At 69.1% G+C, this 54,946-nt stretch carries 57 protein-coding genes and 4 tRNA genes (1 of these 61 cut by a window edge); 33 read left to right on the plus strand and 28 right to left on the minus strand.

Going from position 1 to position 54,946, the window contains the following annotated elements; all coding sequences use genetic code 11:
• Positions 1 to 67 precede the first annotated feature (67 nt).
• Entirely contained in the window at positions 68 to 601 is a 534-nt protein-coding gene (locus ACFRFH_RS09355; protein WP_382462750.1) for a dihydrofolate reductase family protein, read from the minus strand.
• Between the two features lie 52 nt (positions 602 to 653).
• Between ACFRFH_RS09355 and ACFRFH_RS09360 the strand changes: the two genes are divergently transcribed.
• Complete coding sequence (locus ACFRFH_RS09360) at positions 654 to 1,634, plus strand: aldo/keto reductase (protein WP_382463390.1); 981 nt, start codon at positions 654 to 656, stop codon at positions 1,632 to 1,634.
• Positions 1,635 to 1,700: 66 nt separating this feature from the next.
• On the opposite strand, the gene ACFRFH_RS09365 is transcribed toward ACFRFH_RS09360, so the two are convergent.
• Complete coding sequence (locus ACFRFH_RS09365; RefSeq protein WP_382462751.1) at positions 1,701 to 4,694, minus strand: glycoside hydrolase family 2 TIM barrel-domain containing protein; 2,994 nt, start codon at positions 4,692 to 4,694, stop codon at positions 1,701 to 1,703.
• 46 nt (positions 4,695 to 4,740) lie between these two features.
• Between ACFRFH_RS09365 and ACFRFH_RS09370 the strand changes: the two genes are divergently transcribed.
• Both ACFRFH_RS09370 and ACFRFH_RS09375 read left to right on the plus strand, forming a co-directional pair.
• A complete protein-coding gene (locus ACFRFH_RS09370; RefSeq protein ID WP_382462752.1) occupies positions 4,741 to 5,358 on the plus strand; it encodes a TetR/AcrR family transcriptional regulator in 618 nt (205 codons plus the stop codon).
• A 33-nt stretch (positions 5,359 to 5,391) separates the two neighbouring features.
• Complete coding sequence (locus ACFRFH_RS09375) at positions 5,392 to 6,288, plus strand: formylglycine-generating enzyme family protein (protein WP_382463391.1); 897 nt, start codon at positions 5,392 to 5,394, stop codon at positions 6,286 to 6,288.
• Between the two features lie 93 nt (positions 6,289 to 6,381).
• Here the strand turns inward: ACFRFH_RS09375 and ACFRFH_RS09380 are convergent, their stop codons facing one another.
• The 4 genes from ACFRFH_RS09380 to ACFRFH_RS09395 form a co-directional block, all read right to left on the minus strand.
• Positions 6,382 to 8,541 (minus strand): 3-hydroxyacyl-CoA dehydrogenase NAD-binding domain-containing protein, encoded by a 2,160-nt coding sequence (locus ACFRFH_RS09380; protein WP_382462753.1) that lies wholly within the window; start codon positions 8,539 to 8,541, stop codon positions 6,382 to 6,384.
• A gap of 6 nt (positions 8,542 to 8,547) precedes the next feature.
• Complete coding sequence (locus ACFRFH_RS09385; RefSeq protein WP_370053843.1) at positions 8,548 to 9,756, minus strand: acetyl-CoA C-acyltransferase; 1,209 nt, start codon at positions 9,754 to 9,756, stop codon at positions 8,548 to 8,550.
• Between the two features lie 72 nt (positions 9,757 to 9,828).
• Positions 9,829 to 11,025, minus strand: a complete 1,197-nt coding sequence (locus ACFRFH_RS09390) for an HRDC domain-containing protein (protein ID WP_382462754.1) — start codon at positions 11,023 to 11,025, stop codon at positions 9,829 to 9,831.
• Complete coding sequence (locus tag ACFRFH_RS09395; protein WP_382462755.1) at positions 11,018 to 11,653, minus strand: DUF3000 domain-containing protein; 636 nt, start codon at positions 11,651 to 11,653, stop codon at positions 11,018 to 11,020. The genes ACFRFH_RS09390 and ACFRFH_RS09395 overlap by 8 nt, the downstream gene beginning before the upstream one ends.
• A gap of 101 nt (positions 11,654 to 11,754) precedes the next feature.
• Here ACFRFH_RS09395 and ACFRFH_RS09400 point away from each other — a divergent pair, with 101 nt between their 5' ends.
• Together ACFRFH_RS09400 and ACFRFH_RS09405 are read left to right on the plus strand one after the other, a co-directional pair.
• Positions 11,755 to 12,963, plus strand: a complete 1,209-nt coding sequence (locus tag ACFRFH_RS09400; protein WP_382462756.1) for an alpha/beta hydrolase family protein — start codon at positions 11,755 to 11,757, stop codon at positions 12,961 to 12,963.
• Positions 12,960 to 14,021, plus strand: coding sequence for a S66 peptidase family protein (locus tag ACFRFH_RS09405; protein WP_382462757.1), 1,062 nt, complete (start codon positions 12,960 to 12,962; stop codon positions 14,019 to 14,021). The genes ACFRFH_RS09400 and ACFRFH_RS09405 overlap by 4 nt, the downstream gene beginning before the upstream one ends.
• 15 nt (positions 14,022 to 14,036) lie before the next feature.
• On the opposite strand, the gene ACFRFH_RS09410 is transcribed toward ACFRFH_RS09405, so the two are convergent.
• Together ACFRFH_RS09410 and ACFRFH_RS09415 are read right to left on the minus strand one after the other, a co-directional pair.
• Positions 14,037 to 14,474, minus strand: coding sequence for a SufE family protein (locus tag ACFRFH_RS09410; protein WP_382459857.1), 438 nt, complete (start codon positions 14,472 to 14,474; stop codon positions 14,037 to 14,039).
• Positions 14,475 to 14,508: 34 nt separating this feature from the next.
• The gene (locus ACFRFH_RS09415; protein WP_382462758.1) at positions 14,509 to 15,408 is read right to left on the minus strand and encodes a sulfurtransferase; all 900 of its coding nucleotides are present in this window, start codon (positions 15,406 to 15,408) and stop codon (positions 14,509 to 14,511) included.
• Between the two features lie 127 nt (positions 15,409 to 15,535).
• On the opposite strand from ACFRFH_RS09415, the gene zapE reads away from it, so the two are divergent.
• From zapE to ACFRFH_RS09440, 5 genes are all read left to right on the plus strand, one after another.
• Entirely contained in the window at positions 15,536 to 16,591 is a 1,056-nt protein-coding gene (gene zapE / locus ACFRFH_RS09420) for a cell division protein ZapE (protein WP_382462759.1), read from the plus strand.
• A 205-nt stretch (positions 16,592 to 16,796) separates the two neighbouring features.
• Positions 16,797 to 18,080, plus strand: coding sequence for an ammonium transporter (locus tag ACFRFH_RS09425; RefSeq protein ID WP_382462760.1), 1,284 nt, complete (start codon positions 16,797 to 16,799; stop codon positions 18,078 to 18,080).
• Between the two features lie 111 nt (positions 18,081 to 18,191).
• Positions 18,192 to 19,409, plus strand: coding sequence for an ammonium transporter (locus ACFRFH_RS09430; RefSeq protein ID WP_382462761.1), 1,218 nt, complete (start codon positions 18,192 to 18,194; stop codon positions 19,407 to 19,409).
• Positions 19,351 to 19,884: a type II toxin-antitoxin system PemK/MazF family toxin gene (locus ACFRFH_RS09435; RefSeq protein WP_382462762.1), complete on the plus strand. Its 534-nt coding sequence runs from the start codon at positions 19,351 to 19,353 to the stop codon at positions 19,882 to 19,884. The genes ACFRFH_RS09430 and ACFRFH_RS09435 overlap by 59 nt, the downstream gene beginning before the upstream one ends.
• Before the next feature lie 67 nt (positions 19,885 to 19,951).
• A complete protein-coding gene (locus tag ACFRFH_RS09440) occupies positions 19,952 to 21,244 on the plus strand; it encodes an O-acetylhomoserine aminocarboxypropyltransferase/cysteine synthase family protein (RefSeq protein WP_382462763.1) in 1,293 nt (430 codons plus the stop codon).
• 73 nt (positions 21,245 to 21,317) lie between these two features.
• Here the strand turns inward: ACFRFH_RS09440 and ACFRFH_RS09445 are convergent, their stop codons facing one another.
• Entirely contained in the window at positions 21,318 to 22,499 is a 1,182-nt protein-coding gene (locus tag ACFRFH_RS09445) for a MalY/PatB family protein (RefSeq protein WP_382462764.1), read from the minus strand.
• A gap of 89 nt (positions 22,500 to 22,588) precedes the next feature.
• On the opposite strand from ACFRFH_RS09445, the gene ACFRFH_RS09450 reads away from it, so the two are divergent.
• Positions 22,589 to 22,903, plus strand: coding sequence for a thioredoxin family protein (locus tag ACFRFH_RS09450; RefSeq protein WP_382462765.1), 315 nt, complete (start codon positions 22,589 to 22,591; stop codon positions 22,901 to 22,903).
• Between the two features lie 64 nt (positions 22,904 to 22,967).
• On the opposite strand, the gene ACFRFH_RS09455 is transcribed toward ACFRFH_RS09450, so the two are convergent.
• Positions 22,968 to 24,431 (minus strand): arabinofuranosidase catalytic domain-containing protein, encoded by a 1,464-nt coding sequence (locus ACFRFH_RS09455; protein WP_382462766.1) that lies wholly within the window; start codon positions 24,429 to 24,431, stop codon positions 22,968 to 22,970.
• Positions 24,432 to 24,655: 224 nt separating this feature from the next.
• On the opposite strand from ACFRFH_RS09455, the gene ACFRFH_RS09460 reads away from it, so the two are divergent.
• From ACFRFH_RS09460 to ACFRFH_RS09490, 7 genes are all read left to right on the plus strand, one after another.
• Positions 24,656 to 25,864, plus strand: a complete 1,209-nt coding sequence (locus tag ACFRFH_RS09460) for an ROK family protein (RefSeq protein WP_382462767.1) — start codon at positions 24,656 to 24,658, stop codon at positions 25,862 to 25,864.
• 63 nt (positions 25,865 to 25,927) lie between these two features.
• Positions 25,928 to 26,740 carry an ABC transporter permease gene (locus ACFRFH_RS09465; RefSeq protein WP_382462768.1) on the plus strand — a complete coding sequence of 271 codons (813 nt, stop codon included), beginning with the start codon at positions 25,928 to 25,930 and terminating at the stop codon, positions 26,738 to 26,740.
• Positions 26,737 to 27,531 carry an ABC transporter ATP-binding protein gene (locus ACFRFH_RS09470; protein WP_382462769.1) on the plus strand — a complete coding sequence of 265 codons (795 nt, stop codon included), beginning with the start codon at positions 26,737 to 26,739 and terminating at the stop codon, positions 27,529 to 27,531. The genes ACFRFH_RS09465 and ACFRFH_RS09470 overlap by 4 nt, the downstream gene beginning before the upstream one ends.
• Positions 27,532 to 27,596: 65 nt before the next feature.
• Positions 27,597 to 28,628, plus strand: coding sequence for an aliphatic sulfonate ABC transporter substrate-binding protein (locus ACFRFH_RS09475; protein ID WP_382462770.1), 1,032 nt, complete (start codon positions 27,597 to 27,599; stop codon positions 28,626 to 28,628).
• Positions 28,625 to 30,145 carry a sulfatase-like hydrolase/transferase gene (locus ACFRFH_RS09480; RefSeq protein ID WP_382462771.1) on the plus strand — a complete coding sequence of 507 codons (1,521 nt, stop codon included), beginning with the start codon at positions 28,625 to 28,627 and terminating at the stop codon, positions 30,143 to 30,145. Before ACFRFH_RS09475 ends, ACFRFH_RS09480 begins: the two co-directional genes overlap by 4 nt.
• Positions 30,142 to 31,560, plus strand: a complete 1,419-nt coding sequence (locus ACFRFH_RS09485; protein WP_382462772.1) for a sulfatase — start codon at positions 30,142 to 30,144, stop codon at positions 31,558 to 31,560. Before ACFRFH_RS09480 ends, ACFRFH_RS09485 begins: the two co-directional genes overlap by 4 nt.
• Positions 31,561 to 31,624: 64 nt before the next feature.
• Entirely contained in the window at positions 31,625 to 32,539 is a 915-nt protein-coding gene (locus tag ACFRFH_RS09490) for a hypothetical protein (RefSeq protein ID WP_382462773.1), read from the plus strand.
• A 16-nt stretch (positions 32,540 to 32,555) separates the two neighbouring features.
• Here the strand turns inward: ACFRFH_RS09490 and ACFRFH_RS09495 are convergent, their stop codons facing one another.
• Complete coding sequence (locus ACFRFH_RS09495; protein ID WP_382462774.1) at positions 32,556 to 33,173, minus strand: hypothetical protein; 618 nt, start codon at positions 33,171 to 33,173, stop codon at positions 32,556 to 32,558.
• A gap of 101 nt (positions 33,174 to 33,274) precedes the next feature.
• Between ACFRFH_RS09495 and ACFRFH_RS09500 the strand changes: the two genes are divergently transcribed.
• On the plus strand, positions 33,275 to 34,297 hold the full coding sequence (locus ACFRFH_RS09500) for an alpha/beta hydrolase fold domain-containing protein (protein ID WP_382462775.1): 1,023 nt from the start codon (positions 33,275 to 33,277) through the stop codon (positions 34,295 to 34,297).
• A gap of 52 nt (positions 34,298 to 34,349) precedes the next feature.
• Positions 34,350 to 34,508: a hypothetical protein gene (locus ACFRFH_RS09505; protein WP_382462776.1), complete on the plus strand. Its 159-nt coding sequence runs from the start codon at positions 34,350 to 34,352 to the stop codon at positions 34,506 to 34,508.
• A 50-nt stretch (positions 34,509 to 34,558) separates the two neighbouring features.
• On the opposite strand, the gene ACFRFH_RS09510 is transcribed toward ACFRFH_RS09505, so the two are convergent.
• A tRNA-Val gene (locus tag ACFRFH_RS09510) sits at positions 34,559 to 34,634 on the minus strand.
• A gap of 188 nt (positions 34,635 to 34,822) precedes the next feature.
• Between ACFRFH_RS09510 and ACFRFH_RS09515 the strand changes: the two genes are divergently transcribed.
• From ACFRFH_RS09515 to ACFRFH_RS09535, 5 genes are all read left to right on the plus strand, one after another.
• Positions 34,823 to 34,895: transfer RNA gene (locus ACFRFH_RS09515), tRNA-Gly, on the plus strand.
• A gap of 70 nt (positions 34,896 to 34,965) precedes the next feature.
• Positions 34,966 to 35,036, plus strand: a tRNA-Cys gene (locus ACFRFH_RS09520).
• Positions 35,037 to 35,058: 22 nt separating this feature from the next.
• Positions 35,059 to 35,133 (plus strand) — tRNA-Val (locus tag ACFRFH_RS09525).
• Between the two features lie 166 nt (positions 35,134 to 35,299).
• Entirely contained in the window at positions 35,300 to 35,785 is a 486-nt protein-coding gene (locus tag ACFRFH_RS09530; RefSeq protein ID WP_382462777.1) for a hypothetical protein, read from the plus strand.
• The gene (locus ACFRFH_RS09535) at positions 35,785 to 35,958 is read left to right on the plus strand and encodes a DUF4236 domain-containing protein (protein WP_382462778.1); all 174 of its coding nucleotides are present in this window, start codon (positions 35,785 to 35,787) and stop codon (positions 35,956 to 35,958) included. The genes ACFRFH_RS09530 and ACFRFH_RS09535 overlap by 1 nt, the downstream gene beginning before the upstream one ends.
• 392 nt (positions 35,959 to 36,350) lie before the next feature.
• Here ACFRFH_RS09535 and ACFRFH_RS09540 read toward each other — a convergent pair whose 3' ends face one another.
• The 8 genes from ACFRFH_RS09540 to ACFRFH_RS09575 all read right to left on the minus strand — a co-directional run bounded on the left by ACFRFH_RS09540 (position 36,351) and on the right by ACFRFH_RS09575 (position 42,525).
• Positions 36,351 to 37,817, minus strand: coding sequence for a phage major capsid protein (locus tag ACFRFH_RS09540; protein ID WP_382462779.1), 1,467 nt, complete (start codon positions 37,815 to 37,817; stop codon positions 36,351 to 36,353).
• Between the two features lie 225 nt (positions 37,818 to 38,042).
• The gene (locus ACFRFH_RS09545; RefSeq protein WP_382462780.1) at positions 38,043 to 38,351 is read right to left on the minus strand and encodes a hypothetical protein; all 309 of its coding nucleotides are present in this window, start codon (positions 38,349 to 38,351) and stop codon (positions 38,043 to 38,045) included.
• Between the two features lie 129 nt (positions 38,352 to 38,480).
• A complete protein-coding gene (locus tag ACFRFH_RS09550; protein WP_382462781.1) occupies positions 38,481 to 38,891 on the minus strand; it encodes a hypothetical protein in 411 nt (136 codons plus the stop codon).
• A gap of 11 nt (positions 38,892 to 38,902) precedes the next feature.
• Positions 38,903 to 39,406 carry a hypothetical protein gene (locus tag ACFRFH_RS09555; protein WP_382462782.1) on the minus strand — a complete coding sequence of 168 codons (504 nt, stop codon included), beginning with the start codon at positions 39,404 to 39,406 and terminating at the stop codon, positions 38,903 to 38,905.
• 202 nt (positions 39,407 to 39,608) lie between these two features.
• A complete protein-coding gene (locus ACFRFH_RS09560; RefSeq protein ID WP_382462783.1) occupies positions 39,609 to 40,487 on the minus strand; it encodes a helix-turn-helix domain-containing protein in 879 nt (292 codons plus the stop codon).
• A gap of 14 nt (positions 40,488 to 40,501) precedes the next feature.
• Positions 40,502 to 40,714, minus strand: a complete 213-nt coding sequence (locus tag ACFRFH_RS09565; RefSeq protein ID WP_382462784.1) for a helix-turn-helix domain-containing protein — start codon at positions 40,712 to 40,714, stop codon at positions 40,502 to 40,504.
• A gap of 232 nt (positions 40,715 to 40,946) precedes the next feature.
• Positions 40,947 to 41,273, minus strand: a complete 327-nt coding sequence (locus ACFRFH_RS09570; protein WP_382462785.1) for a DUF6907 domain-containing protein — start codon at positions 41,271 to 41,273, stop codon at positions 40,947 to 40,949.
• 76 nt (positions 41,274 to 41,349) lie between these two features.
• Entirely contained in the window at positions 41,350 to 42,525 is a 1,176-nt protein-coding gene (locus ACFRFH_RS09575; protein ID WP_382462786.1) for a tyrosine-type recombinase/integrase, read from the minus strand.
• Between the two features lie 387 nt (positions 42,526 to 42,912).
• Here ACFRFH_RS09575 and ACFRFH_RS09580 point away from each other — a divergent pair, with 387 nt between their 5' ends.
• Genes ACFRFH_RS09580 through ACFRFH_RS09590 form a run of 3 tightly spaced genes read left to right on the plus strand, consistent with a single transcriptional unit; the run spans position 42,913 to position 45,942 of the window.
• Complete coding sequence (locus tag ACFRFH_RS09580) at positions 42,913 to 43,668, plus strand: glycosyltransferase (protein WP_382462787.1); 756 nt, start codon at positions 42,913 to 42,915, stop codon at positions 43,666 to 43,668.
• A gap of 56 nt (positions 43,669 to 43,724) precedes the next feature.
• A complete protein-coding gene (locus tag ACFRFH_RS09585; RefSeq protein WP_382462788.1) occupies positions 43,725 to 45,410 on the plus strand; it encodes a DUF6798 domain-containing protein in 1,686 nt (561 codons plus the stop codon).
• Positions 45,411 to 45,453: 43 nt separating this feature from the next.
• Entirely contained in the window at positions 45,454 to 45,942 is a 489-nt protein-coding gene (locus ACFRFH_RS09590; RefSeq protein ID WP_382462789.1) for a GNAT family N-acetyltransferase, read from the plus strand.
• 45 nt (positions 45,943 to 45,987) lie between these two features.
• Here ACFRFH_RS09590 and ACFRFH_RS09595 read toward each other — a convergent pair whose 3' ends face one another.
• Positions 45,988 to 46,416, minus strand: a complete 429-nt coding sequence (locus ACFRFH_RS09595) for a GNAT family N-acetyltransferase (RefSeq protein WP_382462790.1) — start codon at positions 46,414 to 46,416, stop codon at positions 45,988 to 45,990.
• Positions 46,417 to 46,562: 146 nt separating this feature from the next.
• Here ACFRFH_RS09595 and ACFRFH_RS09600 point away from each other — a divergent pair, with 146 nt between their 5' ends.
• The gene (locus tag ACFRFH_RS09600) at positions 46,563 to 46,901 is read left to right on the plus strand and encodes a hypothetical protein (protein ID WP_382462791.1); all 339 of its coding nucleotides are present in this window, start codon (positions 46,563 to 46,565) and stop codon (positions 46,899 to 46,901) included.
• Positions 46,902 to 46,986: 85 nt separating this feature from the next.
• The gene (locus ACFRFH_RS09605) at positions 46,987 to 47,676 is read left to right on the plus strand and encodes a M15 family metallopeptidase (RefSeq protein WP_382462792.1); all 690 of its coding nucleotides are present in this window, start codon (positions 46,987 to 46,989) and stop codon (positions 47,674 to 47,676) included.
• 749 nt (positions 47,677 to 48,425) lie between these two features.
• Here the strand turns inward: ACFRFH_RS09605 and ACFRFH_RS09610 are convergent.
• A complete protein-coding gene (locus ACFRFH_RS09610; RefSeq protein WP_382462793.1) occupies positions 48,426 to 50,552 on the minus strand; it encodes an RHS repeat-associated core domain-containing protein in 2,127 nt (708 codons plus the stop codon).
• The gene (locus ACFRFH_RS09615; RefSeq protein ID WP_382462794.1) at positions 50,486 to 51,493 is read right to left on the minus strand and encodes a hypothetical protein; all 1,008 of its coding nucleotides are present in this window, start codon (positions 51,491 to 51,493) and stop codon (positions 50,486 to 50,488) included. Before ACFRFH_RS09615 ends, ACFRFH_RS09610 begins: the two co-directional genes overlap by 67 nt.
• On the opposite strand from ACFRFH_RS09615, the gene ACFRFH_RS09620 reads away from it, so the two are divergent.
• A complete protein-coding gene (locus ACFRFH_RS09620; RefSeq protein ID WP_382462795.1) occupies positions 51,492 to 51,767 on the plus strand; it encodes a hypothetical protein in 276 nt (91 codons plus the stop codon). The two genes, ACFRFH_RS09615 and ACFRFH_RS09620, sit on opposite strands and share 2 nt — an antisense overlap.
• A gap of 146 nt (positions 51,768 to 51,913) precedes the next feature.
• Here the strand turns inward: ACFRFH_RS09620 and ACFRFH_RS09625 are convergent, their stop codons facing one another.
• The 5 genes from ACFRFH_RS09625 to ACFRFH_RS09645 form a co-directional block, all read right to left on the minus strand.
• Complete coding sequence (locus tag ACFRFH_RS09625; RefSeq protein WP_382462796.1) at positions 51,914 to 52,456, minus strand: DUF1003 domain-containing protein; 543 nt, start codon at positions 52,454 to 52,456, stop codon at positions 51,914 to 51,916.
• Positions 52,457 to 52,744: 288 nt separating this feature from the next.
• Positions 52,745 to 52,966 carry a hypothetical protein gene (locus tag ACFRFH_RS09630; protein ID WP_382462797.1) on the minus strand — a complete coding sequence of 74 codons (222 nt, stop codon included), beginning with the start codon at positions 52,964 to 52,966 and terminating at the stop codon, positions 52,745 to 52,747.
• Positions 52,967 to 53,082: 116 nt separating this feature from the next.
• Positions 53,083 to 53,322: a hypothetical protein gene (locus tag ACFRFH_RS09635; protein ID WP_382462798.1), complete on the minus strand. Its 240-nt coding sequence runs from the start codon at positions 53,320 to 53,322 to the stop codon at positions 53,083 to 53,085.
• Between the two features lie 19 nt (positions 53,323 to 53,341).
• Positions 53,342 to 53,566, minus strand: a complete 225-nt coding sequence (locus tag ACFRFH_RS09640) for a hypothetical protein (protein WP_382462799.1) — start codon at positions 53,564 to 53,566, stop codon at positions 53,342 to 53,344.
• Between the two features lie 23 nt (positions 53,567 to 53,589).
• Positions 53,590 to 53,841 (minus strand): hypothetical protein, encoded by a 252-nt coding sequence (locus ACFRFH_RS09645; RefSeq protein WP_382462800.1) that lies wholly within the window; start codon positions 53,839 to 53,841, stop codon positions 53,590 to 53,592.
• 122 nt (positions 53,842 to 53,963) lie between these two features.
• Between ACFRFH_RS09645 and ACFRFH_RS09650 the strand changes: the two genes are divergently transcribed.
• Both ACFRFH_RS09650 and ACFRFH_RS09655 read left to right on the plus strand, forming a co-directional pair.
• Positions 53,964 to 54,623 (plus strand): HAD family hydrolase, encoded by a 660-nt coding sequence (locus ACFRFH_RS09650; protein ID WP_382462801.1) that lies wholly within the window; start codon positions 53,964 to 53,966, stop codon positions 54,621 to 54,623.
• Between the two features lie 29 nt (positions 54,624 to 54,652).
• Positions 54,653 to 54,946, plus strand: the 5' portion of a protein-coding gene (locus ACFRFH_RS09655; protein WP_382462802.1) for a hypothetical protein. 135 nt of this gene lie beyond the right edge of the window; 294 of the gene's 429 nt are visible here — the first part of the coding sequence; the start codon lies at positions 54,653 to 54,655; its stop codon lies beyond the right edge, outside the window.

Raw genomic sequence — 54,946 nt, forward strand, 5'->3', positions numbered from 1 at the left:
GCAGGTAAACGCCCCTAAAACGCGGTTTTAGGGGCGTTTACGTGCCCCTCGGCGGTCTTGGGGGCGGTCAGGCGAAGCGGTAGATGTGCTCGACGGCGCCGGAGGGGAAGGAGTTGGTGCGGGAGAGCACGAGCGGGCGGGACGCCTCGGCGACGGGGAGCAGGGGCTTGCCCGCGCCGACCAGCACCGGCACGTAGGTGATGTGCAGTTCGTCGATCAGGCCGCGGTCGGCGAACTGGGCCGCGAGCGCCCCGCCGCCGACCATCCACACGTCGCGGTCGCCCGCGGCCTCCCGCAGCACCGCGTCGAGCTGGACGATGTCGCCTGAGAAGAACGTCACATCGGCGCCCTCCGGGACCGGCAGCGCGCGATGGGTGACCACCCAGGTGGGGATGTCCTGGTACGGCCACGGCCCTTGCTCACCGAGCACGAACTCGTACGTCGTCGCGCCCATGACCAGCGCGCCGATGCCGGAGATGAACTGCTGGTAATGCTCGTCGAACTCCTCGAAGCCGAACTGCATGAGCCACTCGATGCGGTCGTGCACGTCGGCGATGAAGCCGTCGATGGAGGACGCGACGTAGTACTTGGTGAGGGCCATGCCGCGACCGTACCAGCCGCATGGGACACGGGGATATCGTGAGGGCATGGCACTGATGACGATCACACTGGGTACGGAGAAGCTCGAGGTCTCGCGACTCGGCCTCGGCTGCATGGGAATGAGCGCGTTCTACACCGGCGCCGGCGACGACGACGCCGGCTCGATCCGGACCATCCACCGAGCGATGGACCTCGGGGTGACCTTCTTCGACACCGCCGAGATCTACGGCCCGTACACGAACGAGGAGCTGCTGGCCCGCGCCTTCGCCGGCGGCCGCCGCGACCGGGTGGTCATCGCCACCAAGTTCGGCACCATCCTGCACCGGTCCAAAAACGAGCGCGGCCTGGACGGCTCGCCGGAGAACGTCCGGCTCTCGGTCGAGGGCTCGCTGAAGCGGCTGCAGACCGACCACATCGACCTCTACTACCAGCACCGGATGGACCCGGGCACACCGATCGAGGAGACGGTCGGCGCGCTGAGCGAGCTGATCGAGGAGGGCAAGATCCGGCACTACGGACTGTCCGAGGCTGGGCCGGAGACCATCGTGCGCGCCAACGCGGTGCACCCGGTGACGGCGGTGCAGACCGAGTACTCGCTTTGGACGCGCGACCCGGAGACGGAGGTGCTGCCCACCGTGCGCGAGCTCGGCATCGGCTTCGTGCCGTACTCGCCGCTCGGCCGCGGCTTCCTCACCGGCTCGATCCGCTCGCTCGACCAGCTCGCCGAGGACGACTTCCGCCGCTTCAACCCGCGGTTCGAGGGCGACAACCTGGAGGCCAACATCCGCATCGTGGAGCAGGTCGACGAGGTCGCCCGCGAGGCCGGCGCCAAGTCGGGCCAGGTGGCGCTCGCGTGGCTGCTGTCGCGCGGCGACGACCTCGCGCCCATCCCGGGCACGCGCCGCGTCGAGAACCTGGAGCAGAACGTCGCCGCCGCCGACCTCGACCTGAGCCCCGAGCAGCTCGCGCGCCTCGACGCCGTCGCCGCGCCGATCGGCGACCGCTACGCCGACATGAGTCCGCTCAACAAGTAGCGCATCCAGGGGACGCGACACGCCGCTTCGTCCCGCGCGAAGCGGCGTGTTGCGACCCCTGTGCGTTCAGATGTGGAAGGTCAGGCGGAGGGTGCGGGCCTCGGGGCGGAGGGCGAACTCCGGCCAGACGTCCGGGCCGCACGCGCGCGAGCCGAGGCCGTGCTGGGCGGCGTCCACGAACAGGTAGGTGGTGTCCGATTCCGGCAGCTCGTGCGGGTGGCCGGCCGCGGCGACCTGCTGCGGCGTGTGCCGCGACAGCGAGAAGCCGGGGAGCCGGCCCCGGCTGTCCGGGAACGCGGTGAAGCCGAACGCGCCCAGATCGACCTCCCGGACGGCCGCGCGGTGCCCGGTCTCCTGCGGGCGGGCGTACTCCACTTTCAGCTCGGCCACGGTGGCGCGGAAGCGGCCGACGTACGCGGCCCGGGTGCTGTCGGGGTAGGACTCGAGCGGGCCTGTCCCGAACCATTCGGCACCCTCCACAGCGCCGTCGCCGTCCGGGAGGTCGAAGCGCACGCCGATCCGCGGCCACACGCTGGGCCAGCCGGAGGACGGCTGGATCTCCACCCGGAGGCCGAGCTCGCCCTCGTCCAGCGTCCAGACGGTCTCGACGGTCACGGAGTCCACGGAGTTCGCCGCGGAGACCCGCGTGATCGTGCGGAGGGCGCCGTCCGCCTCGTGCACGACGACCACCCGGTGCGTCAGCCGGTCGAGGCCCTGCTCCCGCCAGAGGCTCGCACTGGAGACGCCGACGGTGCTCGCGTCGCTGGCGGCGAGGTCGCCGTAGGTCGCGCCCTCGTCGTTGTCGGTCGGCGCGCGGAACAACTCCAGCCTCGGGCCGGCGACTGCGCGCCGGCCGAGGGAGACGAGCCGGCCGCGCTCGAAGGTGGCGGGCCCGAGCGTGAGCGTGCCCTCGGCCTCCCGCCAGTCCACGGCCCGCGAACCCGGACGGGGGCGCCGCGGCGCCGATCGGTCGAGCTGCGCCCGGGCGACGACGTGTCCGGTCGGCGCCCAGGCCGTGTCGGCGGCGAGCACCGCCGTCACCGTGAGCCACGTCTCGGCGCCCTCCGCGACCGGGACGGCGGGCAGCGGCAGACGCGCCGACTCGCCGGCCTCCACCACCGGCAGGTCGAGCGTCCCGGAGGCCGCCTCGCGCCCGTCGTGCTCGACCGTCAAGCGCAGCGCCAGGTCGGCGGTGCTCGCGCTGTGCCTCCGGTTCGTCACGACCAGCTCGCCGCCGTCGAAGGTCAGCGCGACCGGCTGCGCCACCGCCTTGAACTCGTGCAGGCCCGGGGTGGGCACGTCGTTCGAGAGCACCATGCCGTCCATGACGAAGTTGCCGTCGTGGACGACCTCCCCGAAGTCGCCGCCGTACGCGTAGAAGGGGATGCCGTCCGCGGTTCGCGCGAGGATGCCGTGGTCGCGCCACTCCCACACGAAGCCGCCGTGCAGCCGCGGGTGCGCGTCCACCAGCGCCTCGTACTGGTCGAGCGCGCCGGGTCCGTTTCCCATCGCGTGCGCGTACTCGCACAGGATGAACGGCTTGGTCCGCTGCCGCGCGCCCTGCGCCGGCGTGCAGCCGAGCAGCGGCGCGAGCGAGCCGTCCGTGCCGATCTGTTCGGTCTCCGGGACGGACGAGTACATGCGCGAGTAGACGTCGGTGTACTCGCCGGTGTAGTCGCCCTCATAGTGCACCGGGCGCCCGGGGTCGCGGTCGTGCGCCCAGGCCGACATCGCGGCGAGGTTCGCGCCGGTGCCCGACTCGTTGCCGAGCGACCACATCACGATCGACGGATGGTTCTTGTCGCGCTCCACGGTGCGCCGGATGCGGTCGAGGTAGGCGTCGCGCCAGCGCGGGTCGTCGCTGGGGTTGTCCCGCCAGCCGGCCTTCTCGAAGCCGTGCGTCTCCAGGTCGCACTCCAGGATCACCCAGAAGCCCAGCTCGTCGGCGAGGTCGAGGAGGCGCGGGTGCGGCGGGTAGTGGCTGGTGCGGATGGCGTTCACGTTGAACTGCTTCATCCGGATCAGGTCGGCGCGGGCGTGCTCCCCGTCGAACACCCGGCCGCGGACGGGGTGGGTCTCGTGACGGTTCATCCCGTGGAAGACGACGCGGCGGCCGTTGACGAGGAACCGGTCGCCGCGGATCTCGACGGTGCGGAAGCCGAGGCGGAGGGTGATGGTCTCGCCCTGGGCGGTGACGGTGGCGTCGTAGAGCCGCGGGGTCTCGGCCGTCCACGGGTCCACCTCGCCGACCGCGACAGGGGCGACGTCGGCGGGCGTCGCCCACACGGTCTCCACACCGAGCTCGGGGACTCGCAGGGTGACAGGGAAGGCTGGCTCCGGCGCGGTGACCTCCGGGAGGATCGTGCCCACGCCGTCCGCGAAGGCGGTGCGCAGCCAGACGTCCTCCACGCCGTCGGCGGGGCGCGCGGTGAGCGTCACCTCCCGGAAGATGCCGGGCAGCCACCACTGGTCCTGGTCTTCCAGGTAGCTCGCGGCCGACCACTCGTGTACCCGCACGGCGAGCAGGTTGCCTTCCGCGCGCACCCGGTCGGTCACGTCGAACTCGTGGGCGAGCCGGCTGCCGCTCGCGGAGCCCACCTCCACCCCGTTCAGCCAAACCCGGTAGAGCGACTCGACGCCGTCGAAGCGCAGCACGACGCGCGCGTCCACGGGCCATCCGGCCGGCAGGTCGAAGCGGCGCCGGTAGTCGCCGGTCGGGTTCTCGTCGGGCACGAACGGCGGCTCGATCGGGAACGGGTACTGCACGTTGGTGTAGCTCGGGCGGCCGTGGCGGCCGTCGCCGTGCAGGACCCAGTGCGCCGGGACCGGGAGGGTGTCCCAGCCGGCGTCGTCCAGGTCGGCGCGCGCGACGTCGTCCGGGAGGTCGGCGGTGGGGGAGAGCCGGAACCGCCAGTCGCCGTTCAGCGAGAGCGACGGTGCGTCGGAGTGCAGCCAGGACCGCGGCGCGAGGGCGCCGGAGGAGGGTGCGGTGTCGGCGAGAAGGGCGGGAGACGGCACGGATGCTCCTGGATCGTCACTGCGGCGTGGAAGGACTAGCATCGACGGTAGTCGAAAATGGTTCGACTGACCTAATTTGGAGGCGGGCGTGGACGTTGCTGAGGAGCCTCCCCGCCGACGCGGGCCGTACGCGAAGTCGGCCGAGCGGCGGCAGCAGATCGTCGACGAGGCGTACCGCGTGTTCGCCACCCGCGGCTACCACGGCAGCTCCCTGCGCGAGATCGCGACGGCGGCCGGCATCGGGCTGAGCACGCTCCAGCACCATTTCGGCGGCAAGGAGGACCTGCTCCTGGCGGTGCTCGCCCGTCGTGACGAGCTGGGCGGGGACATCGACACCTCGGGCGGCCGGCTGCCCGACGACCTCCCGTTCCCCGACAGCATCGTCGCCCAGGCCCGGCGCAACGAGGGCATCCCCGGGCTCATCGCGCTCTACAGCATCCTCGCCGCCGAGGCCACAGGACCCGAGCATCCCGGCCACGAGTACTTCCTCGGCCGGTACGCGGGGATGCAGGAGTCCTACGGACGCGAGTTCGCCGCGCTCGCCGCGGCCGACCGGCTCCGCGAGGGCGTCGACCCCGCGCTCGCCGCGGCGACGGTGGTGGCGCTGTGGGAGGGCATCCAGCTCCAGTGGCTCTATGCTCCCGAGCGGATCGACGCGGCCGCGGCCCTGCGCGGCTACCTCGATCTGGTGCTGGTCACCGGGTAACCCGCCGCGCGGTAGCGTTGCCGTGTGGACGACATGGTGCGCATCGACGGCGGGACCTTCCGGATGGGGAGCGACGAGTTCTACCCCGACGAGCAGCCCGTCCACGAGCGCACCGTCGCTGGCTACTTCATCGACCGGTACGCGGTCACCAACGCGGACTTCGCCCGGTTCGTGGACGCGACCGGCTACGTGACGGTGGCGGAGCGGCCGATGGACCCGGCCGACTACCCGGGGGTCGCCGCGGAGGACCTGGTGCCCGGCGCGATGGTGTTCACCGCGACCGCCGGGCCGGTCGACCTGCGCGACTGGCGGCAGTGGTGGCGGTGGGAGCCCGGCGCGCACTGGCGGCACCCCGAGGGTGCAGGCTCGGGCATCGAGGACCGGATGGACCACCCGGTCGTCCAGGTCGCGTTCGAGGACGCGTCAGCGTACGCCGCGTGGGCCGGCAAGCGGCTCCCCACGGAGGCCGAGCACGAGTTCGCGGCGCGCGGCGGGGTCGATGGGGCGCGCTTCGCCTGGGGCGACGAGGCCTACCCGGGCGGCGAGGCGCGGGCGAACTCCTGGATCGGGAGCTTCCCCTACGACAACCGCGGCCGCTTCGGCGCGACGACGGCGCCGGTCGGCTCGTACCCGGCGAACGGCTACGGCCTCTACGACATCATCGGCAACACCTGGGAGTGGACGAGCGACTACTACGCGCCCCGCCACGTCGTGCCAGGCCAGGAGGCCGTGGACGCCGGGGCGCGCGTCAACCTGCTCGCGTCCGCCAGCGCCGAGCCGGGGTCGCGCATCCCGCGCCGGGTGCTGAAGGGCGGCTCCTACCTGTGCTCGCCGGACTACTGCCTGCGCTTCCGCCCCGCGGCGCGCTCGCCGCAGGCCGACGACACCGCGACCACCCACATCGGCTTCCGCTGCGCCGCCGACGCCTGAGCGCGCCCACGCCCATCGCCGAGGGGCACGCCGTTGTCACTTTCCGGGGCGAAAAGTGACAACAACGTGCCCCTCGGCGGTGGTGCTCGCGGGTTAGGCGGCGGCCTCCACAGGAGTGGGGACGCCCCGGACGGGCGGGTGCTGGAACGTGTCTCCGAAGACCCGCTCCGACGCGCCGACCCGGTCGAGGTACGGCGTGATGCCGCCCATCTGGAACGGGAAGCCCGCGCCGAGGATCATGCAGAGGTCGATGTCCTCCGGCGCCTCGACGACGTGGTCGTCCACGAGCATGCGGTGGATCTCGTCGGCCAGGCCGTCCTCCAGGCGTCGCAGGATCTCCTGCTCGGTCCACGGGTTCTTGCCGCCGGCCAGGATCTTGGCCGCGCCCTTGTCGAGGCCCTTCACCTTGCCCTTGCCGTCCTTCTCCAGCAGGGTGCCGTACTCCGCCAGGCGGTGCAGGTTCTCGCTGCGGTAGAACCGGTCCGGGAAGGCCGCGTGGTGCGTGTCGAGGACGTGCGCGCCGACCTTCAGGCCCACCAGGTCGAGCAGCACGGAGGGCGCCATCGGCAGGCCGAGCGGCGCGAACGCCTTGTCCACGGTCTCGAACGGCGTGCCGTCGTCCACCGCGTGCATCGCCTCGCCGAGAACCTTCGCGAGCACCCGGTTCACGACGAACCCGGGGGTGTCGGCCGTGATGACCGCGTTCTTCTTGAGGGCGGCAGCGGTGACCATCGCGGTCGAGAGCGTCGCGTCGTCGGTGTGCGGCGTCTTCACGACCTCGATCAGCGGCATGACCGCGACCGGGGTGAAGAAGTGGAAGCCGACCAGTCGCTCGGGGTGCTTCAGCTTCGCGCCGATCTGCTCCACGGAGAGCGAGGAGGTGTTGGTCGCCAGCACGGCCTCATCGGAGAGGTATTGCTCGACCTCCGCGAAGACGTTCTGCTTGACGGTCAGCTCCTCGAAGACGGCCTCGATGACCCAGTCGCAGTCGGCGAAGTCGGCTTTGTCCGTGGTGCCGGTGACGAGCGCGCGCAGGCGGTTGGCCTCGTCGGGGGAGATGCGGCCCTTCTCCTGGAGCTTCCCGATCTCGTCGTGGATGTACGCCACGCCCTTGTCGACGTGCGCCTGGTCCAGGTCGGTGATGACCACGGGCACCCGCAGCCGGCGCACGAACAGCAGCGCGAATTGGCTGGCCATGTAGCCGGCGCCGATGACGCCGATCTTGGTGACCTTCTTGGCCAGGGCCTTGTCCGGTGCGCCCGCGGGCCGCTTGGCGCGCTTCTGCACGAGGTTGAAGGCGTAGATGCTGGCCTGGAACTGGTCGCCGGAGATGAGCTCGCCGAGCGCGTCGTCCTCCAGTTCGAAGCCGGCGGCGCGGTCGTTCGACTTGGCGGCCTTCAGCAGGTCCAGTGCCCGGTACGGCGACTTCGGGACGGTGCCGATGCGGCTCTCCAGCATCTTGCGGGCGATGCCGATGGCGGCGTCCCACTTGACCAGGCGCTCGACCTTGCCCGGCACGTTCGGGCGCTTGACCTCGACGGCGCCGGTGAGCACCGTGTCGGCCCAGAGCAGCGAGTCCTCCAGGAACGTCGCCGAGTCGAAGATCGCGTCGGCGATCCCGAGGTCGAAGACCTCCTGCGGCTTCAGCATCCGGTTCTGCTTGAGCGGGTTCTCGACGACGACCTTGAGGGCGTTCTCGATGCCGATCAGGTTCGGCAGGATGGTCGCGCCGCCCCAGCCCGGGATCAGGCCGAGGAACACCTCGGGCAGTGCGAACGCCGCCGCGTTGCGGTCGATGGTGCGGTAGTCGGCGTTGAGGCCGATCTCCACGCCGCCGCCGAGCGCGAGGCCGTTCGTGAACACGAACGACGGGACGCCGAACGTCGCCTGCTTGCCGAGCACGTAGTGGCCGAGCTGCGGGAGCAGCTTGGCGACCTCCACGCTCGGGATGTCGCCGACCCGGCTGAGATCGGCCCCCGCGGCGAGGATGAACGGCTTGCCGGTGACGGCGACCGCGTCGATCTCGCCGCGCGCGGCGCGCTCGGTCAGCGCGTCGAAGGTGCGGCCCAGCTCCAGCAGCGTGGCCGGGCCCATCGTGTTCGGGCGGGTGTGGTCGCGGCCGTTGTCGAGCGTGACCAGCGCGAGGGTCTTGCCGCTGGGCAGCGGCACGTCCTTCACGTAGGAGTGGGTGACGACCTCGTCGGTGGTGAGCTCGACGAGCGGGGAGAAGTCGATGGTGCTGTAGTCGGTCACTGGTGCTCAGCCCTTCTTCGCCGCGCGCTTGCTGTAGTGGGGGTTCTCCCAGATCACGGTGCCGCCCTGGCCGAGGCCGACGCACATCGCGGTGAGGCCGTAGCGGACCTCCGGGTGCTCCTCGAACTGGCGGGCGAGCTGGATCATCAGGCGCACGCCGCTCGCGGCGAGCGGGTGGCCGACGGCGATGGCGCCGCCCCACTTGTTCACTCGAGGGTCGGCGTCGTCGATGCCGAAGTGGTCGAGGAACGACAGCACCTGGATGGCGAACGCCTCGTTCAGCTCGAACAGGCCGATGTCCTCGATGGTCAGGCCGGCCTTGCGGAGAGCCTTCTCGGTCGAGGGGACGGGGCCGATGCCCATGATCTCCGGCTCGACACCGGCGAACGCGAAGCTGACCATGCGCATCTTGGGCGTCAGGCCGAACTCCTTCACAGCGTCGGAGGACGCCAGCAGGCTCGCGGTCGCGCCGTCGGTCAGCGGCGACGCGTTGCCCGCCGTCACCCGGCCGTGCGGGCGGAACGGGGTCTTCAGCGTGGCGAGGCCCTCCAACGTGGTCTCGGGGCGCATGCCCTCGTCCTGCGTGGCGAGGCCCCAGCCCTGCTCGGAGCGGATGGCGACGGACACCAGGTCCGGCTGCAGCTTGCCCGCGGCGTACGCGGCGGCGGTCTTCTGCTGGCTGCCGAGGGCGAACCGGTCCGAGCGCTCCTTGGTGAGCGCGGGGAACCGGTCGTGGATGCGCTCGGCGGTCATGCCCATGTTGAGCGCGTCCTCGCCGACCATGCGCTCCGACAGGAAGCGCGGGTTCGGGTCGGCGCCGAAGCCCATCGGATGCCGGCCCATGTGCTCCACACCGCCGGCGATCACCAGGTCGTAGCTGCCGAACGCGATGCCGGAGCCGAGCGTGGTGACGCTGGTCATCGCGCCGGCGCACATCCGGTCGATCGCGAAACCGGGCACCGACTTCGGCAGCCCGGCGAGCAGCGCCGCCGTGCGGCCCAGGGTCAGGCCCTGGTCGCCCTGCTGCGTCGTCGCCGCGATGGCGACGTCGTCGATGCGCTCCTTGGGCACGTTCGGATTCCGCTCCATCAGGCCGATCATGGCCTTGACGACCAGGTCGTCGGCGCGAGTGTTCCAGTACTGCCCTTTTTCGCCCGCACGTCCAAACGGAGTGCGGACTCCGTCGACGAACACGACATCCGTTCTATCGGCCACAGTGCCTCCCAAATCAGGTCGCTGACGATCCTAAGGAGGCCGGAACGCCGCAGAGGAATCGTTTGATTCTTTCTACGAAGCAGCTTCGGACGCGTCGCCGGGCGTTTGGCTGCTTTCCACAAAGGCCTGGGCGATCGACTGTGCGGTTGCCTCAATCTGCCAGCGCCGGGCGCCGTGCTGGGCGAGCGCGTCGGCGACGGCCGACGGGGTGACGTCGGCCGGTGGAGCCCAGGCGACGCGACGCAGCGTGTCGGGGGTGAGCAGGTTCTCCAGGGGGAGCGAGAGCTCCTCGGCCAGAGCCGTCAGGGCGGCGCGCGCGGCCTTGAGCCGGGCGTCGGCCTCCGGGTTGCGGTCGGCCCAGGCGCGGGGCGGCGGGAGGCTCTCGCCGGTGCCGCGCAGCACGGGGAGGTCGTCGGTCGTGCGGCCGGCCTCGATCGCGCCCCACCAGCGGTCCAGCTCGGTGCGGCTGGCGCGGCCGGTGAACTCGCGCATGGCGGCGAGGGCGCGCTTGGACTCGGGCATCGCCTTGGCGGCGGCCGTCAGGGAGGCGTCGGGGACGAGCCTCCCGGGCGCGACGTCGAGCTGCTGGGCGAGCGCGTCCCGGCTCAGCCACAGTTCACGCGCGGCGGCGAGGTTGCGCAGGCCGCGGATCGAGTGGATGCCGGACAGCCGGCGCCACGGCTCGTGCCGTGGGACGACGAGCTCGCGGGTGAGTTCGTCGGCGAACTCCTGCCGGGCGATGTCGGTCTTGCCGGCCTCCACGAGCAGCCCGGCGATCGCGTCGCGCAGGTCGGGCAGCAGCTCGACGTCGAGGGCGGCGTACTGCAGCCACGGCTCGGGAAGCGGGCGGGTCGACCAGTCGGCGGCGCTGTGCTCCTTGGCGAGGTGGATGCCGAGCAGCTCCTCCACGACAGTCCCGAGGCCGACGCGCGGCATCCCGAGCAGGCGCGCGGCCAGCTCGGTGTCGAAGATGCTGACCGGGTCGAGCCCGACTTCGCGCAGGCAGGTGAGGTCCTGGGTCGCGGCGTGCAGCACCCACTCATCGCCGGCGATCGCGTCGTTGAGCTCGTCGAACCGGCCGATCGCCGGCGGGTCGAACAGGAAGGTGCCGGAGCCGCGCCGGAACATCTGGATGAGGTAGGCGCGCTGCGAGTAGCGGAAGCCGCTCGCCCGCTCGGCGTCGACCGCGATCGGCCCCTCGCCCGCGACGAGGAGGTCGAGGGCGCGGTGATAGCCGTCGCGCGTTTCGATGACGGTGTGATCAGCCACGCGGTGTCCGTCTCGTGCTCAGCAGGCTCACCCCTTCGCCCGTCGGCGGCAGGCCGGCCAGCATGCACAGCAGCTCGCCCCAGCCCTCCACATGGGCGGCGATGTCGGTCTCCAGCGGGCTCCAGGAGGCGCGCAGCTCGATCTGGGCGCCGTCGCCCTGGGCGGCGAGCTCGCCGAAGCCGGTGGAGATGATCTTGGTCGCGGTGCCGCTGGCGGCGATGTACTTGGCGTGCCGGGCGTCGAGCGCGTCGACCAGCCACGACCAGGCCACGTCGGCGAGGAACGGGTCGAGCCCGATGTCGGTCTCCAGCGGGGCCTGCGCGAAGCAGACGATACGGAACGGGCCGCCCCAGGCCTCCGGCTCGTCGGGGTCGTAGAGCAGGATGAAGCGCCCGGTGCCGAGGTCGGAGTCGTCGCCGTGCCGCGCCGGCCGCACATCCGCCGCGAGCGCGAGGGAGTACGGGGCGAGCTGGGCGGGAGCCGGGATCTCGGTGACCACGAGCTCCGGCCGCGACGTCGCCGCGCGGATGGACTCCAGCGCCGCCGCAAACTCCCTGGGCAGGTGCGGCTCCCTGGGCTGGTGCTGGTCCCCGGGCAGCTGCGGCGGGGTCGAAGTGGGTGTCGACACGCTACGAACACTAGAAGGGTTCGGGGGCAGGCGACAGTAAGGCACGCCGCCTGGCGAACTCCTGAAGGCGGCGGCCCGCCGCCGCGGCTACGCTGTCGGGCATGGCGAGCACGAGCAGCGGAACGGGCGGGAACGGGGCACTCGGGAAGGCGTTCGGCGTCGGCGCGGCCGTCGCAGGAGGAATCGCGCTGGTCGCCGCGGCGTCCGCCGCCTACGCCGTGGCCCGAGTGGCACGGACGGTGATCACCCCGGTCCGCCGCCGGCCGCAGCGCGAGTTCGTGCGCGGCGTGGACGAGGCGCTCGGCACGATCACGCTCAAGCGGACGCCGGACGCGGCGATGCCAGGGCGCTTCGGGTTGTTCTTCGGCTCGGAGTCGGGCTACGCCAAGCTCGGCGGCCTCCTGGAGACCACGGACGGCAGCGTCGTCCGCGAGCTGGAGCGCGTCCAGTTCGGCGAGCTCGGGCCCGGACGCGCGCGGATCAGCGGGTACTACTACCTGGAGCCGGAGGAGCTCGGGCTTCCGGTGGAGAGCGTGGAGATCGAGACGGACCTCGGGCAGGCGCCTGCGTGGGTGTTCCCCGCCGATGAAACTGCGGCGGACGACTCCGCTACCGGCGGCCGCTGGGTCGTCCAGGTGCACGGCTGGGGCGCGACGCGGCAGGAGGGGCTGCGCGCGGTCCCGACGTTCCACGCCGCCGGGTACACCTGCCTCCTGGCCTCCTACCGCAACGACGGCGACGCCCCGGAGTCCGCCGATCGCCGGTACGGCCTCGGCGGCACCGAGTGGCGCGACATCGACGCCGCGATCCGGTACGCCGTGGACCACGGCGCGCGCTCGATCGTGCTGATGGGCTGGTCGATGGGCGGCGCGGTGGTGCTGCAGACGGTCACCCGCTCCGAGAACCTCGACCGGGTGAGCGGCGTGGTGCTGGAGTCGCCGGTCGTCGACTGGATCGACACGCTCGAGTTCCAGGCGAACATGCTGCGCCTCCCCGATGCGATCGCCCAGGGAGCGATGCGGCTGATCGCCTCCAACTGGAGTGGGCCGATCACCGGGCTGGGCGCCCCGATCGACCTGCGCAGCATGGACTTCGTGGCGCGGGCGGCCGACCTCAGCCTCCCGATGCTCATCCTGCACAGCCAGGACGACGGCTTCGTGCCGGACTCGGCCTCGCGCGCGCTCGCCGCGGCGCGCAGCGACATCGTCACGTTCGTGCCGTTCACGGTCGCGCTGCACACCAAGCTCTGGAACTACGACGAGGCGAAGTGGACGGCGGCCGTCAGCGAGTGGCTGGACGAGCGCGCGTGACCGGGCCGCATCGCCCGGCCCTGCCGCCCGCCGCCCGGCCGGGCGACAGGGTCGCGGTGCTGTCGCCGTCGTTCGCGGCGCCCGCGCGCTGGCCGGCCGTGCACGAGCAGGCGCTGCGGAGGCTGGAGGAGCTGACCGGGCTGGTGCCGGTGGAGTACCCGACCACCCGGCAGATCGGCGCGACGCCCGAGGAGCGGGCGCGGGACCTGAACGCGGCCTTCGCGGACCCGGGCATCCGCGCGGTGCTGGCGACCATCGGCGGCGACGACCAGGTGCGGGTGATCCCGCACCTCGACCGGGAGGCCGTGCTGGCCGACCCGAAGCCGTTCCTCGGCTACAGCGACAACACCAGCCTCCTCAACTGTCTCTGGTCGGCGGGCGTCGCCGGGTTCTGCGGCGGCAGCACGCAGGTGAACCTGGGGCCGGGGCCGCGGGTGCACGACATCCACCTCCGCTCGCTGCGCGCCGCCCTGCTCGGCGGCGACCCGATCGAGCTGACCGACCCGGGGGAGTCGGAGGACTTCGGGACCGACTGGGGCGACCCGCGCGCCCTGACGCAGACCGGGGAGCGCGAGCCGACCGAGGGCTTCGCCTGGGCGGGCCCGGCGCGCAGCGTCACGGGCACGACCTGGGGCGGCTGCCTCGAGGTCGTCGACTGGATCCTGCTCGCCGACCGCTTCCCGTTCCCGCCCGCGGCGCTGGAGGGCGCGGTGCTGCTGGTCGAGACGAGCGAGCTGACGCCGCCGGCGCACTGGGTGCGCTACACGCTGCGCGCCCTGGGCGAGCGCGGGCTGCTCGCGCCGCTCGCGGGCGTGCTCGCGGCCCGGCCCCCGGTGAGCACGTTCGAGCATCGGCCGGACGAGGCTGAGCGGAGGCGGCTGCGGCATGCACAGCGCGACGCCGTCATCGAGACCGTCGCCGAGTACAACGCGGAGGCGGTGGTGTGCGTCGGCGTGCCGTTCGGGCACACCTCGCCGCAGTGGATCGTGCCGTACGGCGGGCGGATCACCCTCGACGGCGAGAGCCGCCGGGTGTTCGCCGACTACCGCCGCGGCTGAGCGGGGCCGACTGGGCTACGCCGCCGCGACCTTCGCCCGCACCTGCCGCTTCGCGCGCCCCAGCAGCGCCGACATCCCGCGCAGGCGCAGCGGCGACACGGCCTGCGTGAGGCCGAGGGTGTTCGGGAAGTCGTCCGGCACCGCGAGCACCTCGTCGGCCGTGAGCCCGGCGAGGCCCTGGACGAGGATCGACGCGAAGCCGCGGGTGGTGGGGGCCTCCTGGGGGGCCGTGGCGAAGAGGTGGACGATGTCGTGCTCGTCCACCTCCACGAAGATGTAGACCGGCGCCTGGCACTCCTCGACCCGCTCGAGCAGGTCGGGGTGGTCGCGGTAGCGCTCCGGGAGGTCGGGCAGCTCGTCGGAGAACTCCAGCAGCAGCTGGAGGCGGTCGTTCTGCTCCAGCGCCTGGAAGTCGTCGCGGATCTCGGCGAGCGTGCCGGTGAGGGCGGTCATGCTTAAAGGCTACCTTCGTGCGGGCTCAGCAGGATCAGTGCGCCGGGACCTCGCCCGGCTCCGTCCCCGTCACGATGGGGACGCGCACGGCCGAGCCCCACTCCGTCCACGAGCCGTCGTAGTTGCGGACGTTCTCGAAGCCGAGCAGGTGGGTCAGCACGAACCAGGTGTGGCTGGAGCGCTCGCCGATGCGGCAGTACGCCACCACCTCGTCGCCGGGCTTCAGGCCGGCGTCGCCCAGGTAGATGGCCTCCAGATCGGCGCGGCGCTTGAAGGTCGCGTCCGGGGCGGCGGCGCGCGCCCACGGCACGGAGGCGGCAGACGGGATGTGGCCCGCGCGCAGCGCGCCCTCGGTGGGGTAGCCGGGGATCTCGGTGCGCTCGCCGCTGTACTCCTCGGGCGAGCGGACGTCGATGAGTGGCTTGCCCAGGTGGGCGAGCACGTCGTCCTTGAAGGCGCGGATGGTGTGGTCGTCGCGCTCCACCACCGGGTACTCGACGGGGGCGGGCGCCGGCACCTCGCGGGTGAGCTCGCGGCCCTCCGCGATCCACTTGTCGCGGCCGCCGTCGAGGAGGCGGACGTCCTCGTGGCCGAACAGCGTGAACACCCACAGCGCGTAGGCGGCCCACCAGTTGTTCTTGTCGCCGTAGATGACGACGGTGGTGTCGCGGGCGATGCCCTTGGCGCCGAGCAGCTCCGCGAACCGCTCCGGGCTGACGTAGTCGCGGACCACGGGGTCGTTGAGGTCGGTATGCCAGTCGATCTTGACCGAGCCGGGGATGTGGCCGGTCTCGTAGAGCAGCACGTCCTCGTCGGACTCCACCACGACCAGGCCGGGCTCGCCGAGGCGCTCGGCCAGCCAGCCGGTGCCCACCAGCCGTTCCGGGTGCGCGTAGCCGGCGAAGTCGGTCGAGGGGTCGGGGGCGATGGCCATGCTGCTGATCCTCCGGGTTAAGCTGGGAGCCTGCGAAATCGCGGGCCAGGAGTCCAGGCTACGCGGCCCGCAGCGGGTGACGAACGTCCCGTCAACACTTCTTCACACTAAAGGTGCGCATCCACACATGACGATCGAGACGACCGGAGCCCTGCCCCGCCTCGCGGACCGCTCGCCGGCGATCACCGGCGCCGAGATCGCGACGAGCCTGGTGCCGCCGTCGCAGTTCGAGCACGCCACCTTCGACTCGTACCGCCCCGACCACGACTACCCGTCGCAGTCGGAGGCCGTCGCCACGTTGAAGCTGTTCGCCAAGTCGTGGGAGCCGCAGCGCCCGGCCGGCCTGTTCAGCCGCAGCCGCCGCAAGGTGGAGGCCATGAAGCCTGGCGTGTACCTGGATGGCGGCTTCGGCGTCGGCAAGACCCACCTCCTCGCCGCGCTCTGGCACGAGGCGCCGGGTCCCAAGTATTTCGGCACGTTCATCGAGTACACCGCCCTGGTCGGCGCGCTCGGCTATGCGGGGGCCGTCGACCTCCTGCGCGGCTCCACCCTGATCTGCATCGACGAGTTCGAGCTGGACGACCCGGGCGACACCATGATGATGACGCGCATGCTGGGCGAGCTGGTCGCCTCCGGCACCCGCATCGCCGCCACGAGCAACACGCCCCCGAACGCGCTCGGCGAGGGCCGGTTCGCCGCGAGCGACTTCCTGCGCGAGATCCAGTCGCTCTCCGCCAACTTCCAGACCCTGCGCATCGACGGCCTCGACTACCGGCGCCGCGACACCTCCGGTGCAGCGGTCAGCGTCGACGCCGCGCAGTACGACCGGATGCTGGCGGCGCTCAGCGCGCGCGGCGAGACGGCCACCAGCGACACCTTCGACGCCCTCATCTCGCACCTCGCCACCGTGCACCCGTCGCGCTACATCAAGATGCTCGACGGCGTCGACGTCATCGGCCTCTCCGACGTCCATGTCCTCCACGACCAGATGGCGGCCCTCCGGCTGGTCGCGTTCATCGACCGCGTGTACGACGCCGAGATCCCGGTCGTGCAGACCGGCACCCCGCTCAGCGAGGTGTTCGACGACGAGATGCTCGGCGGCGGCTACCGCAAGAAGTACCTTCGCTCCGTCTCCCGCATGATCGCTCTGACGGCGGGCGAGCTGCCCCCGCACGACGAGTAGGGCCCCCTCTCTGTCCGCCCCGGATATTCGCACGGCGGCGAAACAGACTGTTTACACAATGCGGGGATGCGTAACACCCGCGAAACACGAGTAGCCCGCGTCCGAAACCTCCTGCGATCAGACTGGCTCCACCCCGAAGCGCCCGGCTCGGCTCCGATGAGTCAGAACCCCCCCCAGGGCGTCGCACAGAGAGGTAGAGACTCGCATGGTGTTGCACACAGCAGCGGACTACGCACCGACAGGGACCGTCAACGCCCTGTGGTTGCTCGTCGCCGCAGCCCTCGTCCTGTTGATGACCCCCGGCGTCGCATTCTTCTACGGCGGCATGGTCCGCGCGAAGAGCGTCGTCTCCATGATGATGATGAGCTTCGGCGCGATGGCCATCGTCGGCGTCCTCTGGGTCGTCTACGGCTACGGTCTCGCGTTCGGCACGCCGCTCATCCCGCACATCCTCGGCACGCCGGACTGGTTCCTGTCCAGCCTGATGGGCAAGGACGGGATGACGCCCGACCTGTACCATCTCGCGTTCGCCGGATTCCAGGCCACCTTCGCGATCATCACGGTCGCGCTGATCTCCGGAGCCATCGCGGACCGGGCGAAGTTCGGCGCCTGGATGGTCTTCGCCGGCATCTGGGTGACGGTCGTCTACTTCCCGGTCGCGTACTGGGTGTTCAACCTGCAGGACGGCTGGATCTCCACGATCCTGCATGTTAACGACTTCGCCGGTGGCACCGCGGTCCACATCAACGCCGGTGCGGCGGGCCTGGCGCTCGCCCTGGTGCTCGGCAAGCGCGTCGGCTTCCAGAAGGGCATGAGCAAGCCGCACAACGTGCCGCTGACGCTCCTCGGCGCTGCGCTGCTGTGGTTCGGCTGGTTCGGCTTCAACGCCGGCTCGGAGGGTGGAGTCGACGGCGTCGCCGCGATCGCCTGGATCAACACGCTCGCCGCCCCGGCCGCCGCGACCATCGGCTGGCTGATCGTCGAGAAGATCAAGGACGGCAAGCCGACCTCCATCGGTGCGGCGTCGGGTGCGGTCGCCGGCCTGGTCGCGATCACCCCGGCCTGTAACATCCTCACCCCGGGCTGGGGCATGCTGCTCGGCCTCGTCGCCGGCGCTGTCTGCGCGATCGCCATCGACCTGAAGTTCAAGCTCGGCTTCGACGACTCGCTCGACGTGGTCGGCATCCACCTGGTCGGCGGCATCATCGGAACGCTCTGGATCGGTGTCTTCGGCTTCACCCACGTCTACAACAGCAAGGGCGAGCCGACGAGCGCCTTCTCGAGCCTGCTGTACGGCGGCAGCTTCCAGCAGCTCGGAGCGCAGGCGCTGGGCGCCTTCAGCGTCCTGATCTACTCCTTCGTCCTGGCCTACGCGATCGGCTGGGTCATCCAGAAGACGATGGGCTTCCGGATCAAGAACGAGGACGAGCTGGCCGGCGTCGACACCGTCGTGCACGGCGAGGAGGGATACTCGCTCGAGCCGGTGTGACCGACCCACACCATCGAGCATCCGCGAACGGGGTGCCGCCTGCGGGCGGCGCCCCGTTCCGCGTGGCGGCGGCCGCTAATGTAATGCTTGCATTGAGGCGGAAGGAGCGGGATGGCCGCCACGAGCGAGCAGGTCGACACCCTGCTGCTGTTCGTCTCCGGGGCACTGACGCTGCTCGTCCCGTTCGGCCTCGCGTTCTTCGTCGGCGGGCTCGGTGGGAGCGCGACGACCTCCCGGGCCCTGAAGTTCGCCCTGACCGGCACGGCGGCGACCATCCTGCTCGGGGTGGCCGGCGGCTACGGGATGCTGGCGGGGCGGCCGCTGCTGGCGCATGTGCTCGGCGCTCCGTCGTTCGACCTCGCCGGCGGCTTCGGGGCGGCGTCGCACCGGCCCGACCTGTACGCCCTGGCCAGGGCAGGGGCGATCCTCGCGGCGGCCGCGGTGTCGGTCTCGATCGTGGGCGTCGCCGTCGCGTCGCGGGTCACGCTGCGCGCCTGGCTGGTCTTCACGGTGCTCTGGTCGGTGCTGGTGCTGTACCCGGCGGGCTACGCCGTGTTCGCGCTGGACGACGGCTGGGCGTCCGGCGTGCTGGGCGTGATCGACTTCGGGGGAGCGCTGCCCATCGGCGTCGCGGCGGGCGCAGCGGCTGCCGGGGTCATCCTGGCGTGCGGGCGCGGCGAGCACCGGCCTCCGGAGCGGCGCAGCTTCCCGGCCATCGCCATCGGCGGGACACTGCTCTGGGTCGGCTGGCTCGGACTGGTCGTCGGCTCGGAGCGATCGGTGGACTCCTACCTCAGCCTGATCGCGATCAACGCGTTCATCGCCTCCGCCGGGGGCTGCCTGGCCTGGATGGTCGTGGACCGGGTGCTGCTGCGGCGGCCCACCACGGTGAGCGCGCTCTGCGGCGCCTTCTCCGGGCTCGTGGCGATCACACCGGCGGCCGGCGTGCTGACCGTCGGCTGGTCGCTGCTGCTCGGCGCCATCGCCGCGGTGGCGTGCGCGACAATGGTCGACCTGGCCGCCCGCGCGCGATTCGGCGCATCGATGGCGCTGATCGTCATCGTGACGGTCGCGAGCATGGTCGGCCTGCTCTACCTCGGGCTGTTCGCCAGGGGCGGCGGGATGGTGGACAGCGGCAACTTCGACCTGTTCACCGCCCAGGCGATCGCGGGGTTCTCCGTGCTGATCGGGTCGTTCCTGGTCTCACTGCTGCTAGCGCTCGCGCTGCGCTTCACGCTGGGGCTCACCCGGGTCCGCTATCGTGCCACGAGTGAGCCGACTCCTCGACGCGATCGCACGACTGTTCCGGCCGGCGGCGCGGAAGACTGAACGACCGGCCTCCCGGTTCGCCCCCGCCCGCCCCGGACGCGTCGCCGGGCTCGAGCCGGGGCGCGGGGGCGTCGACGCGACGATCCAGGTCGACCCGCGCCGGCTGAAAGGCCTGCGCACCTCCTACAACCCGAAGACCGACGGCGAGCCCGACCCGGGCGAGATCGTCTGGACCTGGGTGCCGTACGAGGAGAACGACGGCCGCGGCAAGGACCGCCCGGTGCTTGTGGTGGCGGCGGAGCCCTCCGGCAGCCTGATCGCGGTCGCGCTGACCAGCCAGGCGCATCCCGGGCGTCCCGAGTACCTGGCGATCGGCGCGGGCGACTGGGACGGCAAGGGCCGGCCGAGCTTCGTCAAGCTCGACCGGGTGTTCCGCGTGCACCGCACCGGGATGCGCCGGGAGGCCGCCGCACTCGACGCGCGCCGGTTCGCAACCGTCCGCAGCGCGCTGCGGGCGCTGTACGGCTGGAGCTGAGCGGCGACCGTGACGAACGGTGAAGGGGAACTGCACGGCTCCCGGCCTTCGTCACTACAGTGTCGGCATGCCTGACGACTGTTCGCGCCCGCTCGACTTCGAGACCCGGCAGATCCACGCCGGAGCGGTGGTCGACGCCGAGACCCGCGCCCGGGTCACCCCGATCTACCAAACCGCCGGCTACGTCTTCGACGACTTCGACGACGGTGAGGAACGCTTCGCCGGCCGCAGCCGCTACCGCGCCTACTCCCGCAACGACAACCCGACCAACGCGGTGGCCGGGCGGCGCATCGCCGACCTGGAGGGCGGCGTCGACGGGATCGTGGTCTCCAGCGGGCAGGCCGCCATCGCCGCGGCGATCAACGCGCTCGCCGAGGCGGGCGACCACATCCTCGCCACCCGGTCGCTGTACGAGGGGACGCGGGAGATGTTCCGCGGCATCCTGAAGCGGCAGGGGATCGCGTTCGAGTACGTGGACGACGACGCGTCCGACGCCCAGTGGGCGGCGCGGTTCCGGCCGAACACGAAGGCCGTCTACACCGAGACGCTGCCGAACCCGCTCAACCAGGTGGTCGACATCGAGCGGCTGGCCGGGATCGCGCACGCGGCCGGCGTCCCGCTGGTCGTCGACAACACCGTGCCGACCCCGTACCTCTGGCGCCCCATCGAGGACGGCGCCGACATCGTCGTGCACTCGACCTCCAAGTGGCTGTCCGGTCACGGATCGGTGATCGGTGGCGCGGTGGTCGACGGCGGCCGGTTCGACTGGGCGGCGCACGCCGACCGCTTCCCGCAGCTCACCGAGCCGCCGCGGCCGGGGGTAGCCTCCTTCGTGGAGCGGTTCGGCGCCGGGGCGTACCTGGCCTACCTGCGCACGGTGATCGTGCTGGAGTACGGGCCGACGGTGCCGCCGATGAGTACGTTCCTGCTCCTGCACGGCGTCGAGACGCTGTCGGTGCGGATGGACCGGCACGTCGCCAACGCACAGGAGGTGGCGGAGTTCCTGGCCGGCCGGCCGGAGGTGGCGCGGGTGCACTACCCGGGGCTCGCCGGGGACCCGTTCCACGACCTCGCGGGCAGGTACATGCCGCACGGCGCCGGCTCCATCGTCTCGATCGACCTCGCGGGAGGGAGGGAGGCCGCTCAACGGTTCCTCGACGCGCTGCAGCTGATCAGCCCGATGACGCACATCGGCGACGTGCGCACGCTGGCCATCCACCTGGGCAGCACCATCCACGCCAAGCTCACCGAGGAGGAGCGGCTGGAGGCCGGCATCACGCCCGGCCTGGTGCGCCTGTCCATCGGCCTCGAGAGCCCCCGCGACATCATCGCCGACCTGCGCCGCGCCCTCGAGGCGTAGCGCCCGCGACATTCGTGCCGAATCGCGCGAATGCGCCGCCGTTTCGCGACATTCGTGGCGAATCGTGAGGGGGTTACGCGGGGAGGGGCGCCAGCGCCGGGCGCGCCGCGGCGACGGTCGCGGCGATGCGGCGGACCGCCTCCACGACGGTGCTCGGGTCGCAGGCCAGGTTGATCCGGGCGAAGCCGCGTCCCTGCTCGCCGAACGCGAGCCCGGAGTTGAGCGCGACCCGGCCGACGTCGATCAGAGTGCGGGCCGGGTCGTCGCCGAGCCCGGTCTCCCGGAAGTCCAGCCAGGCCAGGTAGCCGGCGTCGGGCCGGACCACCCGCACCGCGGGCGCGTGCACGGCGAGCTCGGCCTCCAGCAGCCGGAGGTTCGTCACGAGCTGGTCGAGCAGGCCGTCGCGCCAGCGCAGGCAGGACAGCGCCGCGACGTTGGCGTGCAGGCCGAGGATGCTGGTGCGTGCGGCGAGCTCCTCCGGGAGCCGGGTGAGCAGGTCGGCGGTGGCCGGCTCGGCGGCCACGATGACCGCGCACTTGAGCCCGGCGAGGTTCCACGCCTTGCTGGCGGAGGTCACCGTGACGGCGCGGGCGCTTGCGGCCCTGGCGACAGGGGCGAACGGCGTGAAGCGGGCGCCGGGGTGGGCGAGCGGGGCGTGCACCTCGTCGCTGACGACGAACACCCCGTAGCGGGCGGCGAGGCGGGCGAGCGCCTCCAGGCTGCGCCGGCTGTGACATCGGCCGGTCGGGTTCTGCGGGTTGCAGAGCAGCATGGCGTCGGCTCCCGCGGCGAAGGCGGCCTCCAGGCCGTCGAGGTCGAGCGTCCAGCCGGCGTCCTCGCGCAGCGGGACGGTGATCGCGACCGCGTCGGCCTCCTCGATCATCTCGAAGAACGGCGGGTAGACGGGAGGCGTCAGGACGACGCGCCCACCGGCCTCCGGCAGCACCAGCCGCAGCGTCTCGACCACGCCCACCGTCACGTCGGTGGCCAGGTGCACCCACTCGGGGTCGACGCCCCACGACCACGAGCTCCAGGCGAAGTCCGCGAAGGCGGGCGCCAGTGGACCGGCCGAGTCGAGGTAGCCGGTGTCCGAGTTGCGGAGCGTCTCGGCGACGCGGTCGAGGATGGCCGGCTCGACGTCGAAGTCCATCTCGGCGACGAACACCGGCAGGACGTCCGCGGGATAGCGGCGCCACTTGATGCTCGACCGGGACGCGAAGAGCTGCTCCAGGGGCCGGGCCGGTGCGAAGCTCATCGCCCAAGGATGCGGCACCGCGGCGCCGAGCGCATCCGGCCGCGTCACGGAACGTAAGGTAAGGACGGAAGACCATCGATCGGAGGGCCGTGCGCGTCGAGGTGCTGCACATCCAGGACTGCCCGAGCTGGCGCGAAGCCGGCGCACGGCTGGAGCTCGCGCTCGCCGAGGCCGGGATCGACGCGACGGTGGAGTACCGGCTGCTGGAGGCCCCGGCCGACATCGCCGGGACGGTGTTCGCCGGCTCGCCGACGATCGTGGTCGACGGCGCCGACCTGTTCCCGGCGGCGGAGCCCATCCGGGAGCTGGCCTGCCGCGTGTACCCGACACCGGCCGGGCTGCGGGGGATGCCGGACACCGCGCAGTTGGTGACGGCGCTGCGCGGCCTCGCGGCCACGGGCTAGGCCGGGAGGTCCCCGGAGGCGCCCGCCGCCCCCGGAGACCCGCTTCCTCAGCAGCCCCCGCGACTCAGTGGATCGGGAACTGCTGCGCGGGAAGCCCGTTGCAGCTGTAGATCTGCAACTGCGTCCCCGGTGTGACGCTCCCGCCCGGGTCGTCCAGGCAGAGCCCGGACTGCGGGTTCAGGAGCGAGCCGTTCGACTGCGGCACCCAGACCTGACCGCCGGCGGAGTCGCAGGTCCAGAGCTGGACCTTCGTGCCCTTCACCGTGCTGTTCCCCATGATGTCGAGGCAGGCGCCGACCGTCGTGAGCGTGTCGTCCGGGTTGAGCACCCACTTCTGGTCCAGCGCCGAAGAGTCGCAAGTGTTGAGCTGCGCCTGCTCACCGTTGGCCCCGGTGTCGTTGCCGGAGGGGTCGACGCACAGGCCGCCCTTGCCGACGAGCTGCACGCCGCCGCGGCTGTAGCCCACGTAGTTCGTCGCGACGATGTTCGCCTGGACGGCGGCATCGGTCGCGTCCGGCGCGTAGCCGGCGGTCATCGCGCCCTCGAAGAAGGAGCCGGTGCCGCGGTTGCTGTTGTCCCCTCCGGTACCCAGCACGATGGAGCCCTCCAGGTGCATCGGCGCGTAGCCTCCCGCCGGCAGCGGTCCGTCGTACCAGGTCGTCAGAGCGCCGGACTGCGAGTCGCCGCCCTTGAGCGCGAAGCTCGTGGTGCCGTTGTTCTTCAGCACGGCCGTGACGAAGTCGCTGCTGTTGCCGTGATTGGAGTTGTCGGTGAGCGTGGCGCCCTTGTAGAGGCCGTTCTCCAGGTCGGCCGCGATCCAGGGGCCGTTGCCGTAGCTGCCCGTGGCGTTGCGCACCGAGATATTGAGGGCGTCCATGTGCCCGGCGCCGGTGTCGGCCTCCTGCACCTCGGCGTTGCCGAAGTCGGAGCAGCACTTGTCGTTGGTGTTCGTCCCGCTGCCGACCAGATACATGGACTCCGGCTGCGATCCGGTCGCGACGCCCGCTCCGCTGGTGTGCCGGTAGCCGACGCCCGGCTGCATGAGGATGCCGTACGCCTCGTGACCGTTGACGGTGACCGGGAGCTGGTCGGCGATGGCGCCGACGTCCTGGCCGCCCTGCAGGCCGGGTCCCTCGATGGTGAGGTCGTTGTGGCGCGGCGACTGGTCGTAGACGACGGTGATCGTGCAGGTGGTCCCGGCGCAGAACGTGTCCTGCGCCGCGGCGTTCGCGTAGCCTCCCGCGCTCAGCACCCCGATGTCGAGGGTGTGGCCGTCGGAGGCCCGGGTCACCCGGTACAGGCTGCCGCCGTAGCCGGCGTAGAGCGCGCGCACCGAGCTGTACGCGGCGACGCACGGCGTGGAGGCCGAGCCGTACAGGTCGCAGGGGAGCGACGTGGTGGCGGCCGCGCTCTGCGGTACGGCGACGAGGGCGAGCCCGACGAGCGCGAGAGAGCCGAGGGCCGCCGACCACCCCCGCGCCCTGCCGGTTCGCGGCCGCCGGCCGATGAGTTTCCCGAGATGGTGCATGGTGCCCCTTTCGCTGGCGCGACTCTGCGCCGTGAGAGCGCCGAGGCTCGGCGCTGTACGGATGCTAGGACCGCGGAATTCTTCCGGAAACCGGGCGGCCGAATGGATATCTCCGGACCCTTCGTCGCCGGATTCCCGCGGGGGAGCGGGCGTCAAGGATGTTGTGAAAATTCATTTATGCCGTTGCGTTGACGGAATAATTCACGCTCCATACAGTTGCGATCGTGCACAAGCCCAACGACGTGCCGCAGCTGATCCGGCGCACCCACGAAGAGCGGATACTCGCGACCCTCCGCGAGATCGGCCCGCTGACCCGTGCGGAGCTGGAGAAGCGCGTCGGGCTCTCCCGCACCACGCTCTCGGACATCACCGCTGTGCTGCTGCGCCGCGGCGTCCTCGTCGAGCGCCAGACGCACGACGACAAGCGCGGCCGGGGACGGCCGGCGTCCAAGCTGGCGCTCGACCCTGCGTCCGGGCAATTCCTCGGCGTCGACCTCGGTCACCGGCGTGTGCACGTCGCCGTCGTCAACGCCTCCAACGAGATCATCGTCTCGGGAGAACGCGCCTACGACCCGGACACCTCCTGGTCCGAGCGGATCGACGCCACCTTCGCGCTCATCGAGGAGCTCGCCAGGGACGAGGAGGTGGGGCTCCAGGCGCTGGAGGGCATCGGCATCGGCGTCCCGGGGCCGCTCAGCACCGCCTTCCGCGGCGAGCAGCGCACGCCGCCGCGCTGGCGGGGGCAGGGCAGGGATGAACTGCTCGACCTGATCCGCGGCCGGTTCGCCGGGAGGTTCTCCGCTCCGCTCACCCTCGACAACAACACCCGGCTGGCCGGACTCGGCGAGGCGGTCTGGGGCCGGGCCGACGACGCCGACAGTCTCCTGTACGCGCGGCTCGGCGACGGCGTGGGCGGCGGCCTCGTGGTCTCCGGCCGGCTGGTCTCCGGCGCGTCCGGCTCGGCCGGGGAGGTCGGCCATGTGACCGTCGAGCCGGACGGCCTCCCGTGCTGGTGCGGCAAGACCGGCTGCCTGGAGACGGTCGCGTCCGTGCCCGCGATCCAGGACCGGCTGACGGCGGTCCGCGCCGCGGACGACGCGGACGGGTCGGTCGCGGCCGCGGTCGTGCGCGCGGCCGGGGAGGCGACCGGGCGGGCGCTCGCCGCGGCCTCGGTGGTCGTCGACCCGCGGGACATCGTGATCGCGGGAGACGTGCTCCGGTTCCCCGGCTTCCTCGACGCGGCCCGCGAGGCGTTCGCGCACGAGACCCTCCTGGTCGGAGGCGGCGCCCGGCTGCGGGTCTCCACCCTCCGCGACGAGGCCGGCGCGCTCGGCGCGATCGCCGCGGCCTTCCACCGCTCCTCACTGCTGGTCGGCTACGCGAGCCTCGCCGGCCTCCCCGAACCCGCCGACGCCGCGCGCCGGCAGGCCTAGACCCCGACCCACCCAGCACCCCGACCCACCCAGCACCCCGAACCACCCCGACAAGGAGAACCGATGACGACCCTCGCGACCGAGAGCCTGCCCGTGGAGGACGGCGCAGCGCCGCCCGCACGCCCCGGCCGGCGCCGGCGGGTGCCCTCCTGGGTGTTCACCACCGTCTCGATCGTGGCGGGCATCGGCGCCTTCTGGGTGCTGTCGTTCTTCACGATCCTGCCCAGCCCGCCCGCGGTCGTCGCCAAGACGATCGACCTGGCGTCGAACGGCATCCTGTTCACCGACATCGGGGCGAGCCTCGCCCGGGTGCTGGTCGGCTTCCTGCTCGGGACGCTGCTGGCCGTCCCGGTCGGCTTCCTGATGGGCTGGTACACCACCGCGCGCGGCCTGCTGCACCCGTGGGTGCAGTTCGTGCGCATGATCCCGCCGCTGGCGATCCTGCCGCTCTCGATCGTCGTGCTCGGCACGGGCGAGGTCGCGCGGGTGTTCGTCATCTTCCTGGCGTCGTTCCTCGCCGCGATCGTGGCGACCTACCAGGGCGTCGTCAGCGTCGACCGCACGCTGGTGAACGCCGCGCGGGTGCTCGGCGCGAAGGACGGCACGATCTTCGCCCGCGTCATCGTCCCGGCCTCCTCGCCCTTCATCTTCGTCGGCATGCGCGTCGGCCTCGGCTCGTCGTGGGCGACCCTCGTCGCCTCCGAGCTGATCGCGGCCCAGCAGGGCCTCGGCTTCCGCATGCAGCAGGCGCAGCTCTACTTCGATCTGCCGACGATTTTCGTATCCATCATCTTCATCGGCCTGCTCGGTCTGCTCATGGACCGCCTGCTGATGGCCATCGAACGGAGAGTGACCTCGTGGCAGGAACGCCGATGACCCCCAAGATCAGCGTCACGGACCTCCGGAAGGTCTTCCCGCTCGGCAGCGGCGAGTTCACCGCCCTCGGCGGGGTGGACCTGGATGTCGCCGACGGTGAGTTCGTCACCTTGGTCGGGCCGTCCGGCTGCGGCAAGTCCACGCTGATGAACATCGTCGCCGGGCTCGAGACGCCGACCTCCGGCACCGTTGTGGTCGACGGGGAGCCGGTCGACGGGCCCGGCCCGGAGCGCGGCGTGATCTTCCAGCAGTACGCGCTGTTCCCGTGGCTGACGGTTCGCAAGAACGTCGAGTTCGGCCTCCGCGTCTCGGGAGTGCCTGCCGCGGAGCGCCGCGAGCGCGCGCAGCACTACATCGACCTGGTCGGGCTGACCACGCACGCGGACCAGCTCCCCAAGGCACTCTCCGGCGGCATGAAACAGCGCACCGCCCTCGCCCGCGCCTACGCGGTCGACCCGCAACTGCTGCTGATGGACGAGCCGTTCGGCGCCCTCGACGCGCTGACCCGGGTCACCCTCCAGGACCGGCTGCTGCGCACCTGGCAGGAGGAGCGGCGCACCGTCCTCTTCGTCACGCACGACGTCGAGGAGGCCGTGTACCTGGCCTCCCGCGTGGTCGTCATGGCCGCACGGCCCGGCCGGATCTTCGAGGTCATCGACGTCGACCTCCCGCCGAACCGGACCGAGGAGACCCGGCTCTCGCCCGAGTTCGCGGAGATCAAGAACCGCGTCTGGCGGGCCGTGTACCACCAGCCGGCCCTCGACACGGCGAGCGTCGGCGCGCAGCGCTGACCTCGCCTCTGAACCGCACCACAACACGTCCCAGCTCCACCCGACTCACAGAAAGCAGCATCGCCATGCCAAAAATCCCCGCACGCCTGGGCATCGCCGCCCTCGCCGCCGGAGCACTCGTCCTGTCCCTGGCCGCCTGCAGCACCGGTTCGGCCACGGCCGGCTCGGGCTCCAGCGCGACCTCGTGCTCGACCACGCAGAACGTCAACTTCGGCTACATCGGCGACTTCAACGGCACCAGCCTCCTCGCCATCGCCAAGGCCAAGAACCTGTGGGCGGCGCACTGCCTGAACGTGAACCCGCAGGTCTTCACCAACGGCCCGCTGCAGATCACGGCCATGGCCTCCGGCAGCCTCGACTTCGGCTACATCGGCCCTGGCGCGCTCTGGCTGCCCGCCTCCGGCAAGGCCAAGATCGTCGCGATCGACACCTTCACCAACGCGGACCGCATCGTCGCGCTCCCCGGCAAGGGCATCAAGTCGATCAAGGACCTCAAGGGCAAGAAGGTCGCCTACCCCAAGGGCACCTCGGGCGAGATGATCCTGCGCCTGGGCCTCCAGAAGGCGGGCATGAGCATGAGCGACATCGACGCGACCCCGCTCGACTACTCGACGCTGACCTCCGCGCTCTCCGCCGGCCAGTTCGACGCGGCCGGCTTCGGCTACCCGCAGCTCACCACGGTGAAGAAGCAGCAGCCGGGCATCATCGAGCTCGCCAAGGACTCCGACTTCTCCAGCTCCATGCGCTTCGTCACCGCGTTCGTCGCCCGGGAGAACCTGCCGACGCAGAACCCGAAGATGGTGTCGGCCGTGCTCGCGGTGCTCAAGGAGGCCAACGACTACCGGCTCGCGCACCGCACCGAGGCCATCAACCTCGTATCGCAGATGACCAATGTCCCGGTCGACCAGGTGACCACCGACGCGAGCTTCGACCAGCTCGTCTCGTCGGCGTCGCTGGAGGCCTCCACCAAGTCCGGTGACGTGAACAAGTGGCTCGACACCTTCGGGAAGTACTTCACCACGGTCGGCACGCTCCAGCAGCCGGGCAGCGCGAAGGACTACTACACCTCCGACCTCTATGCCAAGGCGGGACATTGACCTCCACCGCTCCACAGCACGACGGCCGGAGGAACATCCTGTTCCTGCTGACCGACCAGCACCGGGTCGACACGCTCGGCTGCTACGGCAACACCCGGATCAGCACCCCGGCCCTGGACCGCCTGGCGGCCACGGGCACGCGGTTCGACCGGTGGTACACCCCGACGGCGATCTGCACCCCGGCGCGCGCGAGCCTGCTGACCGGTCAGGCGCCGTTCCGGCACCGCCTGCTCGCCAACTACGAGCGGAACGTCGGCTACCTGGAGGACCTGCGCGAGGGTCAGTTCACCTTCGCGCAGGCCCTCCAGGAGCAGGGCTACCGCACCGGGCTGGTCGGCAAGTGGCACGTCGGCACGAACAAGACCGCGGCCGACTACGGCTTCGAGGGCCCGACGCTGCCCGGCTGGCACAACCCGGTCGACAGCCCGGACTACCTCGCCTACCTCGCCACGAACGGCTACCCGCCGTACGCGATCGACGACCGCATCCGCGGCGTGCTGCCGAACGGGAGCCCGGGCAACCTGCTCGCCGCCAGGCTCCACCAGCCGGAGGAGGCCACGTTCGAGTACTACCTGGCCGAGAAGGCGATCGCGATGCTGCGCGACTTCGCCGCGGGCAAGCGAACCGAAGGGACGCCGTTCTTCCTGGGGCTGCACTACTTCGGGCCGCACCTGCCGTACCTGCTGCCGGACGAGTTCTTCGACATGTACGACCCGGCGCAGATCGAGCTGCCCGCGTCCGTGCAGGAGGACTTCCTCGGCAAGCCGCCGGTGCAGCGCAACTACAGCAAGCACTGGACCTTCGACACCATCCCGATCGAGACCAGCCGCAAGCTGATCGCGGTCTACTGGGGCTACGTGACGCTCATCGACCGGCAGCTCGGCCGCGTGCTCGACGTGCTCGACGAGCTGGGGCTGGCGGACGACACCGCGGTGTTCTTCTCCAGCGACCACGGTGAGTTCACCGGCGCGCACCGCCTCCACGACAAGGGGCCGGCGATGTACGAGGACATCTACCGCACCGCCGGCATCATCCGGGTGCCGGGGATGCCGCCGGGGCAGGTCAGCGACGAGTTCGTGACGCTCACCGACGCGACCGCGACCATCCTCGCGCTCGCCGGAGCCGACACCCGCCCGGCGCTGGACTCCCGCAACCTGCTGCCGCTGGTCGGCGGGGAGGAGGTCGACTGGCAGCAGGACGTGCTGTGCGAGTTCCACGGCCACCACTTCCCGTACCCGCAGCGGATGCTGCGCGACCGGCGCTACAAGCTGGTCGTCAACCCGGAGTCCGTCAACGAGCTGTACGACCTGGAGACCGACCCGGACGAGCTGCACAACCGCTACGAGCACCCCGAGTTCGAGGAGATCCGCGCCCGGATGCTGCACCGGCTCTACACGGCGCTGGTCGAGCGCGGCGACAACTTCTACCACTGGATGACGTCGATGTATGACGTGGGGGGAGTCCGTTACGATCCGAGCATGAGCGGGCTTGACGAGAGCAGTTACCCGGTCCGATGAGCGAGCGCCGGCCGAACGTGGTGATGATCCTCACCGACGACCACGCCTCCCACGCGATCGGGGCGTACGGGTCGGTGGTGAACGCAACGCCGCGCATCGACGAGATCGCGCGGCGCGGCGCGCTCTTCCAGAACTGCTTCGTCACGAACTCGCTGTGCTCGCCGAGCCGGGCGAGCATCCTGACCGGCACGTACAGCCACGTCAACGGCGTGACCACGCTGGAGACGCCGATCGACGCCTCCCAGCCGACGTTCGTGTCGCAGCTGAAGGCCGCGGGCTACCGTACCGCCATCGTCGGCAAGTGGCACATGGGGCACGGGCCCGGCCACGATCCCGAAGGCTTCGACTACTGGGACGTGCTGGTGGGATCGGAGGGGCAGGGGGAGTACTGGGACCCGCTGTTCCTGTCGGCGGCGGGGGAGCGGACCGTGCCGGGGTATGCGACGGACATCATCACCGACCTGGCGCTCTCGTGGCTGGATTCGCTGGAGGGCGACGACCCGTGGTGCGTGCTGATCTACCACAAGGCGCCGCACCGGCCGTGGGAGCCGCGGGAGGGGTCGCGGCCCCGGACCGAGGCGGTACCGCTGCCCGCGACCTTCGACGACGACTACGCCACCCGGTCGGCGTCCGCGCGGAGGGCCGCCATGCGGATCGCCGAGCACCTCGCCCTGGAGGACCTGAAGGCGTCGCCGCCCGACGGTCTCGGCTACGAGGACGCCGCGGTCTGGAAGTACCAGCGCTTCATGGAGGATTACCTCGACTGCGTGCAGGCCGTGGACGAGAACGTCGGCCGCGTCATCGACTGGCTCGACGAGCGCGGCCGGTTCGACGACACCCTGCTGATGTACGCCTCCGACCAGGGCTTCTTCCTCGGCGACCACGGCTGGTTCGACAAGCGCCTGATGTACGAGGAGTCGCTGCGGATGCCCCTGGTGCTCAGCCTCCCGTCGCGGGTGAAGGCCGGGACCGTGCACGACGGGATCGTGACGAACGTCGACTGGGCGCAGACCATCCTCGACGCCGCGGGGGTGGAGCCCGCTTCGCGGATGCAAGGACGGAGCTTCTGGGGCGACGTGGTGTCGTCCCCGTCGTCGCCGCCCGCGGACGGGATGTATTACCGCTACTGGGAGCACGACGACAGCTCCCACCGCGCGCCCGCGCACTACGGCTACCGCACGCGCACGCACAAGCTCATCTACTTCTACAACGACGGCCTCGGACTGGCGGGGACCGGACACTTCACGTACCCGCCGGAGTGGGAGCTGTACGACCTGGAGCGCGACCCGGAGGAGGTGCGCAACGTGTATTGGGAACCGGAGTACGCCGAGGTGCGGGCCGAGCTGACGGCGGCGATGCTGCGCGAGCAGGAGCGGGTGGGGGATCTGCCGCATCCGAGCCAGGGGGCGGAATAGCGCGGCGACGAATACCGTACTGGCACGGATTCTGCGCCCGCGGCCCGTCGCTAGCGTTCGAGCCATGACGGAAATGACCGGCGCCCTCCCACCCGACACCGACCGCTTCGCCTGGGTGCGCAAGCTCCTGCCGCGGATCGTGGTCGGCGCGCTGATCGCCGCGGCACTGGTCGGCGTCTATGCGGTGATCATCGGGACTTGGGACGAGACCTGCTGGCGGCTGATCGGCACGATCGCGCTGTTGGTGTTCTTCTCGCTGGTGTCCTGGTACGACGCGGACGTGTCCGCCCGCCGCGCGTCGTGGTTCGGTGCGGTGTCGGTGATCCTGTCGGCATTCCTGCTGCTGGACGGCCTGGTGAAGATCTGGGCGCCGGCGCTCGACGGCAGCTCCTCCCCGGACGACGGGACCGGCACGTCCTCCTGGGGCTTCTTCGGCTGGATCGCGCTCGTCGTCGTCGTGCGGCTCGGCCTCCTGCACATCCACCTGGTGCTGAACACCCAGCGCCGCTTCACCGGGCCGATCATGTCCAAGGTGACCGTGTGCACCCTGGTGCTGGTCGGTGCGCTCACCCTGGGGCTCGCGGCGCCGCTGGTGTTCGACCACACGACGTTCACGGACACGTACTGGCGGCTCGTGGCGACCATCGCGATCCTGGACGCGCTGGGGACGATCCTGATCCCGCTGACGTACACGCTGTTCGGGCCGAAGGAGTCGCGACCTGCGAGGGCGGTGCCTCCCGCCGTCGGGCCCGTTGGGTATGCGCCACCTGCTGCTGCGCCGGTCGCTGCTCCGGCGACCACCACCACTTACGCTCCGCCCGCGGCTCCTGCCGCCGCAGCCGTGCCGTCGTCTCCGTACCCGAACGTGCTGACGCCGGTCGGTGGATACCGCCTGGAGTGGCCGCGCTACGTCAACGGGACGCCGCTCCCGGCCCGGCCGGACGGCTCCCCGGACTTCACCGGCGTCGTCGGATACTGAGTCGGCGGCGCCTGCTCTACGCGAACACGAAGTAGAACGTCAGATGCAGCGCCAGGATGAGATGAATCGACCTGAGCCACACGCGCAGCGACGCCATCGTGAAGCCGAGGGCCAGAATGGCAAGACTCGGGAGCACGTTGGTCGGTGCGAAGCGTTCGGGGATGAACAGCGCGTGTCCGAGCCAGAACATGACCGCACTGACGACGATCACACCCCAGGCAGGCAGGCGCTCGCCGAGGTAGCTTTGCAGCAGTCCGAAGGTGAGATAGTCCTGCCAGAACACCGAGACGGTCATCCAGAGCATGTAGAGGACGACCGGCAGCATGAGGCTGTAATGAAACGGGAGAGCGACGGACGTGATCAGCGGTAGCGCGTAGAGGTAGACGGTCCCGGAACGAGCGAAGAGGACGCGGTTGTAGCGACGGTGCGTGAGGACAAGGATGACCGCCAGCACAAGCGCCAGCATCGTCTCGATGAGGACGGAGACGGCCAGGTCGTCCGTGAACAGCTGACCGACGCCGTTGCCCAGACCTGGTGTCAGGTACCAGCCTCCAAGCCAGAGGAACGCAGCCAGGATGACGACCCACCACGGACGTGAACTGAAACGTGTAACAGACATTTCGGATTCGAGCATGGCGTCATTCTTTCACGGGCGCTTCATCCGCAGCCGAGGTTGACGATGCGGTCTACCGCAGCTCACCCGCCGGGCGGTACCCTTCGGCGGAAAGGCCTATCGTGTTCCGCACTGCCGCGTATGCTGCCGTGCTGACGGCAGCGGTGATCGTCCTGACCGGGTGCACCCCGGACAGCACGCCACCCGCGGCTACGAACACCCCCACCGGCGCGTCGACTGTTCTGCTGGAGTACGCACCCAGCGATCCCAGGACCGGCGAGGGTCACCTTCTGCACCTCTACCTGCCTGCCCGGAAAGCGCAGAAGCGCGTCCCGCTGATCGTGTGGACCGGCGGCAACGGCTGGCTCCGCGACGACGGCGGCGATGTCGGTGAGAGTGCCGCGCAGCTCTTCGGCCCCGAAGGCTACGCGGTCGCCGGTGTGAACATTCGCAGCAGCGCCCAGGCGACCTTCCCCGCGCAGCTGACCGACATCCAGGCGGCCATCCACTACCTCCGCATCAACGCGCACAGGTACGGCCTCGACCCGAACCGGTTCGGGGTGGCGGGTGACTCCTCCGGGGGCTGGGCGGCGCTCATGGCGGCGCTCGCCGAAACGGAGGGCGGCGCCGCCGGCAGCCCGCGCGAGAACCCCGTCCGCGCGGTGGCCGCGTTCTACCCGCCCACCGACTTCGCGACCCTGGACAGGGACCTCCCCAGCAACTGCGTCGGACCGCCGAAGTCGAACATCAGCTCCTGCCAGGCCGACGCCTCCTCGCCTGCATCGCGGCTCCTCGGCTGCGCACTGCCCACCTGTCCGGCCGCTCTCGTCCAGTCCGCCTCCCCGGTCACCCTCGTCGACAGGCAGGACCCGCCGATGCTCCTGCTGCACGGACAGCAGGACGACACCGTCGGATGGCGGCAGAGCCAACGGATGTTCGACGCCGCCCGCGCCGCCGGCGCCCGAGCTCAGCTCATCCTTCTCCCGCACGGCAACCACGGACCACCCGGGGACTTCCTCTTCAGCGCCGCCACGACCACCGGCGCACTCTCGACGGTGACCCGCGGCGGCACCGTGACTGCGCCCGCTCCGATCACGCTCGGACCGGACGTCCTGGTCGACTTCTTCACCGAGGCGATGCGATGAGAGCCCGAACGGTCGGTGCCTCCCGCTCCTGCCGTGAACCGAAGGGAGGCAGATGATGGCGGCTTCCCGACGCAAGCCCCTGCTGTGCCGGCTCAACATCCACCACCACTGGCATCTCGAGAGCACCCCCGACGGGGACCGCTACATGCGCTGCAGCAAATGCGGCAAGGACCGGGACGAAGACCTCGACATCCCCGTGGACTTCTTCTAGCCAGTTGTCGGCCAATGATGCGAAAACCCCCGCCTGAGCGGGGGTGTCTGTGGTGGGCGATACCAGACTCGAACTGATGACCTCTTCCGTGTGAAGGAAGCGCGCTACCAACTGCGCCAATCGCCCGTGCGTTCGCGGCCGCGGATTCCGGCTGCGAGACTCGATACTAGCCGACCGCGGCACCGGATTGCACATCGGCCCCGTGCGCCGGGTGTTGCGTCGCGCGACACACCCGGACGGCGAGTCCGGTTTGGTCATCGGTGCGGGGATCGGCTAAAGTCATTCAAGTGCCGCGGGAAACCGGGGTGCGAAATGCGGATGTAGCGCAGTTGGTAGCGCATCACCTTGCCAAGGTGAGGGTCGCGAGTTCGAGTCTCGTCATCCGCTCGAGTCGGCCTGGTTTTCCTCGGAATCCAGGCCTCTCGAATACGGTACGGTTCTTCCGTGTTGTGGCTTCGGTGGATTGGCCGAGAGGCGAGGCAGCGGCCTGCAAAGCCGTATACACGGGTTCGAATCCCGTATCCACCTCGAACCTGAGCATTCAGGCTCTGGGCGATTGGCGCAGCGGTAGCGCGCTTCCCTGACACGGAAGAGGTCACTGGTTCGATCCCAGTATCGCCCACCACAAAACCCCCGGATTTCCGGGGGTTTTTGCGTTGCCGGAGGGCTTGGGCAATATCTGGGCAATATCACCCCCTCTCATTCGCGGGCACAGCAGCCCCCGGGTGAGGGATATCGGGTTGGACGCATTCGCCGCTACGTTGGCCGTAAACCGACGAGAGGGAAAATCCATGGCAGACGCGTGGGAACAGGCGAAGCAACTGAGCCGCCGCATTTCGGATACCAGCGCTCAGTCAACCTGGGACCGCGAACAACATGGAATGGGTGAAATACCGCCCTGGCAGCGTCGGGTCATTTCGATGCTCATTGCCCTCGCCGCCGGAAGTGAGATTCGCTTCCTCGACGCGTCAGTCGAAGCGGAGCAAGCAAGCCCAACGTTCGTGGCACTCACCGACGAGAGGTTGATCTGGGTTCAAGCCAGCCGCGACTCGAATCCGGCAGCGTTCGAAGCGATCACGATTGCGCTTTCGGAACTTCGGGTACTGCGTCTCTTGTCCGTGGAGGACGTGCATGCTGGTACCACCGACTTCCCCATGCGACTCGAGGTCACGCTGGAATTTGAGGGGCGAGAGGTTGTGCTGCCAGTGAGTAAGAGTCCGAGCCAGACCGTTTACAAAGAGCTGGCGAGCGTCTATCCCGCGCTCTTGCCCCGCTGATGGGTCTCTACTTCCGTAAGCGCGTCCGCGCCGGCAAGCGCACGACAGTGAACCTCTCGGGGCACGGAGCGTCTGTCTCGGAGCGTGTCGGGCGGGTCACGTTCAACTCCCGCGGCCGCGTATCCGTGCGGATCATGCCGGGGCTGTCGTTGAGGCTCGGCGGGCGTCGCTAGATCATCTCCGCGGCGCCGCGGAAATGATTTAGGGGGTGGCCTAAGTCGCGCTTAGGTCATGTCCTCGGGGTATTTTCGCGGCGCCGCGAAATCATGGGTGATCCATCTTCGGGACGTCCCGCAAATGGTCCGCGATGCCGAGAAGGGGTGTCTGTCAGATCGACACCCCTGGTGTGATGGGCTCATGGTGGGACCAGAGAGTGAGAGCCCGCCCCGTGTGCTCTCGGGGCGGGCTCTGTGTTGCGCAGCGCGGCGTGTGCGGAGCCCCCTACGAGCTCCTGATCCGCGCTTCCGTCCGCCTGAGCCAGAAAGGAGAAGGGCCCGAGCGGTGCGGTTGACGCAAGTCTCTAGGTGCCAGGGGGTGCAGATCTTGCACACCCCCTGGCTGTTGGTTAGAAGGTCGGGGTGACCAGGCCGGTGCCGCTGATGATGGACAGCGAAGCCGGGTACCGGTTGGCGATCATGGCCGCGTAGCCGCTGACGCGGAACAGGATCGACATCTGGTTGGCGTACGGGGCGTCGAACGCTTCGAACGCCGGCGCGGTCTCCCACAGGAACGAGTCCTCGAAACGGCCGACCAGGGCGACGTCCTGGTTGGTGCCGGCGCCGAGGTTGGTCGGGACGTTCGCGTCGACGTAGACGGGCAGGCCGAACAGCGACCCAGCGGCCCCCTGAGCGACGGGAGCGCCCGAAGCCGAGCCGGGGGTGTTGAACCCTGCGTAGTCGCCGCTGGGGGTGACGAGCGGGCGGCCCTGGTTGTCGTTCGCGTTCAGCACCCAGGCCCAGCGGCGCGGGTGCATGATGATCCCGGACGGCGGCAGGAACCGGTTCGTGTTGACGGCGAGGACGGCCTGGTTGATCTGTGCGAGGAACTGGCCGGCGCCGCCCACGGTCGGGGTTGCCTGGGTGTACGTGATCGCGTTGACGCCCGCGACGCCGATGAGGCCCTGGAGCTGACCGGACGCGCCGGAGCCGTTGAGCACCTGCAGGTCGAGCTGCTTCGCGTACTCGGCCATGAGGTCCTGACCGATGACCTTGTCGAAGGCGATGCCCGACTGCTGGATCAGCTGCAGCGCGACGACCTGCTGACCGGCCAGGGTGGTGATGCCGGACGACACCGAGTTGGTGGTGAGGTCGGTGGAGCTGACCGCGGTGTTCTGGGTGGCCTGCACGCCCACCGACTCGCCCGAGGCGACCTTCGGCAGGTTGATCGAGGACACACCCGAGGGCAGTTCGTCCTTGGTCAGCCGGTCCGCGCTGATGCGACCCGGACGAGCCAGGCCCACCCACTCGTCGACGAGCCATGCAGGCGGTGCGAACTGGCCGCCGGCGCCCGCCTGCGTCGACAGGGCACGCGTCTCCGTCTCGTAGGCCGCCTGGTGCCGGCTGAGGCGCTCAGCGGCGGCCCAGTCGCCGCCCGAACGAGCGTTGCGGAGGTCCATGAAGAACGACAGCTCAGGACGATCGGGGCGGTACACCTCCTCGGAGCGAACGATTCGCGCCGGTCCGAAGGCTGCGCGCACCTGGCGGGCGCGCTCATCCCGCTGCGCCTGCTGCTGCAGCTCGTCCTGGCGCTCCTCGAGCGTTCCGAGGTCGGTTTCGAGCTCCTCGACCTTGCTCTGGAGCGCCCGGGTGCGGACCTGGTGGGCGTTGCCCGCCTTGCGGGCTTCCGCCTCGGTCATCTCGCCGCTGTAGAACGCAGCCCGCCCCTCACGGAGCTCCTTGGAGACGGCGCGGTGCTCGTCCTGGACAGCGGTGATGCGATCGCCGATGAACCCGAGGAGACTGCCCTTGCCGCCGGGCTGGTTGCTGCTTCGGACCTCGCGTGGAGCGTCAGCCCGATTGATTTCGATTGTCATTGCCGGAACCACCTGTTCCCCCGAGCCCCTACAGCCCGGGAATCGTGAACGATTTCCCGAACTGCAGGTGGTGGCCCTGGTGGTGCCGCCTGACGAATCAGTCGGCCCCGGCGAAGTTTTCAATCACAGACACGATCTGTGACGCTCCGGCGTGCAATCCTTGGTCACATTTTAAACCGATCGGGCCGACATTTGGTGTGGTCAACCCGTCGTGTCCGATATCTGTCACGTATGACGTGCGGCCTCGATCTCGGCGAACTCCAGCGCCTTCGCCTTCGCGGCCTCGACCAGACCGGCCGGCACGACATCGTCGTCGATCGACTGGGCGATCGCGGAGGCGATCACGCCTTCGATGGTGACTGCATCCGAGCCGTCCGGGCACATGCCGTAGTAGAGATCCGGCCAGAACAATCCTCGAGGCTTCGGCGCCTTCGGTGCGGCGGCGAATCGGGCACGACATGACGAATCGCAGAACCGTTTCGACGAACGGGCCGCGTTGAACTGCTTCCCGCAGAATTCACACTGCTTCAACATCGGAATACGCCTCCTTAGCGCTAAGCAATCGGCTGTGAAAGTAGAAAACATAGGTGCGTGGGTGGACGCAGGCTGCCTCAAAAAACCGCGGATCATGCGATTTCGTGCTGTACGTCCACCCGGTGCGCGCTACTCGGTTGGTTCGATGCCGGTGCGGTTGTTTTCGTCTCTGATGAGCTGCTGCCACGTTGCGGCCGCGTCCGCTCGTGTGGGTGCGGTGCGGTAGATGCGGATGAGCGAGAGGCAGGTGAACAGCAGACGGTCATGCTCGTTCTTGTCCAGGGTTGCCACGGTCTGGGCGGTGAGGTCGAGGTCGTCGCTGTCGGTGATGGTTTTGGCGACTGCCCAGAAGGTGGCCCGGTGGGTTGAATCTTGGGCGGGTTCGGGTTGGTTGATCTGCTGGTTGAGGACGAGCAGGTCGAATGCTCGGCGCCCGAATTCTTCCCAGTCGTCGATCGCGTCGAGCTCGGCGGGGACGCGTGGGTCGTCGCCTGCTGCTGCGATGACGAGCTCGAGGATGCTGGTGTTTGTGTGAGGCATGATCTGGTCTCCTAGTAGGCGAAGAGCGCCATCGGGGTGAGCGTGAGTGTGTTGTTCGGGTCGGTCCAGGTGCCGGCGTCGCAGTTGACCGACGCGGTGATGGTGATGGTGCTGACGCCGGGATCGAGCATGAACGTGTCGACGAGCGTGCTGCCGACCTGGACGGCTTGCCCTGCGCTCACGGTCGCGGACTGGTTGGGCGCGGTTTTCGTGTAGCTGCCGCAGGTGACGGCGAGTTTCACGGTGAGCGTTCCGGCGGTAGTGGCTGATGGGTTCGTTGCGAGCCCGGTGGCGAGGATGCTGTACCCGCATTGGGTTGCGAGCGGTGGGACGGCGATCGTGGCGATGAGCGACGTCGGTGCGGGTGTGATTGTCGGGTGTAGCGGGTTCACGAACGTGAGGCCCCATTTCACCTTTCCGAGCGGCGCCGCGGACAGCTCCCCGAGTCGTTCGTTGATGCGCTTGAGCTGGCCGGCGAGGCTGGCGTTGAATCCGGTCGGGTCGTCTACCGCCATGTGCGGTCCCTTCGTGTGCGGCGCGGTGTGCGTCCTGGGGTGATGCCGAGCGCGAGGTTGCGCTGCACGGCTCGTTGGTGGCGCTCTGCGGCTTCCTGCTCACGTAGGTCGTCGTTCGCTCTGTCACAGTCCGTACAGCGTGGCTGGAACGCTTCCCCAACGTGCCGGTCGCACCGGGCGCCGAGATCCATATCGGTCATCATCAGAAATTGGCTCCTTCGGGTATGCCAGCGGTCAGTTCGAGCGCGTCACGTTCGCAGCGCCCGCATGGTGCAAGCGGGGTGTCCGGATAGCCGGGGTGAATGACGCACTCAGGCGGCATTTCGTCCTGACGTGGCGGTCTGCCGTAGCCGGGATCGATCGCGAGGTCTCGACCCATCTGCTGCGTGACGCGCGCGCGATCGTCGTTCGCGGGCGTCTGCGGGATCTCGTCGTCTTCCCACCTACGGCCGCGAAGCCAGCCAGCGGGGAGCTTGAGATATTCGCGCTCTTTTCCGAGCGTGAGCAGCGCATAGCGTTGCGTGCCGGCGAGGATTGTGTCAGCGCTCGCGATTTTCCGCGCTGCTCGGTAGGCCTTGAGCGCGTCGGCCTTGGCTTGCCGTCTCGGATAGACCTTCCAGAACTCTTCAAACTCGTTCTCGAGCGGATCGCGAGAGACTGAGTGATCTTCTGAATGATCTACTGAATGATCTTCCTTACTGTAGGTGTCTCTCTGCGGTGTAGCTCCGGACTGTGTGAGGTGTAGCTCCGAACTGTCAGCTATATAGCTCTCAGCTACGTTGCTCCCAGCTATGTAGCTCTGTGAGGCGTAGCTCACGAGCGCATCGGTCTGGATCGTGATCAAGTCCGTTGCCCGGTATCCAGCGCGCGGCTGCCTGCGAGCGCGTGTGAGGATACCGAGCGCCTCGAGCTTCGCAAGGGCCCGGGTGACTGTCGCGAGCGCTACGCCGGCCGCTGTTGCGATCGTCTGCTGACTTGGGAACAGCTCGCCGGTCTTGTCGTCGGCCTTGAGCGCTACGACGATCAGCACGGCCTTGTGGGGGCCATTGACGACGGTCGCTTTCATGGCGAGGTCGGCCATCTTGAAGCCCACCGTTAGCGGCCCTCGCGGGCCTGACCTTCCGTGTGCTGCAGCGGCCTGCCGAGATTGTTGAGGCTGGCGGTCTCGACCCGGATAAGACGGGGACCTACGCGCTCGGCCTTGATGAGGCCGGCAGAGATATAGCGACGGATCGTCTTCACGTCGACGCGCTTATGTTCAGCGGCTTCGCGGACGGTGATCCAGGCCGGGAGTTCAGAGGGCACCACGATTCACTCCTCAGTAAGAGGTGGGAATCGAGGTGGTGTCTGCGATCCTGGTCGGAATCTGATTCCGACTGCTTCGACCTAGCGAAGCGTTGTCAGCCCGGCGTCGATTGTCTCGGTTGAGACATGCCCAACGATAGGCGCGCGTGTCCACTTAAATGAGGACACGTCCCGGCGTGTCGCAAGACGAAACCCCCAGCCCTTTGGGGGCCGGGGGTTCCGTGCGCTGATGGTCTTAGTCGTTCAGTGCCGCGTGCATTGCGCGCAGCTGTGCCGCTACCTCTTCGAAGTCGGCGGCGAGGTCGGCGATGTCCTCGATGCGGACGGTGCGGCTGTACGTGGTGTCGATGTTGTACCGCTCGTGGCCACTCGTCGCGTCGAGGGTACGCCAGACGACGATCTCGCCGGGGTGCGGGTTCTCGCTGTCTTCGGTTCCGCGCTTGAGCACGATGTCGGGTGCGGTGTGAAGAAGGGTCGCGTGTGATTCGGTCTCGTCGTCGCGGTGGCCTTCGCACCATCCGACGAGGGTGCACTCCACGATGTTCGATGTAAAATGTGACACGGTTCGTTTTCCTTTGCTGGTTGCGGACTGCGCCCCTGGAACCGCCGTGAACGGTCCCGGGGGCATCTTCATGCCGTCAGTTGGCGGCAAGCTCTGACATGCGGCGGACGAGCTCAGCGTCGCGGCCGGCGGTGTGTTGGTAGCGCATGGCGGCGGAAACGGTGGAGTGTCCTAGCCGCTCTTGAATCTCTTTGAGGGTCGCGCCAGTCTGCGCGAACCGGGTCGCTCCGTAGTGGCGTAGCGCGTGAAACGGCATGTCGGAGCGTTTCGCCGCAGCGCGCGCCGGGTACCAGTGCTTAACGAACGTTGACTCGGCCAGGTGTGAGCTACCGTCCGCTGCGGGGAACAGCAGCGACTCGGGGAAGCTTCCTACGTTCTCCTTCATATGCGCCAGTACGTCGGGGTGCACATGCGGTGGCAGCGCGATGGATCGCACGCCTGCCTCGCTCTTGGTTTTGCCGACCGTGTACCCGATGCCCGTTGTGTGCGTGACCGCGCGAGCCACGTCGATGATGATGGCCTCGACGTCGCGGCCATTCTTGACGACGCGTACGTCTTTGCGGCGCAGTTCGGTGAGTTCGCCGTATCGGCATCCTGCCCATGCTGCGATCAGCACAGCGGCCTTGTAGCGGGGCGTTATCGTGTCGAGGATCTTCTGCAGTTGCGCGGGGGTCGGCGGCTCGACCTTCTTTCCGGTGCTCGCGTTCTGGGCGCCGCGGATCATGCACGGGTTTGCCGAGATCCTGCCATCCTGCACAGCGGTCGCGAGGATCGATTTCAAGAGCCCATAGGCCCGCGCGGTCTGGGTCTTGCGTCCGGTCTCGAGCTCGGCGGCATACCAGGCGCGCACCATCGCGGGGGTGATCATCGCGAGCCGTTCGGCTGTTAGCGGCGCGAGGCTGCCATCCAAGAGGCGTTCGTACTCGACGCGGGTTCGCGGTCGCAGTCCCTCGCCGTGGCGGTTTACGCGCGTCCTCAGCCATTGCTCGGCGTAGTCGCCGAGAGTGTCAGCGCGTGCTTTCTTGGCGGTGGCCACCTGCGCAGCATCGTTGGGGGACCAATCTCCGCTCAGAAGCTTGGCGTGCTGGATCGCTAGCCAACCTCGCGCGTCGGTCGGGTTATCGAAGGTGTGCGGCGCGTTGTATCGCTCCCCGTCGAGGCCGACGTAGCTGGCCTGATAGCGACCCGACGAGCGTTGCCTAATGGCGCCGAAGGACTCGCGCCGCTTGCGCTTGGTCTGCTTCGTAGCCATGTCGCTCCCTAATTTTGGGCAATACCGGGCAATATCTCGTGTCCACTTGTGTCCACTTGTGGATAACAGTGACCTTAACACGACTGGCGTGCGATCCGCGCCAAATCAACGATTTGTGCCCCTAATTGGCGTCATATCAAGGAAGTGACTCAGTAGCGCTGTCACTGGTTCGATCCCAGTATCGCCCACCAACGAAACCCCCGGGATGCCGGGGGTTTTCTGCATCTCCTGCGCCATTCCTCGTGCGCTCGCGCAAGCGACACGGTCACGGACCCGCGTATGGTCATCGGTGCGACCGAACGTTCGGTATGATCTCCCAGGCTGCGGTCCCGGATTTTCGCTCCGGCGTGCACCAGGCGGCCAGTACGAACGAGGAGCAGCCAAGCCTTGCACGACCACGCGCGAGATCATCGGATCGATCTGTCGATCGTCGTTCCCCTGCACAACAGTGCGATGGTGCTGGCCCGGACCGTCGAACGGTGGGTCGACTACCTCACGGAGGGGCACCACGAGATCATCCTCGTCGAGAACGGCTCGACCGACATCACCTGGGCGCTCGCGCAGGAGGTTGCCCGCGACAACCCGCACGTCAGTTTCCAGCTGGCGCGGTCCGACAAGGGGATGGGGAACGCTCTCCGGCGCGGAATCGAGCTGACCCGCGGTCGTCACGTCCTCCTCACGGCCGACGATCTTCCCTTCGACTTCACGGACATCGAGCAGGCGCGGACCCTCGACCCCCGACCGCGGATCGTGGTCGGATCGAAGGCTCACCCGGAGTCCGAAGTGAGCCGGGACGTTCACCGTAAGCTGTACACCTACGGCTACCGCCAGTTCCGCCGCGCTCTGCTGGGTTCGAAGGTCGGCGACTCGCAGGGCACCATCATCGCCGACGGCGACTGGCTGCGGCAGGTCGTCGGGCACGTCGACGAGCCGGGATTCCTCTTCACCACCCAACTCATCTTCATCGCCGAGCTCCAGGGAGTCTCCATTTCCGAAGTACCCGTGGTCCTGTCGTCGGACCACAGCCCCAAGCCGTCGACGGTCCGGGTCTCGGACGTCTGGGACATGGGTCTCGGCCTGCTCCGACTCCGCAAAGGCCGCACGAGGATCAATGCCGAGCTGACGGCCGAGGTCGTCGAGTGACGGCCGCGGCGAGGGCCGCCGCGTGGGGTGCCACGCTGTGGCGGTGGACCAGGGGAGTGCCCGGCATCGCGGTCGCGATGGCCGTGCTCCTCGGCACCCTCGAGGTCTGGGGGAACGCGAGCGGCGGGTACTACGCCGGCTCCGGTGACCACATCGTCCTCGCTCCGGAGGGGCTCAGCTGGGCCATCCCCGGAGCGTTCCAGAACGACTGGTTCATGGCCGCGGCGCCGCAGCCGCACTGGTTCTTCGACATCGTGACCTACCTGGGGCAGCTCTCGGGCCACCTGTCGTCCGCGTACGCGGCCTTCTGGGCCGTTGGGCTGCTCGCGTTCGGCGGTGCGACGGCCATCATCGCGGTGCGGGTCGGCGGTCGTGCCGCGTGGCCGATCGCGATCGGCTTCACCCTGCTCACCTCGCAGACGCCGTGGCTGATCGGCGGGACGGGCTCGCTGGTGATCCCGGTGGCCCTGCCGGCCGTGACGAGTGCCAGCCTGGTCTACCTCACCATCGCGGCGCTGCTCACGGAGCGCCGCTGGCTCGCGGCCGTCACCGCGGTGCTCGTCGCCATCGTGCATGTGCAGCAGGGCGCGAACATCGTCGTCGTCCTCGCGGCCTTCACCCTGATGGACGCGATCCGCCGGAAGCGGATCGACTGGCGACTGGTCGGGGCCACCGCGGTCTCACTCGCGTTCGTCGTGTTCGGTCTCGTCCTGCGGCCGGTCGCCTCCAACCTGAGCGACTTCGTCCAGATCTGCGACCAGGTGATCCCGTTTCACTGCGCCGCGCACCTGTGGGGTGGGCCGGACCTCCTCGCGACGTGGGGACTGATCGTCCTCACCGTCCTGTCCGCCTTCCTCCTGCCGAAACGCACACGTCTCGCCTGGCTGGTGACGGTCGGACTGGCGACCCTGGGCTTCGCCCTCGGCTTCGCTGCCGACTCGCTCAGCATCCCGGTCCTCGGCCAGCTCGCGCAGGGCGTGAACGTGTACCGGCTCGGCACCGTCCTGCTGCCGTTCGCGATCTGGGGGATCATGCTGCCCCTGGTCCGGCCGTCGCTGGATCGCTGGAGCGTCGTGCGACTCGCTGTCTGGGCGCTCTCCTTCTGGGCGCTGCTCCAGAGCACGAGCTGGATCGTGAAGGGGGTGACCGACCCGCTGTTCATCGCAGCGATCGTCGTCATCGTGGCAGCAGGACTCGTTGCGGTGCGATACCGCAAGCGGGTGAGCCGTGCGTTCATCGTGGGACTCACCTCGTTCCTCCTCGGTCTCCTCTTCGTCTTCGTCGCCGCCGGGTCGGGCAACCTGACCATCAAGGCGCCGAACTTCCGCTTCATCGGCGACCAGTCGCTCGTCGCGTGGGGAGCAGAGGTCCGCAATGTCGTTCCGAAGGGCAGCGTCATCGTGGCGTCGCCCCGCACGACCTGGATCAAGCTCGTCACCCAGCGTGCGGTGATCGCGGACTGCAAGGACGTGCCCTACGGCGGCGAGCCGTGGCGCGAATGGAAGCGACGGCTCGGAGCGCTGGGCGGATACGAGCAGTGCGTCGCTCCCGGCCCGATGCTGTACGCGGCGCTGTCCGCCGACGACTTGATCAAGGCCGCAGACGAGTTCCACTCGGACTTCATCAGCGTCGACCCTACGCTCGAGAAGACCGTGACGGGTCTGAAGGCACGCGGGTGGAGGGAGGTCGTCGCCTCGGCGGGACCGACCAGCACGGCCATCTTCGAGAGAGGGTCCTCCTGACCGGTGCTTCCGGGCCGCCGACGATCTTTGCGATGATCATTCGGTGACCTACGAGACCCGAGCCCCCGGCCCTTCGGATGTCGATTCCCTCGCACGACTGCATGTCGCGACATGGGTCGAGACGTACGCCGACCAGCTGCCGTCCGACTTCTTCACGCCGGAACTTCTGGAACGACGACGCGCCATGTGGGAACGGATCGTGGGTAATCCGCGCGCCGACCGGCAGGTCCAGGTGGCGACGTTCGACGGCGCTCTCGTCGGTTTCGCGTTCGCCGGGCCTCCGGTCAGCGACGGCCCGGAGGGTGTGGACCGCGAGCTGTACTCGATCTACGTTTCTCGCGATCACCACGGCAGCGGGGTCGCTCAGAGCCTCCTCGATCGGACGCTCGGCGACGGCCCCGCGTTCCTCTGGGTGGCCGAGCACAACCCGCGCGCGCAGGCGTTCTATCGCCGGAACGGCTTCGAGCTCGACGGCGCCCACAAGGTCGAGCCAGCGCTGCCTGAGCTACCGCATGCGCGGATGGTGCGGTAGCTGGGGCCGTAGAGCGTCTCCGGGCACGACCGTGGTCGGCACCGACTACGCGGTCGGATCACCCACGAGCTCCATCCAGGTTTCCGGGAAGGCCAGCGCCCCGAACCCGAACTTCGCATACAGTCCGTGCGCGTCGTTCGTGGCGAGAGCGATGCGCCTCAGTCCGAGCGGCCTGAACTCGTCGATCACGCCCGAGATGAGCATGCGGGCGATGCCGTGCCCGCGAACCTCGGGGTCCACGAACACGTCGCACAGCCAGACGAACGTCGCGCCGTCCGTCACCGCGCGGGCGTAGGCGACCTGCCGCTGGGTGCTGGTGTCGTACACACCGAAGTTGCGCGAACCGTCGATCGCTGCGTCCTGTTTCGCCCGCGAGCGCTCCGGCGCCCAGTACGACTGCTCACTGATCCAGCGGTGGACCAGTTCACGGTCGATCTCGGAAGCGTCAGCAGAGAAGCGGTATCCAGAACCCATGCCCTCATCGAAGCGCTCGGAGCGGCCGTGGTCTGCGCCGGTCTCCGGTGTGTCGTCGACACGGGCCGGCGCCGCATCCCGTGTCCCGGCTGCGTGTCGCGGCCGTGATGCGGCCCGGACCCGCCCTCCGCTGCCACTATGAGTGCGTGGACGATGACGAGCCCTATTACCCGGCTTCGCTGGAAGCGGAGCCCCTCAGCGACCGGATACGCAGGACGGTTCTCGCGGTCGCGATCGGCCTGGTCGTCGTCACGATCGCGCTCTGCATGTGGACGCTCCTGGTCGGAGACGAAGCGCACGACAGCGTGCCCGTCTGGTCGACCGCGACAGCCGCCGTCGCCGTGGTCCTGATCGCAACCTGGGGCGTGAGCGGGTTCCCGCTCCGCACCTGGACGCGACGCTCACTCGTCGCGGCCGCACTGCTGGTCGCCGTCGCCATCCCGTTCGCGGTCGCGATGACGCACTCGAAGCGCTCACGCACCTGACGAGCTGACCCGAGTCGCGCTCGGGGCCGGACGACCCGTCCGGTCGTCATGCGGTCGTCATGCTCTGGGCGGGTACGCTCTGTGGATGCTCGAACTGGTGTTGATGAGCGATCGGCGCGTCACGGATGTGCCGGTCGTGGAGTCGGGGGAGCCGCTGGTCGATCTCGAGGCGGCCGGGGTGATGGCGTTCTCCGACCGGAAACGCGACAAGAATCCGATGATCGGGTTCGTCCGGAAAGGCGTTGCGCGCCGCCTGCGCCAAGCGTCGGCGGGTTTGCCCTCCGGGTTGCGATTCCTGGGTGTCGAGGCGTACCGGCCGCCGGCGTTGCAGGAGCTCTACTTCTCCGGCTATGCGGACAGGCTGCGGCGGCTCCATCCGGAGCGGGACGACGCGGCGATCCGAAGTCTGGCGTCGCGGTTCGTCTCGCCGCCCGAGGTCGCCCCGCACCCCAGCGGCGCGGCGATCGATCTGACGCTGTGCACGATGTCCGGCGAGGAACTGGACCTCGGCTGCCCCGTGGATACGACACCGGAGGAGTCCGCCGGCGCCTGCTTCACGGCTGCCGACGGTTTGGCGACGGAGGCAGCCGAGAACCGGCAAATCTTCGTCGACGCGCTCAGCAGCGCTGGGTTGGTGAACTATCCGACCGAGTGGTGGCACTGGTCCTTCGGCGACCGGTACTGGGCGATGTCGACCGGCGCGGGCGCTGCGCTGTACGGGCCGGCTGACGCGGGGTCGGGACTCTTAGCCGAGCCGTGGAGCTCCGCGGAGTGACGGCGGACGACGGTCGGTCTGAACTCATCCTCTTCGAGGTGGCGTTAGCCGGGTCGAGGGGGCGGTGAGGGTGTCCCGTTGTGTCCAGCGTCCGGTTGCGGTGTCGTAGCTCCAACGAGCTGGCGCGCCTCATTGACATGCTCGGTGGCGCCAGCGAGTACGAGTCGTATTTCGCTCGTTCAGGGTTCAGCGTTTCGTGACGCGCCCTCGGCGTCTGCTCGTTCGCCAGCTGTCCGCGTAGATCGATCGTCATGACGACATCCTGTGGAGTGGCCTCTCTCAACGAATCCATGTTCGAGGGCGCATCAGCACAAGAACGAAAAGACCAATGACCAAGCAACTGCACCTCCGATGCTTCCAACGACGTTCCAACCGTTTCCGAGGCCTCGCAATATAGGCACAACAAACACGACTGCGGTCACGAGAATGATCAGTATGCACATGCCTAGGGCCAGGCAAAATGCTTGCTTTCGACTCATCAGGGTTCTTCGCCGGACCTATTCATCTGGCGGTGGATCTTGCGGATCGGGTATTGCCCTCCCGGCGTGAAGCCAAAGGAAATAGGCGCTCAAGCCGATTGCGCCCGCAGCAAGAGCTGCCAACCTCGCAATCAATCCCAACCCAGGGAGCAAGGCGGTCACTAGAGCGGTCAGCAGCAGCGCCGCGGCGGCGAAAGCAAGCACACGAACCAGAACCGAACGAATTCCCCATTCTCTCGAAGACTTCGCTGGCATTTGGACCCCTCCCATTCAATATGTCTGGCTCGGATCATACGTTTCGCCATTCAGGACGTCTCCCGTCAGGTTACCCACCGTAGCTCCTAGAGCAAGTGAGAATATGCCCACGGTGATGCAGCCAATAAGTGCGGAGACAACGCAAACACTTGACAACGCAACACCGGCAACGGCGGTCACCAATGTGGCTGCAGCGATAGACTCGAGCAACTGTAGGTCGCGGCCTGAAGGGTCGGCGTTGTTGATGGGGTCGTCGCCGGCGAACATGTACCGGTTGGCGTTGGCCGGGTCCAGGGGCGCGTCGAGGGTGTCCTGTTGCGTCCAGCGCCCGGTTGCGGGGTCATACCAGCGGCCGCCGAACTTCACGAAGCCGGTGGCGCGATCCTGGATGCCGCCCTTGAACAGGTAGGGGTTCTGGGTGATGCCGTTGCCGCCGCTGGTGTAGGTGAGGGTGGGCAGCCCGTACGGGTCGTAGGTGTACGAGTAGCTGGTGGTCTGGAAATCGGTTAGCAACGCAACAGGGTTCCCGATGCCGTCGTAGACGTAGAGGCATGCGATCCCGGAGCTGGTGCGCAGCATGTTCGCCGCCCCAGTCACCGGATCATTCTCCACGTACGCCTGGCCGGAGTCGACCTTGTAGCCCTCTATCACCGGGTTGCCGTTCTGGTCGGAGCGGCCGTAGGTGATCTGGACCGTGCTCCCGGAGGCAAGCTGCTCAGACAGCACCGCGTTCTGGGATGCTCCGGCGTAGGTGTAGTGATACGTCGTGCCTCCCACGACGGAGGTCATCATCTGCTCGGCGCCGTTGTAGGTGAACGAGCCGGTCGGGGTGGCGGTGAGGTTGCCTGCTCCGTCGTAGCTGTAGCCGGTATTGGTGATCTCGTTGGCAGCGTTGTAGGTCCAGGTTTGCGGGGTGCCACCGTTCACCGTCGCCGAGGTCCGATTGCCGCGCACGTCGTAGGCGTACGCGTAGCTGTTGTTGGTGCCTGTGCCGCCGGACTGGACCATCTTGGTCAGCCGGTTGGAGGTGTCGTAGCAGTAGATGGTGGTCTGTCCCAGGAGGTGATCGACCGAGGACTGGATCTTCGACCGGTCACCGGCGGCGGGCACGGTGCTCTGACAGGTGGTGCCGGTGGTGGAGGGGTCGAAGCTGTAGGTCACGTTCATCTGCGCAGTCGGGCCGGACGCCGGACCCTTGTCCGCGGTGATCGCCGTCACGCGGTTGGAGGTGTCGTAGCTGTAGTGGGTGTGCGCTGACCAGCCGCTGTTGTCGGTCGGGTTGCTGGTGGACTGCAGCCAGGTGTCGGTGCGGCGCCCGTTGGCGTCGGTGGCGAAGTTCGTGTACTGGGTGCCGCCGGAGTGCGCGTACTGGGTCTGGGTGAGCACCCCGGACGCGTCGAACACGTTCGTCGTCGTCCCACGACTGTCGGTGGTGGTCACCTGGTTGGAGGCGAGGTCGTAGCCGTACTTCTCGGTGTCACCGCCGGCGGTGTTCACCGTGGAGGTCAGCCGGCCGAGTTGGTCGAAGACGTTGGTGATCGTGCCGGAGGCGGAAACCTGGCTGGTGCGGTCGCCGACGCTGTCGTAGACGTTCGTGACCGTCGTCGTGCCATCGGAGAACGCGGTGGTCAGCAGCCGGTCATCGTTGTCGTAGGTGTAGGTGGTCGTGTTTCCGCGGCCATCGGTCTGCGTGTACAGCCGGCCGAATGCGTCATAGGTGAGCGTGCGGGCGGTGAGGGAGGTGCCGGTGACAGGGGTGATCCCGGTGAGCTGGTAGTTCGTGTACGAGTAGCTGGTCACGTTGCTGCCGTTGTCCGGCGCCGCGGCCGAGGACGGCAGTCCCACGTTCCCGGTCAGCGGGTAATTCAGCTTGGCTTGTACGGTGGTGGACGTGTTCGTGGTGGTGGTGGGGTTGCCGGGGCCGTTGTAGCCGATCGTCATCGCGTTTCCGGCGTCGTTTGACCCGCCGGAGGGCAGGTACTGGGTCTGCGCTGAGGTGTTGCCGTAGGTGAAGGTGCTGGTCGGGTTCGAGGTGCTCAGCCCTTCGGTCGCGGACGTGAGCGACTGCCCGCCGTTCACCGTGGACGAGTAGCCGTGGGAGCTGCCAGAGGCGCTGGTCGTGCCTGCCGAAAGGCTAGCCACGTCCAAGCCCTGCGGGGTGTAGCTGGCGCTGCGGGTGCGACCCGCTGCGTCCTTGACGGTGGTGACCATGTGGTTCGTGTCGATCGTGAAGTCGGCGTACCCGCGTTGTGCTGGTCCACCTGAGTGGCCCGGTTGGAGGAGTCGTACGTGATGTCGGTCTCCTCGCCGGCGGCGTTGACGATCTTCGTCAGCAGACCGGACGTGTAGGTGAAGTTCGTGGTCTTCGAGTTCGCGTCCTGGATCGAGACCAGCTGCGCGGACGAGTTCTTGGTGAACTGGACGGTCCGGCTGGACCCGTTGGCCCGCGTCACGGTCAGCGTCCCGGTCAAGGACGAGTAGCTGAAGCTCGCCGTCCGCGCCGAGGTCGGGCCAGCCGTGGACACGACCGACCCGAGGTTGCCGTACGGGAAGCTGATTGTTGTGACGTTGTTGTTGCGGTCGGCGACCTGCGTCGGCATCCCGTTCGTGTCGAAGGTGATCACCGTGTAGGTCTGTAGGAAGGTCAGCGTCCAGCCGCTCATCGAGCTGCCGGCCAAGACCGCCTTCAGCCCAGCAGGTGACGTGTATGCGGAGCCGGAGGGGGTGAACGGCCACGTCGATCCGTCCGGCCCGACCCAGACAAGCGTCCCGCTGGACTGCTGCTCCAGCTGGCCTGCGCCATCCAGGTTGTACGACCAGCTCTTGGCATCCATCGCCGAGGTCACCCCGGCGCCGCCGGAGGCGTCGAGCGAGTTGTACGAGGCGCCGATCACCGCATTGCCGTTGATGCCCGGGAGCGACAGCTCGTTCACTGTTACGTTGAAGTTGCCCGTTCCGACATCCACGCTGCCGGTCACCTGGTCGCTGATCCGGAACGAGAGCCTCGTCGCGCTCGGGCGGATGCCCGTCATCTGCGTCGTAGTCGGCCCAGTCGAGAGTGCCGCGTAGGCAGGGGTGACCATGCTCGCCAGCATCACCGCCGACGCCACCGTCGCGAACGCGGCAAGCCAGGGGAACCTGCGCCTGGACGGCGCCGAGCCGCGCGAGCTCGTGAGCGTGGACAAGCGGGACCCGTGGCGCGAGGCGCGCCTGTGCGACAACTGCATGATCTCCCCATCGGGATCAGGGTGGTGCAAGAAACAGACTCGGGTGTCGGATCCTGGCGGGCACAGCAGTGTCGTCGGTGTTCAGGCATGTGTCATCGCAGAGCGGGAGGCCGCGGGCGATGGTGCGTGAATAGACCTGTCGAGGGCATTCTCGTCAGTGAGAGAACCTCAACGAACCAGAGTCTGGACCGAGCTGTCTACCGCATCAAGTGCGAGAAAGCAGGCCGCGACGCCTGCGGGTCTTGCCCGTGCCATCGGCGTGGGCCAGCGGGCCGGCTAACGGGACGCGCTGGGCGCCCCGGCGGACGGCGTCCCGTCTTCGAGCATTCGGGCGTGGATCTCCTGCGTGAGCTTGTGGATCGTGCGGGTGAGCTCGGTGTTCTCCTCGAGGAGCTTCTGCTGGGCGATGTAGTCGTGGTCCGCCTTGGACTGCTGGAAGGCCGCTTGGCGGTTCTGCCCGATCATGACGAACGTCGACAGGAAGATCGCTTCGAGCGAGACGATGAGAGTCAGCGTCGGCCAGGGGCTCTTCTCGAACACGAGCATCCAGACGGCGAAGAGCAGGATGTGCAGGTAGACGAACATCATCGACCCGGCGAACGCGGTGATCGCGTCGGCGATACGCAGCTGAACGCTCGAGGCGCGGCGTTCGGCCTCGGCGAGCACCGCGGGATGCAACTTCTCGTGCGAGGAGTTGGCGAGCAGCCGGCTGGGCCTCAGGATCGGGCGCCGGTGCTCTGGAACAGGTGCAGTGGCTCTGGAGGTTCCGCCCGCGTTCGGCGGCGTCGGTGCTCCGGTGGGGGATGACGGCTCTGACATCGCTCTGCTCCAGGCTCGCGGCGGACTCCTCCCGCCGATGTGGTGAGCGTACTGCCAGGCCTGCGGGAGGCCGTGGATTGCGGTCGCTGGGACGCGGCCCACGCGATTGCCAGGCGGCGGAGCGGTGGTCCCGCGGGCGGCCCGCCTGTGCGCCGTCGGGGCTCGTCGCGGAGCATGGCGCGACCGCTGCGGACCCTCCGAGTGCCTTTGGATGGCCGACCGGCGGCGTCTCCCCGTGGTCGTGCACGGCGGCCGGGCTCGGAACCCGCTCGCCAGCCGGATCGTCGTTCACTTGGCGCTCCGGTCGTCTGTAGGAATGTGCTCGGCTTCGGGGTGCCGCCGGTAGTAGACATACGCTGCCCAGCCGCTGACCGCGAGCAACCCCATGAGAATGACGACCGCGAGTTGGAGAATCCACAACCGCAGGAAGGGGACGAGAAGCGCGGCGAAAACCGCGAGGGCGGTCCACAGGACCGCCGCCAGCAAGGCCTTCGACCGGTCGACCGTCACCCACCAGGGGCGTTTCCGAGGAACGCTCACCAAGTGAACATACGCCTGGCCGTGACCGCCTGCGAGATCGCTGCGCACCATCCGCGAACGACCCGACCATGAATCCCGCTGACGGATCAGTCGTCAATGGCCGCGCCGTCCGCGGTCGACCGGCGTCGCAACGCGCGGACGCCCGAGCGTCCGACCGCGACAGCGATGGGTCCGGACACGAACACCGGGAAATGCAGAAGCCGCTCCCAGAACCCGGCGCCGTGTGGGATCGGGAACCAGATCAGCCCGACCACACCGGCCGCGACGATGACCACCGCGGTGACGAGCAGAGCCCACCCGATGACGGTGTCACGCTGGGCGCGCACCGCCGCGTGATGCGGGGTGTCACCTGCGGGCCCGCTGCTTCAGGTACACGAGGATACCGATGCCGACGAATGCGACCATGGCGAGCGCGAACGTGATCGGCGAAACGTGTCCCGGATGGGTGATGAATCCGTACACACCCACGACGAGCCCGGCGACGACGAAGACCAGCGCGGAGATCCCGCGTGGTCGTGGCCGCCTCGACCCCGGCTCAGGCACGGTGAACGTCTCCGTCGTGGGAATCACGCATCATTGCCTGCCCAGCCCGCCTACTCACCACTGGTGTCCGCTGCCCGATTCGAAGCCCCGCGCCGTACGAGCGCCAGCACGATCGTTGCCACGCCGACGAGGAAGAACGCGGCGGACGCCGCAATGAGAACCCGGTCGAGGGCCAGCCTCGAACCGGTTTGTGACTGCAGCGATAGAACGCCGGCCACCGTCTCCATGATCCCGATGACGCAGTACAGGACGCCGAAGGTCAGCATGCTCCGCCACGATCGGCTCGGGACGCTGACCTTCATGCGCGGCACTGTACGCTCCTGGCGGATCGCCGCATTCCGCGAGTTCCCGGATGGCGGTCGGGCGGACGGGAACCCGTCGCCCGAGCCCCTGGGCCCCGATGTCGCTTGGCTAGAATCCCGCCATGGCCCCGCTGCCGCTCGTGATCTTCGACTGCGACGGCGTCCTGGTCGACAGCGAACGGCTGGCTCAGGACGTCGACATGAGGATGATCGGTGAGCTCGGCTGGAGGATCACGCGGCGGGAGATCCTCGAACAGCATCTCGGCCGATCCGAAGCCGCCGTCACGGCCAACATCGAGCGAGTGATCGGCCGGCCTGTCCCCGACGACTTCACGGAGCGGCGACGCGCGGCCTACGAACAGGCTTTCACGGATCGGCTCACCGAGGTTCCCGGCGTGCGCCGAGCCGTCCACGACCTGCACGGCAGCGGCCACGAAACGTGCGTGGCCTCCTCCGGCAGCCACGCGAGAATGCGGCTCACGCTGGGGATGACAGGGTTGTGGGCTCTGTTCGAGGGGCGGATCTTCAGCGCCGAGGACGTGACGCGAGGCAAGCCCGCACCTGATCTCTTCCTCCACGCGGCAGCGCAGCTGGGCCACAGGCCAGAGCGGTGCGTGGTCGTCGAGGACAGCCCCTCCGGGGTCGCCGCTGCCCGTTCCGTCGGGATGGCTGTGATCGGGTACAGCGCCCTGACGCCGCCGGAGTTGCTTCACGACGCCGACGTGCTCATCGATGAGATGGCCGGGCTGAACGACGCCATCGGGGCTCTCCGCGCCCGCTGAAACAGAGCACGTCGCGCTACCCTCTGACCGTGGGACACGGGGTCTTGGGCGCAGCGATCTTCTTCGTGTGCGTGGCGCTGATTACCGGCGCCGTGCTGGTCGCACGACGGTTCGCCTGGCGCGACGCCATCCAGGCGGCACGCGCACAGAGCTGGTCGGATGGCAGCACCCGCCTCATCGAGCAGCTGCACGGCTCGATCTTCGAGCGCGTGACGTTCGACATGGAGGACCCGCAGCTGGTGTTCCTCGGCGAGCGACGGTCGATCGTCACCATTCCCCGCTGGCCGACGGTCGTGGTCGGCACCCGCGTGCTTCGGTTCGGC

Origin of the sequence: Leifsonia sp. NPDC056824, from assembly GCF_042789575.1 — a bacterium.
GTDB lineage: Bacteria > Actinomycetota > Actinomycetes > Actinomycetales > Microbacteriaceae > Leifsonia.

What these genes read in the sequence shown, in the direction of transcription:
- ACFRFH_RS09355 (WP_382462750.1), bottom strand. Translation starts at nt 601, where the DNA reads ATGGCCCTCACCAAGTACTACGTCGCGTCCTCCATCGACGGCTTCATC.
- ACFRFH_RS09365 (WP_382462751.1), bottom strand. Translation starts at nt 4,694, where the DNA reads ATGCTAGTCCTTCCACGCCGCAGTGACGATCCAGGAGCATCCGTGCCG.
- ACFRFH_RS09375 (WP_382463391.1), top strand. Translation starts at nt 5,392, where the DNA reads ATGGTGCGCATCGACGGCGGGACCTTCCGGATGGGGAGCGACGAGTTC.
- ACFRFH_RS09400 (WP_382462756.1), top strand. Translation starts at nt 11,755, where the DNA reads ATGGCGAGCACGAGCAGCGGAACGGGCGGGAACGGGGCACTCGGGAAG.
- ACFRFH_RS09410 (WP_382459857.1), bottom strand. Translation starts at nt 14,474, where the DNA reads ATGACCGCCCTCACCGGCACGCTCGCCGAGATCCGCGACGACTTCCAG.
- ACFRFH_RS09415 (WP_382462758.1), bottom strand. Translation starts at nt 15,408, where the DNA reads ATGGCCATCGCCCCCGACCCCTCGACCGACTTCGCCGGCTACGCGCAC.
- zapE (WP_382462759.1), top strand. Translation starts at nt 15,536, where the DNA reads ATGACGATCGAGACGACCGGAGCCCTGCCCCGCCTCGCGGACCGCTCG.
- ACFRFH_RS09425 (WP_382462760.1), top strand. Translation starts at nt 16,797, where the DNA reads ATGGTGTTGCACACAGCAGCGGACTACGCACCGACAGGGACCGTCAAC.
- ACFRFH_RS09430 (WP_382462761.1), top strand. Translation starts at nt 18,192, where the DNA reads ATGGCCGCCACGAGCGAGCAGGTCGACACCCTGCTGCTGTTCGTCTCC.
- ACFRFH_RS09440 (WP_382462763.1), top strand. Translation starts at nt 19,952, where the DNA reads ATGCCTGACGACTGTTCGCGCCCGCTCGACTTCGAGACCCGGCAGATC.
- ACFRFH_RS09445 (WP_382462764.1), bottom strand. Translation starts at nt 22,499, where the DNA reads ATGAGCTTCGCACCGGCCCGGCCCCTGGAGCAGCTCTTCGCGTCCCGG.
- ACFRFH_RS09455 (WP_382462766.1), bottom strand. Translation starts at nt 24,431, where the DNA reads ATGCACCATCTCGGGAAACTCATCGGCCGGCGGCCGCGAACCGGCAGG.
- ACFRFH_RS09465 (WP_382462768.1), top strand. Translation starts at nt 25,928, where the DNA reads ATGACGACCCTCGCGACCGAGAGCCTGCCCGTGGAGGACGGCGCAGCG.
- ACFRFH_RS09470 (WP_382462769.1), top strand. Translation starts at nt 26,737, where the DNA reads ATGACCCCCAAGATCAGCGTCACGGACCTCCGGAAGGTCTTCCCGCTC.
- ACFRFH_RS09475 (WP_382462770.1), top strand. Translation starts at nt 27,597, where the DNA reads ATGCCAAAAATCCCCGCACGCCTGGGCATCGCCGCCCTCGCCGCCGGA.
- ACFRFH_RS09485 (WP_382462772.1), top strand. Translation starts at nt 30,142, where the DNA reads ATGAGCGAGCGCCGGCCGAACGTGGTGATGATCCTCACCGACGACCAC.
- ACFRFH_RS09490 (WP_382462773.1), top strand. Translation starts at nt 31,625, where the DNA reads ATGACGGAAATGACCGGCGCCCTCCCACCCGACACCGACCGCTTCGCC.
- ACFRFH_RS09495 (WP_382462774.1), bottom strand. Translation starts at nt 33,173, where the DNA reads ATGCTCGAATCCGAAATGTCTGTTACACGTTTCAGTTCACGTCCGTGG.
- ACFRFH_RS09505 (WP_382462776.1), top strand. Translation starts at nt 34,350, where the DNA reads ATGATGGCGGCTTCCCGACGCAAGCCCCTGCTGTGCCGGCTCAACATC.
- ACFRFH_RS09530 (WP_382462777.1), top strand. Translation starts at nt 35,300, where the DNA reads ATGGCAGACGCGTGGGAACAGGCGAAGCAACTGAGCCGCCGCATTTCG.
- ACFRFH_RS09535 (WP_382462778.1), top strand. Translation starts at nt 35,785, where the DNA reads ATGGGTCTCTACTTCCGTAAGCGCGTCCGCGCCGGCAAGCGCACGACA.
- ACFRFH_RS09540 (WP_382462779.1), bottom strand. Translation starts at nt 37,817, where the DNA reads ATGACAATCGAAATCAATCGGGCTGACGCTCCACGCGAGGTCCGAAGC.
- ACFRFH_RS09545 (WP_382462780.1), bottom strand. Translation starts at nt 38,351, where the DNA reads ATGTTGAAGCAGTGTGAATTCTGCGGGAAGCAGTTCAACGCGGCCCGT.
- ACFRFH_RS09550 (WP_382462781.1), bottom strand. Translation starts at nt 38,891, where the DNA reads ATGCCTCACACAAACACCAGCATCCTCGAGCTCGTCATCGCAGCAGCA.
- ACFRFH_RS09555 (WP_382462782.1), bottom strand. Translation starts at nt 39,406, where the DNA reads ATGGCGGTAGACGACCCGACCGGATTCAACGCCAGCCTCGCCGGCCAG.
- ACFRFH_RS09560 (WP_382462783.1), bottom strand. Translation starts at nt 40,487, where the DNA reads ATGGCCGACCTCGCCATGAAAGCGACCGTCGTCAATGGCCCCCACAAG.
- ACFRFH_RS09575 (WP_382462786.1), bottom strand. Translation starts at nt 42,525, where the DNA reads ATGGCTACGAAGCAGACCAAGCGCAAGCGGCGCGAGTCCTTCGGCGCC.
- ACFRFH_RS09595 (WP_382462790.1), bottom strand. Translation starts at nt 46,416, where the DNA reads ATGGGTTCTGGATACCGCTTCTCTGCTGACGCTTCCGAGATCGACCGT.
- ACFRFH_RS09605 (WP_382462792.1), top strand. Translation starts at nt 46,987, where the DNA reads ATGCTCGAACTGGTGTTGATGAGCGATCGGCGCGTCACGGATGTGCCG.
- ACFRFH_RS09620 (WP_382462795.1), top strand. Translation starts at nt 51,492, where the DNA reads ATGCTCGCCAGCATCACCGCCGACGCCACCGTCGCGAACGCGGCAAGC.
- ACFRFH_RS09615 (WP_382462794.1), bottom strand. Translation starts at nt 51,493, where the DNA reads ATGGTCACCCCTGCCTACGCGGCACTCTCGACTGGGCCGACTACGACG.
- ACFRFH_RS09625 (WP_382462796.1), bottom strand. Translation starts at nt 52,456, where the DNA reads ATGTCAGAGCCGTCATCCCCCACCGGAGCACCGACGCCGCCGAACGCG.
- ACFRFH_RS09645 (WP_382462800.1), bottom strand. Translation starts at nt 53,841, where the DNA reads ATGAAGGTCAGCGTCCCGAGCCGATCGTGGCGGAGCATGCTGACCTTC.
- ACFRFH_RS09650 (WP_382462801.1), top strand. Translation starts at nt 53,964, where the DNA reads ATGGCCCCGCTGCCGCTCGTGATCTTCGACTGCGACGGCGTCCTGGTC.